The 57,671-nt window shown below is 50.8% G+C and carries 52 protein-coding genes, 1 tRNA gene and 1 riboswitch (2 of these 54 only partly in view); of the genes, 3 read left to right on the top strand and 50 right to left on the bottom strand.

Annotation, left to right across the window (positions count from 1 at the left end):
- Positions 1 to 7, bottom strand: the beginning of a protein-coding gene (gene tsaB / locus FYJ84_RS08315) for a tRNA (adenosine(37)-N6)-threonylcarbamoyltransferase complex dimerization subunit type 1 TsaB (protein ID WP_154407133.1). It extends 722 nt beyond the left edge of the window; the window shows 7 of its 729 coding nt (coding positions 1-7); it begins with the start codon at positions 5 to 7; the stop codon falls past the left edge of the window.
- Positions 1 to 471 carry the 5' portion of a tRNA (adenosine(37)-N6)-threonylcarbamoyltransferase complex ATPase subunit type 1 TsaE gene (gene tsaE, locus FYJ84_RS08310; protein WP_154407132.1) on the bottom strand. 6 nt of this gene lie to the left of the window's left edge, so the window shows 471 of its 477 coding nt (coding positions 1-471); the start codon lies at positions 469 to 471; its stop codon lies beyond the left edge, outside the window. The genes tsaB and tsaE overlap by 13 nt, the downstream gene beginning before the upstream one ends.
- A gap of 321 nt (positions 472 to 792) precedes the next feature.
- Between tsaE and FYJ84_RS08305 the strand changes: the two genes are divergently transcribed.
- Positions 793 to 1,338, top strand: coding sequence for an NADH peroxidase (locus FYJ84_RS08305; protein ID WP_154407131.1), 546 nt, complete (start codon positions 793 to 795; stop codon positions 1,336 to 1,338).
- Positions 1,339 to 1,490: 152 nt separating this feature from the next.
- On the opposite strand, the gene cdd is transcribed toward FYJ84_RS08305, so the two are convergent.
- The 20 genes from cdd to FYJ84_RS08205 form a co-directional block, all read right to left on the bottom strand.
- Positions 1,491 to 1,907, bottom strand: a complete 417-nt coding sequence (cdd, locus tag FYJ84_RS08300; protein WP_154407161.1) for a cytidine deaminase — start codon at positions 1,905 to 1,907, stop codon at positions 1,491 to 1,493.
- On the bottom strand, positions 1,904 to 2,569 hold the full coding sequence (gene deoC, locus FYJ84_RS08295; RefSeq protein WP_154407130.1) for a deoxyribose-phosphate aldolase: 666 nt from the start codon (positions 2,567 to 2,569) through the stop codon (positions 1,904 to 1,906). The genes cdd and deoC overlap by 4 nt, the downstream gene beginning before the upstream one ends.
- Positions 2,570 to 2,615: 46 nt before the next feature.
- Entirely contained in the window at positions 2,616 to 3,806 is a 1,191-nt protein-coding gene (locus FYJ84_RS08290) for a phosphopentomutase (protein WP_154407129.1), read from the bottom strand.
- Between the two features lie 52 nt (positions 3,807 to 3,858).
- Positions 3,859 to 4,965: a NupC/NupG family nucleoside CNT transporter gene (locus FYJ84_RS08285; protein ID WP_154407128.1), complete on the bottom strand. Its 1,107-nt coding sequence runs from the start codon at positions 4,963 to 4,965 to the stop codon at positions 3,859 to 3,861.
- 16 nt (positions 4,966 to 4,981) lie between these two features.
- Positions 4,982 to 5,773 carry a uridine phosphorylase gene (gene udp / locus FYJ84_RS08280; protein WP_154407127.1) on the bottom strand — a complete coding sequence of 264 codons (792 nt, stop codon included), beginning with the start codon at positions 5,771 to 5,773 and terminating at the stop codon, positions 4,982 to 4,984.
- A 62-nt stretch (positions 5,774 to 5,835) separates the two neighbouring features.
- The gene (locus FYJ84_RS08275) at positions 5,836 to 6,564 is read right to left on the bottom strand and encodes a Crp/Fnr family transcriptional regulator (RefSeq protein ID WP_154407126.1); all 729 of its coding nucleotides are present in this window, start codon (positions 6,562 to 6,564) and stop codon (positions 5,836 to 5,838) included.
- A 296-nt stretch (positions 6,565 to 6,860) separates the two neighbouring features.
- Entirely contained in the window at positions 6,861 to 7,097 is a 237-nt protein-coding gene (locus FYJ84_RS08270; protein WP_154407125.1) for a DUF1653 domain-containing protein, read from the bottom strand.
- Positions 7,090 to 7,551, bottom strand: a complete 462-nt coding sequence (locus FYJ84_RS08265; protein ID WP_154407124.1) for a hypothetical protein — start codon at positions 7,549 to 7,551, stop codon at positions 7,090 to 7,092. The genes FYJ84_RS08270 and FYJ84_RS08265 overlap by 8 nt, the downstream gene beginning before the upstream one ends.
- 2 nt (positions 7,552 to 7,553) lie before the next feature.
- A complete protein-coding gene (gene dcd / locus FYJ84_RS08260) occupies positions 7,554 to 8,144 on the bottom strand; it encodes a dCTP deaminase (protein WP_154407123.1) in 591 nt (196 codons plus the stop codon).
- Between the two features lie 391 nt (positions 8,145 to 8,535).
- Positions 8,536 to 8,610, bottom strand: a tRNA-Arg gene (locus tag FYJ84_RS08255).
- A gap of 123 nt (positions 8,611 to 8,733) precedes the next feature.
- The gene (locus tag FYJ84_RS08250; protein WP_154407160.1) at positions 8,734 to 9,573 is read right to left on the bottom strand and encodes a metal ABC transporter permease; all 840 of its coding nucleotides are present in this window, start codon (positions 9,571 to 9,573) and stop codon (positions 8,734 to 8,736) included.
- Positions 9,573 to 10,505, bottom strand: a complete 933-nt coding sequence (locus FYJ84_RS08245; protein WP_154407122.1) for a metal ABC transporter ATP-binding protein — start codon at positions 10,503 to 10,505, stop codon at positions 9,573 to 9,575. The genes FYJ84_RS08250 and FYJ84_RS08245 overlap by 1 nt, the downstream gene beginning before the upstream one ends.
- Before the next feature lie 23 nt (positions 10,506 to 10,528).
- Positions 10,529 to 12,583 carry a DUF262 domain-containing protein gene (locus FYJ84_RS08240; protein ID WP_154407121.1) on the bottom strand — a complete coding sequence of 685 codons (2,055 nt, stop codon included), beginning with the start codon at positions 12,581 to 12,583 and terminating at the stop codon, positions 10,529 to 10,531.
- A 77-nt stretch (positions 12,584 to 12,660) separates the two neighbouring features.
- Positions 12,661 to 13,401 carry an ABC transporter permease gene (locus FYJ84_RS08235; RefSeq protein WP_154407120.1) on the bottom strand — a complete coding sequence of 247 codons (741 nt, stop codon included), beginning with the start codon at positions 13,399 to 13,401 and terminating at the stop codon, positions 12,661 to 12,663.
- Complete coding sequence (locus FYJ84_RS08230) at positions 13,401 to 14,369, bottom strand: ABC transporter ATP-binding protein (protein ID WP_154407119.1); 969 nt, start codon at positions 14,367 to 14,369, stop codon at positions 13,401 to 13,403. Before FYJ84_RS08230 ends, FYJ84_RS08235 begins: the two co-directional genes overlap by 1 nt.
- Positions 14,370 to 14,396: 27 nt before the next feature.
- Positions 14,397 to 15,371: a translation initiation factor 2 gene (locus tag FYJ84_RS08225; RefSeq protein ID WP_154407118.1), complete on the bottom strand. Its 975-nt coding sequence runs from the start codon at positions 15,369 to 15,371 to the stop codon at positions 14,397 to 14,399.
- Positions 15,372 to 15,443: 72 nt separating this feature from the next.
- On the bottom strand, positions 15,444 to 15,881 hold the full coding sequence (locus FYJ84_RS08220; RefSeq protein WP_154407117.1) for a DUF4869 domain-containing protein: 438 nt from the start codon (positions 15,879 to 15,881) through the stop codon (positions 15,444 to 15,446).
- A gap of 917 nt (positions 15,882 to 16,798) precedes the next feature.
- On the bottom strand, positions 16,799 to 18,079 hold the full coding sequence (locus FYJ84_RS08215; RefSeq protein ID WP_154407116.1) for a dicarboxylate/amino acid:cation symporter: 1,281 nt from the start codon (positions 18,077 to 18,079) through the stop codon (positions 16,799 to 16,801).
- A 251-nt stretch (positions 18,080 to 18,330) separates the two neighbouring features.
- Positions 18,331 to 19,746, bottom strand: coding sequence for a GntP family permease (locus tag FYJ84_RS08210; protein ID WP_154407115.1), 1,416 nt, complete (start codon positions 19,744 to 19,746; stop codon positions 18,331 to 18,333).
- A 578-nt stretch (positions 19,747 to 20,324) separates the two neighbouring features.
- Positions 20,325 to 20,522, bottom strand: a riboswitch (cobalamin riboswitch).
- Positions 20,523 to 20,655: 133 nt separating this feature from the next.
- A complete protein-coding gene (locus tag FYJ84_RS08205) occupies positions 20,656 to 22,089 on the bottom strand; it encodes an MFS transporter (RefSeq protein WP_205764160.1) in 1,434 nt (477 codons plus the stop codon).
- Positions 22,090 to 22,436: 347 nt separating this feature from the next.
- Between FYJ84_RS08205 and FYJ84_RS08200 the strand changes: the two genes are divergently transcribed.
- Positions 22,437 to 23,318 carry a LysR family transcriptional regulator gene (locus FYJ84_RS08200; protein ID WP_154407113.1) on the top strand — a complete coding sequence of 294 codons (882 nt, stop codon included), beginning with the start codon at positions 22,437 to 22,439 and terminating at the stop codon, positions 23,316 to 23,318.
- A gap of 213 nt (positions 23,319 to 23,531) precedes the next feature.
- The gene (locus FYJ84_RS08195; protein ID WP_154407112.1) at positions 23,532 to 23,915 is read left to right on the top strand and encodes a desulfoferrodoxin family protein; all 384 of its coding nucleotides are present in this window, start codon (positions 23,532 to 23,534) and stop codon (positions 23,913 to 23,915) included.
- Positions 23,916 to 24,098: 183 nt separating this feature from the next.
- Here the strand turns inward: FYJ84_RS08195 and FYJ84_RS08190 are convergent, their stop codons facing one another.
- The 28 genes from FYJ84_RS08190 to FYJ84_RS08055 all read right to left on the bottom strand — a co-directional run bounded on the left by FYJ84_RS08190 (position 24,099) and on the right by FYJ84_RS08055 (position 57,385).
- A complete protein-coding gene (locus FYJ84_RS08190) occupies positions 24,099 to 25,250 on the bottom strand; it encodes a cation diffusion facilitator family transporter (protein ID WP_154407111.1) in 1,152 nt (383 codons plus the stop codon).
- Between the two features lie 98 nt (positions 25,251 to 25,348).
- On the bottom strand, positions 25,349 to 26,761 hold the full coding sequence (locus tag FYJ84_RS08185) for an aminopeptidase (RefSeq protein WP_407060744.1): 1,413 nt from the start codon (positions 26,759 to 26,761) through the stop codon (positions 25,349 to 25,351).
- A 52-nt stretch (positions 26,762 to 26,813) separates the two neighbouring features.
- Positions 26,814 to 27,770 (bottom strand): tRNA dihydrouridine synthase DusB, encoded by a 957-nt coding sequence (gene dusB / locus FYJ84_RS08180; RefSeq protein ID WP_154407109.1) that lies wholly within the window; start codon positions 27,768 to 27,770, stop codon positions 26,814 to 26,816.
- Positions 27,770 to 28,534, bottom strand: coding sequence for a type III pantothenate kinase (locus tag FYJ84_RS08175; protein ID WP_154407108.1), 765 nt, complete (start codon positions 28,532 to 28,534; stop codon positions 27,770 to 27,772). Before FYJ84_RS08175 ends, dusB begins: the two co-directional genes overlap by 1 nt.
- A gap of 43 nt (positions 28,535 to 28,577) precedes the next feature.
- Positions 28,578 to 29,546 carry a biotin--[acetyl-CoA-carboxylase] ligase gene (locus tag FYJ84_RS08170; protein ID WP_154407107.1) on the bottom strand — a complete coding sequence of 323 codons (969 nt, stop codon included), beginning with the start codon at positions 29,544 to 29,546 and terminating at the stop codon, positions 28,578 to 28,580.
- 105 nt (positions 29,547 to 29,651) lie between these two features.
- Positions 29,652 to 30,647 carry an asparaginase gene (locus tag FYJ84_RS08165; RefSeq protein WP_154407106.1) on the bottom strand — a complete coding sequence of 332 codons (996 nt, stop codon included), beginning with the start codon at positions 30,645 to 30,647 and terminating at the stop codon, positions 29,652 to 29,654.
- 157 nt (positions 30,648 to 30,804) lie between these two features.
- Positions 30,805 to 32,790 carry an ATP-dependent zinc metalloprotease FtsH gene (ftsH, locus tag FYJ84_RS08160; protein ID WP_205764161.1) on the bottom strand — a complete coding sequence of 662 codons (1,986 nt, stop codon included), beginning with the start codon at positions 32,788 to 32,790 and terminating at the stop codon, positions 30,805 to 30,807.
- A 117-nt stretch (positions 32,791 to 32,907) separates the two neighbouring features.
- A complete protein-coding gene (gene hpt, locus FYJ84_RS08155; protein ID WP_154407105.1) occupies positions 32,908 to 33,444 on the bottom strand; it encodes a hypoxanthine phosphoribosyltransferase in 537 nt (178 codons plus the stop codon).
- A gap of 13 nt (positions 33,445 to 33,457) precedes the next feature.
- Positions 33,458 to 34,972 (bottom strand): tRNA lysidine(34) synthetase TilS, encoded by a 1,515-nt coding sequence (gene tilS / locus FYJ84_RS08150; protein ID WP_235901404.1) that lies wholly within the window; start codon positions 34,970 to 34,972, stop codon positions 33,458 to 33,460.
- 138 nt (positions 34,973 to 35,110) lie between these two features.
- Positions 35,111 to 35,617, bottom strand: coding sequence for a S1 domain-containing RNA-binding protein (locus FYJ84_RS08145; RefSeq protein ID WP_154407103.1), 507 nt, complete (start codon positions 35,615 to 35,617; stop codon positions 35,111 to 35,113).
- Between the two features lie 65 nt (positions 35,618 to 35,682).
- On the bottom strand, positions 35,683 to 35,994 hold the full coding sequence (locus tag FYJ84_RS08140) for an FtsB family cell division protein (protein WP_328596355.1): 312 nt from the start codon (positions 35,992 to 35,994) through the stop codon (positions 35,683 to 35,685).
- 91 nt (positions 35,995 to 36,085) lie between these two features.
- Positions 36,086 to 36,871, bottom strand: a complete 786-nt coding sequence (locus tag FYJ84_RS14690) for a hypothetical protein (RefSeq protein WP_235901400.1) — start codon at positions 36,869 to 36,871, stop codon at positions 36,086 to 36,088.
- 63 nt (positions 36,872 to 36,934) lie between these two features.
- A complete protein-coding gene (locus FYJ84_RS08130; protein ID WP_154407101.1) occupies positions 36,935 to 38,050 on the bottom strand; it encodes an MGDG synthase family glycosyltransferase in 1,116 nt (371 codons plus the stop codon).
- Positions 38,051 to 38,210: 160 nt separating this feature from the next.
- On the bottom strand, positions 38,211 to 38,987 hold the full coding sequence (locus tag FYJ84_RS08125) for an SDR family NAD(P)-dependent oxidoreductase (RefSeq protein WP_154407100.1): 777 nt from the start codon (positions 38,985 to 38,987) through the stop codon (positions 38,211 to 38,213).
- A gap of 1,082 nt (positions 38,988 to 40,069) precedes the next feature.
- Entirely contained in the window at positions 40,070 to 41,323 is a 1,254-nt protein-coding gene (gene codA, locus FYJ84_RS08120) for a cytosine deaminase (RefSeq protein ID WP_154407157.1), read from the bottom strand.
- A gap of 151 nt (positions 41,324 to 41,474) precedes the next feature.
- Positions 41,475 to 42,755: a cytosine permease gene (codB, locus tag FYJ84_RS08115; RefSeq protein WP_205764159.1), complete on the bottom strand. Its 1,281-nt coding sequence runs from the start codon at positions 42,753 to 42,755 to the stop codon at positions 41,475 to 41,477.
- Between the two features lie 243 nt (positions 42,756 to 42,998).
- The gene (locus FYJ84_RS08110; RefSeq protein WP_154407099.1) at positions 42,999 to 43,721 is read right to left on the bottom strand and encodes a PucR family transcriptional regulator; all 723 of its coding nucleotides are present in this window, start codon (positions 43,719 to 43,721) and stop codon (positions 42,999 to 43,001) included.
- A gap of 145 nt (positions 43,722 to 43,866) precedes the next feature.
- Positions 43,867 to 44,613, bottom strand: coding sequence for a tRNA threonylcarbamoyladenosine dehydratase (locus FYJ84_RS08105; RefSeq protein WP_154407098.1), 747 nt, complete (start codon positions 44,611 to 44,613; stop codon positions 43,867 to 43,869).
- A 24-nt stretch (positions 44,614 to 44,637) separates the two neighbouring features.
- Positions 44,638 to 45,873: a cell division protein FtsZ gene (locus tag FYJ84_RS08100; protein WP_154407097.1), complete on the bottom strand. Its 1,236-nt coding sequence runs from the start codon at positions 45,871 to 45,873 to the stop codon at positions 44,638 to 44,640.
- Between the two features lie 121 nt (positions 45,874 to 45,994).
- Complete coding sequence (locus FYJ84_RS08095; protein WP_268878709.1) at positions 45,995 to 46,867, bottom strand: DMT family transporter; 873 nt, start codon at positions 46,865 to 46,867, stop codon at positions 45,995 to 45,997.
- A gap of 116 nt (positions 46,868 to 46,983) precedes the next feature.
- Positions 46,984 to 47,370, bottom strand: a complete 387-nt coding sequence (gene dhaM, locus FYJ84_RS08090; RefSeq protein ID WP_154407095.1) for a dihydroxyacetone kinase phosphoryl donor subunit DhaM — start codon at positions 47,368 to 47,370, stop codon at positions 46,984 to 46,986.
- Positions 47,371 to 47,508: 138 nt separating this feature from the next.
- Positions 47,509 to 48,105, bottom strand: a complete 597-nt coding sequence (dhaL, locus tag FYJ84_RS08085) for a dihydroxyacetone kinase subunit DhaL (protein ID WP_328596357.1) — start codon at positions 48,103 to 48,105, stop codon at positions 47,509 to 47,511.
- 48 nt (positions 48,106 to 48,153) lie between these two features.
- On the bottom strand, positions 48,154 to 49,143 hold the full coding sequence (gene dhaK / locus FYJ84_RS08080; RefSeq protein ID WP_277008458.1) for a dihydroxyacetone kinase subunit DhaK: 990 nt from the start codon (positions 49,141 to 49,143) through the stop codon (positions 48,154 to 48,156).
- A 47-nt stretch (positions 49,144 to 49,190) separates the two neighbouring features.
- Positions 49,191 to 50,693: a glycerol kinase GlpK gene (gene glpK, locus FYJ84_RS08075; protein WP_154407093.1), complete on the bottom strand. Its 1,503-nt coding sequence runs from the start codon at positions 50,691 to 50,693 to the stop codon at positions 49,191 to 49,193.
- Positions 50,694 to 51,036: 343 nt separating this feature from the next.
- Entirely contained in the window at positions 51,037 to 51,351 is a 315-nt protein-coding gene (locus FYJ84_RS08070; protein ID WP_154407092.1) for an HU family DNA-binding protein, read from the bottom strand.
- 140 nt (positions 51,352 to 51,491) lie between these two features.
- Positions 51,492 to 52,970, bottom strand: coding sequence for a bifunctional methyltransferase/pyrophosphohydrolase YabN (gene yabN, locus FYJ84_RS08065; RefSeq protein ID WP_154407091.1), 1,479 nt, complete (start codon positions 52,968 to 52,970; stop codon positions 51,492 to 51,494).
- 76 nt (positions 52,971 to 53,046) lie between these two features.
- Entirely contained in the window at positions 53,047 to 56,316 is a 3,270-nt protein-coding gene (gene mfd / locus FYJ84_RS08060) for a transcription-repair coupling factor (protein ID WP_154407154.1), read from the bottom strand.
- Between the two features lie 70 nt (positions 56,317 to 56,386).
- The gene (locus FYJ84_RS08055; protein WP_154407153.1) at positions 56,387 to 57,385 is read right to left on the bottom strand and encodes a deoxyguanosinetriphosphate triphosphohydrolase; all 999 of its coding nucleotides are present in this window, start codon (positions 57,383 to 57,385) and stop codon (positions 56,387 to 56,389) included.
- Between the last annotated feature and the right edge of the window lie 286 nt (positions 57,386 to 57,671).

The raw sequence follows: 57,671 nt of genomic DNA, 5'->3' as shown, positions 1-57,671 counted from the left end.
TTGGCAAAGCTTTTCCATCTCCTTATACACATCCTGCAGGGCACTACCTGCCAGCCTGAACACCAGCACACGCTCATCTTCCACATCAGTGCGCTGGATTTCCAGGGCAATATGGTCTTCCGGCAGGCACTCAGGGAATTTTTCCGCCCACTCTATCAGCACCAGGCCATCAGGGTTCTCCGCATAATCATAAAAGCCAATCTCGTCCAGCTCGTATTCCTGCTCCAGCCGGTACAAATCAAAATGCACCAGCGGCAGCCTGCCGTCCTCATACAGGTTCATCAGATTGAAGGTTGGGCTGGTAACCTCTCCCTGCACGCCCAGGCTGGCGGCAAGATTCTGCACAAACAAGGTCTTGCCAGCCCCCAAATCCCCATCCAGGCAGATAACAGTTCCCGGCCTCAGCACACCGGCAAGCCTTCTTGCCAGCTCCGCTGTCCTTGCAGGTGCATCAGATTTAAATTTAAACATTATTACGCTCCCATTTGCTCGCTAAAAATACATTCTTTTTCAATATAAAATTTTATCACAAATAATCCCCTATAGCAAAAAACTTGTGCAACCTGCACAAAAGAGATTTTCAGCTATTTCATTATGATAATTATTATCCATTACTATTTTTTATAAATTAATAATAAATAAAGCATACGCCAGAAAACTAAAGAAAAAGCCTTAAAAAGAAAAAATTTGCCAAAAAACAGGATTTTTCAAATTTGTGTCGAATTAGTATAATAAGGTCCATAGAGATAAGGACAAAACAGTGTTGTGTGTATCATATAGGAGGAAAAAGTTATGAAAAAGTTCGTATGCACCATTTGCGGTTATGTTCATGAAGGCGATGCTGCTCCTGAGAAGTGCCCTATCTGTAAGGCAGGCGCTGACAAGTTCAAGGAGATGGAAGGCGAGATGCAGCTGGCAGACGAACATCGTCTGGGCGTAGCTCAGGGTGTTGACCCGGAGATTATCGAGGGGCTCCGCGAGAACTTCAACGGCGAGTGCTCCGAGGTAGGTATGTATCTGGCTATGAGCCGCGTGGCTGACCGTGAGGGCTATCCTGAGGTTGCCGAGGCTTTCAAGCGCTATGCTTTTGAGGAAGCTGAGCATGCTGCCAAGTTTGCTGAGCTCCTGGGCGAGGTGCTCACCGACAGCACCGAGAAGAACCTGTCCATGCGCAAGGATGCAGAGTTCGGTGCCACCGAAGGCAAGAAGAAGCTTGCTGTTAAGGCAAAGCAGCTGAACCTGGATGCTATCCATGACACCGTGCATGAGATGTGCAAGGACGAAGCTCGCCATTGCAAGGGCTTTGCCGGCCTCCTGAAGCGTTACTTCGGTAAATAATCAATTTGCTTCCCTTAAAATTTCCACATATATCCCATTAATTTCCAAAAAAGAGGATGGCAATCCCTGCCATCCTCTTTTGCTGTGCAAAATTATATAAAATTACCTGTCAATTACCTGCCGACCTTTGCGCAAAATCACCTGCTATCTGTTCATTTGCCCAGATTAGCAGGGCCAAAGCCGTAGGGCAGCAGCTCCCCCAGGGCAAAATCAGCCACGCTGCCCTTGCCATCTGACAGGATAATCCGGAAGCTGTCCGGCTGGCAGAATTCCATCATCACCTGACGGCAGACACCGCAGGGAGCACACATTTCCTCCGGCTCCTGCCCTTCCGGGGCACCTGCAATGGCAATCCTGTCAAATTCTCTTTCACCCTCGTACACTGCCTTAAAAAAAGCCGTACGCTCCGCACAGTTAGTGGGGCCATAGGCGGCATTTTCAATATTGCAGCCGTGATAAACCTTGCCCTCCTTTGTCAAAAGCGCCGCCCCTACCTGAAAATGGGAATAGGGCGTATAGGCATGAAGCCTTGCCTTTTGGGCCTCCTGAAAAAGCTCCTCATTGGTCAATATCTCCACCCCTCTTCCTGCTTCATCAGCTTCACCAGGCGGCTGGTGCCCAGCCTGTCCGCTCCCAGCTCTATGAATTTCTCCGCATCAGCAAAGGAGGAAATACCGCCTGCGGCCTTTACCTTAACATTGGGACCTACATGCTTTCTCAGCAGGGCTACATCCTCAAAGGTGGCACCGCCGGTAGAAAAGCCCGTAGATGTCTTAATATACTCCGCCCCTGCCTCAGTCACCAGATGGCAGGCACGAATTTTTTCCTCCTCTGTCAAAAGGCAGGTTTCAATGATGACCTTGACCAGCTTGCCCCGGCAGGAATCATGTACCATCATGATTTCCGCCTGCACCTCCGCATCACGATGTGCCTTCAGCAAGCCAATGTTCAGCACCATATCTATTTCGTCTGCACCATCCTGAACGGCAGCAGCCGCCTCAAAGGTCTTGACTGCCACCGTGCTGTAGCCATTAGGAAAACCGATTACCGTGCAGATAGGCAGCAGTCCCTCCACCTGTTCTGCCGCCTGCCTTACATAAGCCGGCGGAATACATGCCGAAGCCGTGCCATAGTGCAGCGCATCATCCAAAACCCGACGTATATCCTCCCAGCCTGCCGTCGGATCCAGCAACGTATGATCAACCCTTGCCAGTATATCCTTCTTATCCATCAGCCAACCTCATTTCTATATCATCATACTACAAATTTCCTATCAATCATGCCAGGCAATCCAGCAGGGATGTACCGATGGTTCCCTCCGGCATGGCCACCCCGAAATTATCTGCAATAGTTGCCCCGATAACGGCAAAGGTATCGCAGTCCGGCAACTCTCCATGCCCTTTCATAGAAGGGGAATAGGCCAAAAACGGCACATCCTCCCTGGTGTGATCCGTCCCCCGGAAGGTAGGATCATTGCCGTGGTCAGCAGTCAGAATCAGCAAATCATCATCACGGAGCAGAGGCAACAGCTGCCCCAGCCTCACATCAAACCGCTCCAATTCCTCAGCGTACCCCTGCACGTTGCGCCGATGTCCCCACTGGGCATCAAAATCCACCAGATTAACAAAGCACAGGCCTGTAAAGTCCCGTCCGGCAAGCTCTATGGTCTGCTCCATGCCATGCACGGAGCTTTTTGACTTGTTGGACTCGGTAATGCCCTCCCCGTCAAAAATATCCGCAATCTTTCCCACGGAAATCACATCGTACCCGGCCTCCTTCAGAGCATTCAAGACAGTGGCGCCATAAGGCTTCAAGGCGTAGTCATGCCGGTTGCTGGTGCGCCTGAACTCCCCCTTTTTCCTGCCTACATACGGCCGGGCAATCACCCTGCCCACCTTCCACTCGTCCCGCATGGTCAGCTCCCTGGCAATCTCGCAGCAGCGATACAGCTCATCCAGTCCGAAGGTTTCCTCGTTGCCGCAAATCTGCAGCACTGAGTCAGCCGAGGTATAGACAATCATGTGCCCTGTGGCAATTTCCTCCTCCCCCAGCTCATCCAGGATTGCCGTGCCGCTGGCACTCTTGTTGCCGATAATCACCCTGCCGGTGCGCCGGGACAGCTCATCTATCAGCTCCTTGGGAAAACCGGTTTCCGTAAAGGTCTTGAAGGGGGTGGTAATATGCAGCCCCATCATTTCCCAATGGCCGGTCATGGTATCCTTGCCATTGCTTGCCTCCCGCAGCCTGGCATAGTAGCCGAGAGGCTTTTCTGCCGCCCGGATATGGGGCAGCCTGTGCACATTTGCTATGCCCAGGCTCTGCAGGTGGGGAATTTTCATCCCCGGCACCTGCCGTGAAATATGCCCCAGGGTATCCGCCCCGGCATCGCCAAAGGCCTCAGCGTCACCGGCAGCACCTATGCCTACAGAATCCAGCACAACAGTAAAAATACGTTTATACTTTTTCATCCTACAGCACCTCTTTAAATAAAACTCATGCCACTGTATTTTTCTGGCAGCATCAGAACAGTGCCACCAAGCCGCACAGCATGGCACTCAAAATACTCAGGAGAGCACCGCCTATCATCCCCCGCAGCACCAGCTGGGAAAGCACGCCCTTCTTGCCAGGGCACAGGGCACCGATGCCGCCTACGCAAATAGCCATGCTGCCCACATTGGCAAAACCTGCCAGAGAAATAGAAGCCATCATGGCAGTCCTGGCATCAAGGGTTCCAATAAAGGAGCCCAGATTGCTAAAGGCTACAAATTCGTTGAGGGCTATCTTCTGCCCCAGCAAGGTTCCCTCCTGCAAGGCGGCCGCACCATCAAAGCCCATAAGATAGCCAAAAGGCGCAAATATATAGCCGAAAATAATCTCCAGGCTCAGCCCGGCAAAACCGAGAATCATATTGAGCAACGCTACCAGGCCGATAATGGCAATCAGGGAAGCTGAAATACCGATAACTATGGTTACACCCACGGAAGCACCGTTGATAACCGCCTCTATAGGGCTGCTGTTGCTTCCCTTGCCATCAATAGCCAGCTCATCCAGACTTTCAGCTGTTTCCACCTCAGGCAAAATAATTTTGGAGATGAGAATACTGCCCATGCCTGCAACCAGAATAACAAGAATTTCGCTCCTGGTCATGTGTCCAATATACCTGCTGATCAAAACAGGGCTGCTGGTCTGCCCCAAAAACATATTAGCTGTGGCAATAAAGCTCTCCGTTTCCGTAGAGCCAATCAATTTCCTGACCACCCAGCCCAATTTTTTGACCACAAAACCGATGACACCCAGATAATACAAAAGCTCTACCAGGCCTGATACGAAAATAATATTTGCCAGTGCCTGAACGACAAATATAAAGCCCTTGGAGCTATCTGCCAAATCGCCAAAAACAAAGGCTACGCCGTCCTTGCCGCTGTTCACCACGGCAGTCACGCCATCAGATAGCACGGCAATCACCTGCTGCCCCACAGGCACCTTGACGATAAAAATCGCCAGCAAAAACTGAATGGCCAGAGCCTTGCCTACCAGCCGCCAGTTGACATCCCTTCTGTGCCATGACAAGAGCCAGCACAGGCCGATAACCACGACAATGCCCAGCAAATTCATTGCAAGCTGCATAAAAAATTCCCTCCGATCAGCCCTGTACGGCCTTTTCCTTGTCCGCCGCAATCAAAAGCCTGATGGCTTCCACAGCTACCTTAATAGCCGACTCAGTATCATGCACAATCGGATTTTCCATGCCCAGGGCATCCCTTTCCTGGTTGCCCACCACCAAAAAATCAGAACCGCAGCGCACCTTCAGATGGCTTGCCACAATAAACAGAGCGGCTGACTCCATCTCCGATGCCTTGCAGCCCAGCCGCTTCCAGGCTTCCCACTTGTTCAGAAGCTCATAGCTCACCGGCATAATCTGCGGATCATGCTGCCCATAGAATGCATCCTTGCACTGCACAACTCCGGCATGGTAATTCAGCTGCAAATTCTTGCAGGCCGCAATCATGGCATTGGTAATATCCAGATCTGCAATAGCAGGAAATTCAATAGGAGCATATTCCTTGCTGGTACCCTCCATGCGGATGGCACCTGTTGCCACTACAATATCTCCGCCCTTGACATCCAGATCGATGCCGCCACAGGTTCCCACCCTGAGGAAGGTATCCGCGCCACACTTCACCAGCTCCTCCATGGCGATGGAGGCAGAAGGCCCGCCTATACCGGTGGAGGTAACGCTGACCTTTTCACCATTCAGATAGCCTGTATAGGTAACATATTCCCGATTGTCAGCCACCAGCTTTGCATCCTCAAAATGCTGGGCAATCTTGGCACTGCGCTTCGGATCCCCCGGCAAAATCACATATCTCCCCACATCCCCCGGACGAATCTGCAAATGATACTGCAGCCCTGCTTCACCTGAATAATTCTGCATGATAAACTCTCCTTCTAAAATCTAAAACTTCCTCTAAAAACATACCAAGGATGACCATTCCCCTATTCTGAAATCACCTGTGACAGCTTCTCCTGTATGAGCCGGTATTGCCCCGCATCTACCATCAGCACGCGGCCTTGCCTGCTGACAAGTCCCTCCCGCCAAAGTTTCTGCACCGCCCGGGTAATGGTTTTTACACTCAAGCCGGTAAAATCCGACAGCTCCTGACGATTGTTAGCCAGGCGCAGGACTCCATCCACCGCCTCCAGCTCATACATGGTCTTCAGCAGCATGGCCAGCCTGTCCGCCCCCTGCAAGAACAAAAAAGCCCGTACCTTGTACGTCTGCTCCAGCAGATATTCCCCCATGAGCCTGGCTTCCTGTGCCAAGGCGCTAATATCTGTGTTCAGCCATTTGGCAAACTGAATTTTCGGTATTTTCAGCACAATGCAGTCTGTTAGTGCCTGCAAGGAGGTCTGATACCTCTCCAGCCCTATCAGAAATTCCATGCCGCCGTAAGCATATACCCCGACAGAAATCATGTAGTCAAAGGCCATACCATAAATCCTCATGTCTGTCCCCTTAATTACCCCCTTAGCTATAAAATACATGGTATCCACCGGATCTCCTTCCCGAAGGAAGATTGTCCCTTTCTGTATTCTTTCTACAGATACGCAGTCTATCAACCATAATGGAGCATTTTGAAAATAAATATAAAACTTTTTACGCCTCTCCAGGTCAGTTTCCCGTAAAAAAGGCCACACACTGTCTAAATATTCACTACTTATCATATTGTCATCCTTATAAAAACAAAAAAATCACTTGCGCGCGTTTGGTTTATCTTGTTTTTAATCGATTGTAGGTATATTATATGCTCTATAATACCAAAGAAAAAGGCCACCTGTCCCTTTTGGGATTATTTTATTATATAATTTCTAAAATGACAACAAAAAGTAGAACTTTCATATTAATGAGCTTGAACCCCTTGTGGCAAGTAACCATAGGTAAGGTCCTGAAACTTCCATGAAAAATAAAATAGCCACTGTGGCATACATATATTGTACACAGCGGCTATCATCTCATTATTCTACTTATCTACACGTTCAAACCTATACTTTTGCTTCGCATACGGGTATTTTGCGGTATCAGTCTCACTCATGAACATTTCCAAAGGCCTGCAATAAACCTTGAACGGCGCATACAATTGCCTATATACTACCAGCATTTTTCCATTTTCCGTATGTTCGGCAATATCAATGATTAAGTATGGGTTGTTTTTAAAGTGATTCCAAATTTCGCCAGGACGTGGCAATTCTCTATTCATAATTTTTTCCTTTTTCCTTAAATACAGTTTGAGTGAATTCTTCAAGGGAGTTTGTATACATGAAATGCACAGCACCAATTGCTAATATCAAAAATACTATTATGAATACAAATGTCCAAAGCAATCGTGCTGTTTCGTCAAATATTTTAAAGTAAGTTATAAGATCTGTTGTTTGATTGACTAGCATCCCTATCAAAAAGCTGATTACAATAGCATTCAGAACTGTCTGCTTTAACGCTTTGATTTTTTCTGAGAACCTGCGCAAAGCAATTTCATTAGCTTTCTGCTGATTAACATCTTGTTTTAGAGAAAGAAGCTCCGCTCTATAATCATTGAAAAATTCCTTTTTCAACTCATTTTTCAACCCCTCAGCTACAGCTTCTTTGTATTCAGCGGGAACTTTATTGTCTATATCCAAATACTTTTGTATGAATTCATCTAATTTTCTTCCCATAGTTATTCTCCCAAAATGCCATTTACATATACCATAATTTCAGGCCTTGTATTATTTACATCAGGGATGATAAACTCATTTTCATTTTGGTACTGAGCCGAGGTTTTATTCTTATACAAATTTTTTTTGTCTAATGCACCATATACCTTTTCAAAAACAATTTGTCCAATACTGGTACCAGGGTATATCTTCAGAATATTTGGAGTTACATTCAGCAGTCCATAATAAATATACCCTGAGAATGAAGGGTTAAAGTGCTGGGGTGTTAAAATCAGTCCTAATCTTGACAAGGTGGTTCTTGGACGGGCATACGCTGCTATATCATCAGGCAATGTATACTTTTCTCCAGACTTAACCAGCATATACTCATTTGGCTTGATTAAATATCCATCCGTAATATCAATTTCACAATATGTCAATTTTATATTTTCTTTGTCATTCAAATCAATAGGATCGCTTAATCTGTTAAAAACTCGTGCAATATTGCCAGCCGTTATATCATACGACACTGACTGGAGATTGCGTTCTTCAAACGGTGTAATCATCCCATCTTCCTTAGCAAGCTTCTTAATCTCCTGATCTGATAAGAGCATCCTAATCCCCCCTGAAAATTGAAAGCTCCACCCAAATAGCTATAGCCTAAAGATTATGGCTATATACTTTTAATCTTATCATTTTGAACCTTTTTTGTAAACAAATCTATAACAACTAAGTTTAAACAATTTTAATTTTAGTATGAACAGATCTGAAGCAAGTTTTATATGCAAGCTGGAAAAAGGAAACATCTCGCCCGGCGAACATCTCAAAAGAAACTATCATAAAATATATCGAACGCTATCACAGAGAGATAGAAGCATATACCATTCCAAATTTGAAAGGAATAATTGCAGCTTTTATCAAAAAAATAACGATATCCAACAGCAATATCACTGTTAAATACCGTTTTAAACCAACCCTGAGCCGGATTGATAAGTTTGACCTTTATGGTGCGCTCGGCGGGAGTCGAACCCACGCTTTCAGCTCCGGAGGCTAACGTCCTATCCACTGGACTACGAGCGCACATTTTTACCGCCTCATACAGGCGACTAGGATATTATAGCATTAATCTGAAATTTTTACAAGCAGAAAATCCACTTTCTCATAGAATTACTTTTCTAGTATATAACCATCTGCATGGCAGAATTATTTTGACAGCCGTTTCTTCATTGCCATGGTCAGGAAAAAAATCACGGCTGACACCACTACAATGGTAGCACCTGCCGCCATATTGCAGTAATAGGCCGCCACCAGCCCGGTAACGCCGGAAAGCATGGCCGATGCCACAGAAAAAAGATGATACTGCTTGACGCTGGCAGCCACGTTCCGCGCTGCCGCAGCAGGCAGAACCAGCAGTGAGTTGATAATCAAAAGCCCTACCCACTGGATGCTGATGGCAACCACCACTGCTACCATCGCTGCAAAAACGCCTTCCACAAGGGTAGAAGAAATTCCCCGGCTCCTGGCAAAGGACGCATTGATGCTGACAATCATCAGCCTGTTGAACAAAATCCCCCAGGTCACAAAGACCAGCACCAGCACCACTGCTAAAGAACCGATTTCCTCCGGAGTAATACTGAGAATATCGCCAATCAGGTAGCTGGCGTATTTGTTGAAGCTCCCCCCATAGGACATCATCATCAGGCCTGCCGCAATTCCCACTGAGGAAAACACGCCAATTATGGTATCAGTAGAGGCAGTGCTATGATTTTTTATCCAGGTAATCAGCAGGGCAAAAACTATGGAAAACAGCAGCAATGACTGCACCGGGGAAAAAATCCCCAAAATCGCACCGATGGCAAGCCCCGTAAAAGCTCCATGTCCCAAAGAATCAGAAAAAAACGCCATGCGATTGGATACAACCATGGTACTCAACAGCCCAAAAAGCGGAGTAATCAAAAGCACTGCCAGCAGGGCATTTTTCATAAAGTCATAATGCAGCCAGTCAAAGGGAAGGGCAGACAATATGCCGTAAATCGTTTCCATCATCTACCATCTCCCTCTTGACCGACATCATAAATATTGCCATCACCACTACCAAAGCCAGCATCGCTTTTGCTAATGCTTCCACAATCACAATCGCAGCTGCAGCCTTCACCGACGGATTTTTTCCTGTGGGGCAGCCACTCGAAGCCAGTTCCCCTGTCCCGTGTGCCATCACCTGCCAGCATACCGAAGATTTTGCGTGTTCTCCTGTCGCGAAATACCTCCTCCGGACTGCCACTGCACACCACGCCCTTGTTCATCAGCACCACCTGGTCCGCATGACGGGCCACCATGTTCAGGTCATGGGATACCAGGATAATCGCCATGTCCTCGTTGTTCTGCAAATCCTCCAGTATCTCATAAAAAATCTCTAAGCCGTTCTGGTCCACCCCGGATACCGGCTCGTCCAGAAGCAGCAAATCCGGCATGGGGTTCAGTGCCAGAGCCACCAGCACCCTTTGCAGCTCGCCGCCAGACAAGGCTCCCAGCGTGCGGTCAATCAGCTCTGCCGCCTTGACACGCCTCAGACTCTCCAAAATTCTCTGGCGATTGTTTACAGGCAGCAACCATACCGGGCGGTTGCTTAGACAGGCTGCAAACAAATCCTGCACCGTAATGGGCGCACTAACATCAAACTTCAGATACTGGGGCACATAGCCTATAACCGGGCTGCCGGTGTGCTTGCCCTTGGCATCCGTATACTTCAGCTGCCCCGTATGGGGAACCTCCCCTAGGATGGCCCGCAGCAACGTGCTTTTCCCGGCGCCATTAGGCCCTATGATAGCCGTTAGCTGGCCACAATGCACATGAATATTTACATCCTCAAAAATCACCAGATTGCCAGCCCTTACCCCGAAGCTCTCAATCCGCGTACAGCACAGCTTCGTGCAATCGCTCTGGGAGCTGGCATGATGAAACAGTTTTCTCAACATTATCTACACCTACAAAAATAATCTCACGCAACTGTAAATTCAAATTCTTCCGGAGATAAATTATACACCTCAATTAAACCGCTTATAAATTTCAAGATGCTGGTAGCACTTAAATTCGTCTCAAAAAAAATACCAGTATTGTCAATTTCTTTCGGTTTTCTAAAGTCTTTTTCTGATAGAGACACATAAACACGATTTGTCGCAGTAGGTGAAAACTTACATTTGGCTATATCACGAATTTTTTTATCATCTAAATCATACAACATTTTTATAAATAAAAATAACATATTAGAATATGATTTCACTGAAACTGTTTCACCATAAAAAGTATAATTCACTGGCTTTGTATGCGCAACTATAGATATATCAGATAAACTATACGTCTTATCATCGATACTCTTGTTTATCATGCCAATATCAGATAATTTCTCATAATCTAACAAACGTAATACATATCCTGATAATATATCCGCCCTAGCCTTAATAGTATCCTCATTCCATTTACTTGCACTCAAAATTTCTTTATTTAGTATATTCGCTTTGGAATGTTCTCTTATAATAGCTTTCTTCTCACTAAATGACTTAGTTCCTAATTCACTATTGTAACCAGTTATTGTCAAATTACCAAGTGTATTAAGATATTTATTATATACATCGGAATAACGTTCGCCAATTTCTTTCTTCCATACCACAGAATTTTCACGTTGTGGCAGTATGTGTTCAATCGTCATTTTCGTGGTATCTAAAACTTCGTTACTTCCTTCATTTTCTATTATGGCTAAAATAAACTTACAACACTTTGCCTTTTTATACAATTCTCCATAAACCAATTCATTCTTAAATTCATCATCGGACAGCATCCTATCTTTTGTACGGAGTTCAATAAAAAATTTATACATAACTCCATAATAATCTTTAGACACACTATTTTTGAATAATCTAGCATAAAGCGTTTTAAATAACCCTCTTAAACTATTAGATGGTATCCCACAAACAATGCGTCGTACAAAATAGCTCCTCAAAAAACACAATACTTTCTCTAAGGTCGTAGTATCTAAATTACCATCATCATACTCATGAAACATAGAAAATAAAAATACATATACCGTACTCTGATCAAGCAATCTAAAATCTCTTAAATAACTAGTAATTTTTTCATTGTAAGAAGTTCTTTTCCCTATAAATGCTGCATAATACCCGGCATATATTTTCATATCCTTCAAAACTTCTTCATGCGTAAAATTCTTAGAATATTTTTTAAATTTTGTGTAAGCATTTTTGTCCGTCACAGAATCATTGATTTTAAAATTTAGATATTGGACAAAAAAATTAGCTAAATTTTCATTTTCCACAACTCTTTCCATGTATGACCAATAATGCTCATACAACGTATCTTGATTAGTATCACTCATTAATAAATAATTTCTAATCAAATCCGCCAGCGACAACTCCAACCCAGTTGAATTAATACTCTCAAATATCGTTTGTGGATCATCTCCTTGAGACATATCCAACACAATTTCAACAATTTCGAGTTTTTTCATCCCGCGCAAAATATCATCCAATGAATAGTTTTTATCCAAATGAGCCAAAACTAACTTTTGTAATATTTTATAATTATTGACAATGTTAGAGTTTTCATCCAATCCTATATCGGTACCGACCATTAAGTTATAAAATTGTTCCTGATCAGTTTTAACAGGTTTTAATTTCAACTTATACTTTTCATCACAATTCCTATTATATAAATAATCCGATACTTCACTAGCAACTCTAGTTTCGCCTCTCTCACTTGCTATATCATATAAAACTTTCAGCAACAAGAAGATTGTAGTTATTCGTTGCTGACCATCAATAATCAAATCCTCATCCAGTATACTTGAGGAAATATCGTTAATATAAACTATAGAACCAGTAAAATGCTTTCTATCTTCCTTGAATGCAATAATAATATCCTCAAATAACTTTTCACACTGAACATTAGTCCAATCATAGTTTCTTTGATAAACAGGTATCTTAAATACCCTTCTATTTTTTTCTATCAAATCCTTGAGTACCCAAGCTACATTTGATCTCATAAAACTCCCTCCCAGAAAATAAAATAGCTGCACACAAAAAAGTCCATCCTAATGTTCATATACCAACTATATTTCATTCACTTCGTCAGCCTCAAAAACGCCCAGCGGGCCGCCATGAACAATATTATAGCATACAAAACCAGCACCACCAGGGATTCCAAGGCTATGGGCTGCCCCAGGGAAATCCCCCGCAGCAGGTAGCTGGTATGAGTCAGGGGCAGCAGCTGGATAAAGTACCGCACCGCCTCCGGCAGGGTGTGCACTGAAAAGAATGTGCCACAGAGAAATGACATAGGCAGCAGTACATAAGTATTGACCTGCCCCATTTCCTCATAGGTGCTGATAGTCATGGCAGCAAAAAAGCCGATTTCGGAAAAAATAATGCAATTGACCACCAGCACTAGCAAAAACAGCGGTGTCAGGTGCAGCTGCGCCCCGAAAAGCACTGCCAGCACCAGGATAATCGCCGAGGAAATCAGCCCTCGCAGCACTGCCGCCAGCACCTTGCCAATCACGAAGGCCTCCGGCACCACCGGGGCAATAATATATTCCTCCAGGCTCTTGTGATAGATGCGCTCCGAATGAACCGGCGTCACGCTGTTGAAGCTGATATTCATGGAATTAAGTGCCAGAATACCCGGCACCAGAAAATCAAGATAGGAGCCGTCCGTCACCTGGATGCTGCGCCCCAGCCCCCAGCCAAAGGCCACCATGTACAATAGCGGCGCCACCATACGGCTAAAAATAAACTTTTTCAGCCGCCGCTGCAGCACAATCCAGTCCCGCCAGAACACCGTCCAAATATCCTGCAATAGCATTACAGCCCCTCCCTTCTGCCAGTCAGCTCAATAAACACATCTTCCAGATTAGAACGCCTTATCCTGGCATCCTCCAGTTCCTGTGCTGCCACGAACTCTGCGGCTTCCTGACGGCTGTCAAAAAAGCGGTACTGGCGGCCACTTTCGTGCAGCTCATCTCCCGAACTGCCTGCCTTGCCGCCTTTCGCACTTTTTCCTGCTTCTGTTGCCATGCCGCCCTTAATAGTGTTCCCGTTTTCTGCCGTGCCGTTCCATTCCACAGCAATCCTTCCCATGCGCTGGCAGAAGGATGCAGGGGTATCAATATCCACCAGCCTGCCCTTGTTGATAATCGCCACCCGGTTGCAAAGGCTTTCCGCTTCCTCTATGTAATGGGTAGTCAGAAGCACAGTCACCCCGTTGGCAGCCATCTCCCGAATTAAGTCCCAGATGCGCCGCCTGACCTGGGGGTCAAGGGCAACTGTAGGCTCATCCATAAAGAGGATTTTGGGTCTGTGTATCAGGGCACGGGCAATCAGCAGCCGCCTTTTCATGCCGCCAGACAGCTGCCGCGGCGGCATATTCACCGTATCCTCCAGCTCAATATACCGCAGAAGCTCCCCAATCCGCAGCTTCCTGTCCATGCTGTCCATGTGGTGGAGCCTGCCGTGCAGCTCCATATTGTAGCCCACGCTCAGGTCATTATCAAAATTGATATGCTGGGGCACGATGCCAATCATTTCCTTGATGGCCTTCTCGTTGCCCTCCAGTGGCATGCCGTCATAAAAAATTCTGCCGGCTGATTTTTCCGTCTGCATGGTCAGCATCCTGATGGTAGTGGTCTTGCCGGCACCATTGGGCCCCAGGAGCCCAAAAATCTCCCCGCGTCCTATCTCAAAGGACAGCCCGTCCACTGCCAGCTTCCTGACAGCCTTGCCATCCCTGCCCTTCCTAATAAATTCCTTGGTCAATCCCTCAACTTTAATCATCTGCTACCACCTTACTACCTGCACCAATTAGCCAAACTCAATCCAGCCTATATCCTGCAAAATCTGCCCAGCTATTTTATCTGCACAATACGAAGTATTTAACCTACGTTTTGCATACTGTAAATATGAACCATCTGTTTTCTTTATTAATAAAGCCGTAAAAAACCTTTCCCAGCTGAAATATTCACTACTCTCCACATAGTTAGATGTATCAGACAGTACCTCTGCTATTTCCTTATCGCTGACCACGCCGGAATGAAGTATTAACCATTCAAATGATTCAGGCAAGTAGAGAACAATATTTTCCCATAACCTTGCCAAATTGACGAGCCGTTCCATTTCTGCACCAAAAGCAGCACCATCTGCTATGACCACTATAGGTCCCTCTATCAGCCCCAGCACCTGGGACACCTGATGAAAAATATTTGATTTGCCTCCTGCACCAATACAACGGATATTATTTTTGTCGCAAATAGCGGAAAAAAACTGATTTCCTGCATTTGAATCCTCAGTAATAACACATTCAGGCTTCACAGGAAGCCCACGCTCCGGCATGGCATAAAAACGATAAAATTCATTATAGGTCTGCTTCAACGTTCCATACTTGCCTGACTCACGAATACCATATACCTCATCCACACTGTACGGCAAAGCAGGTATTGCCTCCCTTGTCACAATAACATAATAATTATCTGTGTCCTTGATAGCCGCTGCAAATTCGTTAGAAAAAACAAATTCATTCCCTTCATCAATAAAAACAATACTATCACGAACAGTCTGTAAATCCGACAGCCACTTCCTGCCGGAAAGCACATAACACTCCTTGGCGCAAATTATATTTACCGCACTAGCAGCCCCGTTTTCATAGAATTCACCAATCATCTCTATCAGGGTTGTCTTGCCGGTTGCACTATCACCTCTGATAACAGTGAGATTCCTGCATAGCTCAAACTGATACTTGACTCTTTTATTACTGACAATAACACGTTGTATTCCCTTCATAATCAGCCCCCGTTGCACATTACCTGCTATACATACCTGTTGCACATCTCTGATATATACCCCATGTACCTGTTATACATACCTGCCAGCTATCAGCACCATTTCACGCATATTATGCACAACTGCATCCGTATTTACTATATGTATAGCAAAAGGTTCGCTGCCAAAATCCATAATATGCCGCAAATTAATGGTAATATCCTGCAATCTGCCTATCTCCAGAAGCCATTTAGCACAATTATCCCCACAGGTGGAGGCATTAAATATCCGCTCAGGCTCATTTTTTATCAAAATCAAGGTTTTTACACCGCCTGACAGGGAATTGGGAGCTATCTTGCCCAGAACCGGGCTGTCAATCACGCCATTTCCCAGCACGACAGATTTATCCACATCAAGAATTGCCCTTTTCGCAAAATCGTCCGTTATCCAGCTATCCTCATAACTGTTCTTGAAATACACAGCCGTATTGAAGACAGCCTCCGGCAACCTGCCAAAAACTATGTGCAACATAAGCTAACCTCCCCTTGCCGGAACACCTAGAACTTTTATAACAATACCTATTGTTATTATATCATAAGTTTGATATTATGTTAATTTCAGTTTGTCGTAGTGCCGGTTTGTTACTTCGTGCACATACTGACTAAAATGGTTTGATAGTTCGTGGACTCTGTTCAGACATTATTAAAAGGACAGGTAGCGGCAGTACCCATAGAAAACTCGCTCTCGCTCTTAGCACAGCCTCGCGCTTCTAAGCTCCTGCATCGCTTACGCTCGCACTTGCTAAGAAGCGAGGCTGCACTCAAGGTTTTCTTTGGGTACATGCCGCACCTGTCCCTCTTTGTGTCTGAACAGATATGCACATAATAATCCAACTGCATTCAATTAGTATGCAACTGTAGCAACTAATTCTGACTTTACGAGCAAGCCTGAAAAGGAAGAGCCGGGAGGCTGACGAAACTTGCAATTGCCAACCTTTGCATAAACGTATAGTGCAAACAACTCTGCTCATAATAGCAGATTGCCTTGCATAGCAGTTGGCAGTATCAGGTAGCGTCAGCCTCCCAGCCCCCTATTTCAGGCTTGTTCGTAAAGTATCATTATGTTGCTATGGCAAAATATAAGGGCTTGCTGATAAGTAAGTGGGGAGCTGCCGCAGGAGTGTAACTATCAGCAGATAATGCGATGGGCGGAGAAGGCGGTGCCAATGCAAGGCACTGAGACGCGCCTCGGTGCTTAGCGAGTCGCAAGCCGTAGGCGCAGCGAGAGCTTAGCATCCGCTAGGCGTGGATAGTAGCGCGAGCGTGCCTGCATTGGCATTGCCTCTCCGACCATTGGAGTATTTGCTGATGTTTTTCTGACAGCTCCCCTGCACTAATAATTAAAACGTACATATATCGCAAAAGTAACAATCAAGCACTACGACAAACTTAAATTTTGCCTCTGAGGTCATGATCTGTCATGGCACATACCACAGAATCAGACCAGACATTCTCAGCTGTTTCTATCATATCTATAATAGTGAAAATCGGCAGGATGATGCCCATAATGCCCAGAGGCACTCCCAAAGAGGACATCAGGGACAACGTAAGGAAATAGCAGCCCATCGGCACGCCGGCGTTACCCACTGCCGCCAGCACAGCCACAAACAGCCAGGTAATCATAGTGCCGGTAGTCAGCTCAAGACCGGCATTCTGCATTACAAACAGGGATGTTACCAAAATAAACGCCGCACAGCCATTCATGTTGATGGTGGTGCAAATTGGCAGCACGAAGCGTGATACCTTGGTATTGACCTTGAGATTATTCTCAGCAGAAGCCAGAGTTACCGGCAGAGTACCGGCAGAGCTCTTAGTGAAAAGCGCCACGGCAATGGCCGGGGACATCTGGCGGAATACATACAGTGGATTCAGCCCCCGCAAAAGCAAAAACAGCGGCAGGACGATGAAAAACTGCACCGCATTGCCTCCCAGCACCACTGCCACATACTTGCCAAGAGAGCCAACAATCACACCGGCCTCAATCTGGGCGGACAGCTGGGCGGCAAAAGCCAGGATGCCCAGAGGCAGTACATAAAGAATACCGCGAATCATGGTAAACAAAAGCTCCTGCAACCCCTTGATGCCCTTCAAAAGCACCGCACGGTTCTCCGTCTCCGGCATAAAGGCCAGCCCCAGCCCGGCAAAGGCTGCAATCAGCAGCACCGACAGCACATTGCCTGCCAGGAAAGGCTGCAGCATATTATTCGGAATAACAGACAGAAAATGCTCATAATAAGAAAGCTTCTCCAGCTTCTGAGGCACATCTGCAGCTCCTGCCCCCACAACGTCCGCCGGCAGGTTGCCAGGTGCAATCACATTGTACAAAATCAGCCCCACCAGAGCTGCCGAGAAAGTAGTCAGCAGGGTATAAGTAACTGCCCGGGCAAAAATCCTGCCTGTTTCCTTCCTGCTGCCCAAATCCGCCAAGGTGGTAATCACCGCCAAAGCAATAGTCGGCACGGCAATAAACTGGAACAGCCGCGTAAACACTGTCGCAATAAAATCAAATAATCCATTCAGGGATGCAATCTGCAGCCAGCCAAGAATACCGCCTGCAATCAGGGCACTGAACCACAGCACCAGCTGCTTTTTCTGAGCTCCGGCATCATTTTTTGCCATAGCTTCCCGGGCAGTCTCTGCCACTGAAGCCCTTTTGCTATTATCAGCCATACAAAAAACCTTCCTTCAATAAATATAGTGATAACATATATAAAAACTATGATTTATACTTTACCACAACATGCCGCTTATGTCAAATCATTATCCCTGCCAATGCCAAAAGCGGCACAGGAAACTACCATTACAGTAACCCCCTATGCCGCCTGAATAGCCGAAAACAATCAAGTTTTAAAAATCATCAGCAATTCATTCACATAGCCAAAAGCTATGAACACACAATATAATTATAATCAGTCAATATATCAGGCAATCCCAGTTACCATGTAGAAAATCACGCACAGGAACGGCACCAGGAACTTCATGCCCATGAGAATGGCAATATCACCATAGGAATCCTTGTGGCTCAGTCCGCAGATGGCCAGCATGGTAACCAAGGCACCACAGTGAGGCACCGGGTCAATACCGATAGAAGAAATAGCTACAATACGGTGCAACACCTCCAGCGGGATGCCTGCCTGAGCAGCCATAGCCGCCCACTGGTCACCCAGCATGGAAAGGGCAATAGTCAAGCCGCCGGAAGCGGATCCGGTGAAGCCGCACATAACATTGGTAGTCAGCACCGCGGAAAACAGCGGACCGCCGCCAAAATCAAGATTCAGCAACAAATCCTTGATAACCACAAAGCCACCCAGGCTGACTACCACGCAGCCGAAAGCGTAGCCGGAAGCCACATTCAAAACCGCACTGCAGGAAGAAACCGCCGAGCCGTTGATAGTAGTCATCATGCCCTCAGTGATGCGCAGATGCCTGCGGGCAATAATCGCTGCTGCAATACTGCTCAAAATCAGGGAAATTGTAATGGACCAGCCAGCGGAAATCTTTGCCACGGAATGAGCCAGCAGGCTGATCTTCAAAGGCACCAGGGACTCCAGGGCACCCTGATCCCAATGGAAGGCCCAATCCCAGTTAAAAGGGTTGGACAGGAATACATTCAGGCCAATAACCATAATCAGCGGAATCACGGACACCTTCCAGTTAGGATTCGGAATCTTGTGGCGGCGCTGGCTGAACTCAATGTGACGGCCATAGCCCTCACCGGCAGCCTTCAGCCGCTTGGCCCGGAAGGAAATCCAGCCCCAGCCCATTAGCAGGAACACCACGCTGGCAAAGATGCCGATGCCCATGCCGGACCAGGTGGAAGTACCGAAATAAGAAGAAGGAATAATATTCTGAATCTGAGGCGTACCCGGCATAGCCACCATGGCAAAGGAAAAGATACCCATCCACAATGCCGCCGGCAGAAGGCGCTTCGGAATATCTGCCTTCTTGAACACTACCGCACCAAAAGGATACATTACAAAAGCAACAACGAACACGCTCAGGCCGCCGTAGGTCAGGGCACCGCAGCCCAGAAGCACCGCCAGCACTGCCCTCTTTTCACCCAGCAGCTCAATAATCTTGCCTGCCACCGAGGCAGCCATGCCGCCCTTCTCCATCAGGCGGGCAAATACTGCACCAAACAGGAAAATTGGATAATAATTTTTCAGGTATTCAGCCGCCTTGGTCATGTACAGCTCGCTGAACACAGGCAGGGAAGCATGCTCACTGCCCAGGGCAGCCACCACTGCAAATACCGGTGCAATCAGGATAATCGATGCTCCCCGGTACGCCATTACCATCAGACCAATTAAGGCAACAAAAATTATTGCTGTGTCCATTAAAATTTACTCCTCCTATAATCCATATTACACATATCCAGCCGACAGGCAATCCCTCAAAAGCTGCCAGCCTATATATTAATATCAGTCTGCTGCACAATTGTCAAGCCACTAATTAGCACCTGTTGACAATAATAGCAAACGATATATTTCCCCTATCATTACAATATAACTATAACCTCAAGCTATAACTCTATGCGTTATTTATCTTGCGATTTACAATATTTATGATACTGAAAAATAAATAGGCTCCGGAAACTTGCTCCGGAGCCCTGTCGCAATGGTGCAGTCCACTGCACCGGCAACCATGAATGAAATGTATGAGCAATGCTTTCCTTGCAGCGCTGAAACCGCAAAGAAAAACCTTTCGTCAAAGTCATCACTGCCAATGATGAAAGGATGCTGCACTGCATTGTGGCACACAGACAGCTACGCCGCACAAAAATATCTGCACAATCCATGCAAAGCATTTGTACAACAAATACCAGCCCAAATATGCCACAAAAAAATCCTGACCAAAAGCCAGGATTCATGCACATAGTTGTAAAAAAATCCCCTTCCCATCACTCGCAGGTCTAACGGTGATTGCTAAACAGGCAGTTCTCCTGGCTCCAGATCATCGCTCAACCACGCCTTCCCAGATTGCTCCAGTGACATAAATGTGGTCTTGCTCCCTGCTACAGTGGCGGGACCGCGCCGGACTTCAACCGGCTTCTCTTGTTAGGCCTATGCCGAATCTCTCCCGGCATATAGGCACCTGTTCCAATCCATATTCAGTTCTTCAGCTACTAATCATATTAAACCATCCGCAAGAGCACCATAGGTTCAATCAATATCAGCTTACGAATCCTATATTAGCACTGAATGAAAATTGTGTCAACCCTGCAAAAAAATTTTTTGTCTCACCCCTCAGGCATTAGCCGCGTGCATGGCCGCCCGCTTCTTGATATCACGTTCCCTGTCCAGCCTCTCAATGGAAAAGCGATGGAAACGCCCCATGGACAGGAAATAGCCGCCAAATCCCAGCACTGCGATAATCGCGGCCATAATGTACACGGCAGAAAACCCGAAAAATGGCACAACACTGCCCAGGCAGTAAGGCCCGGCACCGGTTCCCATATCCAGCAGCATAAAATAAGTGGAGGTAGCCACTCCCATCTTGCGGGATAATGAGCAATGCAGGGCAAGGGCATGACAGGCCGCCGTAATGCTGCCGTAGCCTATTCCCAGCAGCACCCCCCCTGCCAGAAGCATATAATCATCAGCAGCAAAAGCCACCAGCAGCATGGAACCTGTCAAAAAAAGCAGGGATGGATAAATTACCACATTACCGCCCCGGTTGTCCAGCAGCCAGCCAATCAGCGGACGGCTCAGGATAGAGGCGGCTGCAAAGCACAAAAAGAAAAATCTGCCTCCCAGCTCTGCCATACCGTTGGCAGCGGCATACTCCCCCATATAGCTGAGCACAGTCGAGTAGCAGACACCGCCCACCATGGCAATCATAGAAATAGCCACGGAACTTTTAGCGATAAAATCCCCCAGTGAAACGCCATGATAAGCTTCCCGTTCCCTCTCGCTCAAATCACGCTCCGGCACCTTAAGCAGCCAGGACAGGCACAGGATAATCAGTGCCAGGGCACTGCAAAAGATGATGCTTGTCTCAAAGTCACCCACATTAATAAAGCTAAGCGCCCAGAAAGGCCCTACAGCTGATGCCAGGGTTACGCCCAGTGTATAATACCCAATGCCGCTGCCCATCCGCTTCAGGGGAATCAGGGAAGCTGCAATAATGCTGGTAGCTGTGGATGTGGCACCGAAGGCCATCCCCTGCAGCAGGCGCACCACCATGAAGGAAGCAACATCAGGACAGAGCCTGTACAGCAGCATCAGCAGGAAATACGCCGACGTGCCCCACAAAAGCAGCCTGCGCCGCCCTGCCAAATCTATATACCTGCCGGCCGGCAGACGCATCAGCAGCGAGCCCACGATAAATATTCCCGATGCCAGCCCCGCCGTGCTGATGGACACCTGCCATGTATTGATAGCATAGCTGGTAGACCAAAGCATCAGCTGGTAATGTACAACGTATACAAAAAAATTAATGGCAATATCCAGCATATAATTGGCTGTCCACAGTTTTTCCCCTGACCCCCTGCTGTCTTCATGGCATGTACTGGCAGCTAGCAAAGCCCTTGCCTGCTCCTCAGCTTCTTCAGTTCCCCGCCTCCGCCTGTTATAAAGACCCACCACTCCCTGGCTCATTAGGATGAACTCCGCATCGGCCTCCGTGATATTCATTTCCTTGGACAATTCATTTACAAAACCTTTGTCATTGCAACACATATCTAACGCTCTCCTTTCGCAAAAAAGGATAAGCCTGCCGCCGCAATTTGTCCAATATACAAAAAACATGCTTTTCTATGCAGCCTGTGCATTAAAGCACACAACTATCCCCCCTGCCAACGAGACAAGGACTATGCAGCAGCCCAAGCCGCCACTTTGCCTGGCAGCCGTATTATTACAAAAATGTATATCCTCCCATAAAAAACTTGCATAGCTATAGCTATTGTTTTTTCTCCGCTGCCTGCGTATAATCTCTACTGAACCAGCCCCATCTGTTCCTGCAAAATCAGATCAGCTTTTATAAAACACAAAAACCTGACCGTTTTTTCACAAAGGAGACATCATACATGGAATTACATCAGCTTGAATACTTTTGTACCCTTGCCCATATCAAACATTTTACCAATGCCTCAAAGGCAATTGCCGTTTCCCAGCCTGCCCTCAGCCGTTCCATTGCCAAGCTTGAAGCAGAACTTGGCGTACAACTCTTTGACCGCAGTGAAAAGCAGCTGGAACTTACCGCTGAGGGCAGGAAATTCCTCAAGTATGTGGAAAAAGGACTGTGGCAGCTGGAACTGGGGCGCAGCCTGATTTCTGCCGACACCCCGGAAAAGGGCAGCATCCGCCTTTCCTTCATTCAGTCCCTGGGCAGCTATTTTGTGCCGCAGCTGCTCTGTGCCTTTCGAGAGCAGTATCCCGGCATCTCCATTTCCCTCAGGCAGGATACGCCTGCCAGCCTTGGACAGAGCCTGCAGGAGGGCAAGGCAGACCTCTGCCTGTGCTCCAACATGCTTCCGGCGGAGCATATCGGCTGGATGTATCTCTGCTCGGAGGAAATCTATTTGGCTGTACCGAAAAATCATCCCTTTGCTGCCAAAAAGCAGATAAATCTCCAGGAAGCCGCCTCTGAGCCCTTCATTATGCTGGAAGCCGCCTTCACCCTGCGGCTGCTCTCGGATCAGTTTTGTGAACTGGCTGGCATTTCTCCTGATATCATCTTTGAAGGAGCAGACATCTTCTCCGTAGCAGGGCTGGTAAGGGCAGGCCTTGGCATAGCCCTGCTGCCAAAAATCCCAGCCCTGGCTTCACCCGAGCTGGTTTTCCTGCCAATCTCCTTCCCTGTATGCCAACGAGCCATCGGCATCGCCTGGAATACGACTGCCACCTTGCCTCCTTCTGCTGCCATCTTCCAGCGCTTTGTCCTCAACAGATATATACAGGCAGACTAAACATGATGACAGCCATCAAAAAAACATCAGCATATTTTACGTGCTGATGCCCCTATAAATGCGACCTTATGAAAATATTTATTCATATACAGATTGTTTTCACTCTGGCACAGATATTTTTCAGTCTGACAGGCTATACTATAAAACATAGAAAGGCAAAGATAAAAAAATTAAGCCTGACAACCATGAAAGATAGAGAAGGAGTGATATCCCATGACACCAAAGTTTTATCATTGCGAGCAATGCGGCAACATCGTAGAGATGATTAATGATTCCGGCGCACCGCTGACCTGCTGTGGCCAGAAAATGAAGCAACTGGTGCCCGGTTCCGTAGATGCTTCCCAGGAGAAGCATGTGCCTGTCTGCAACCAGATAGGCAACATTGTCAAGGTAACTGTCGGTTCCGTGCCGCATCCTATGGTGCCGGAGCACTTCATCGGCTGGATTGTCCTCAAGACAAACCACGGCATCCACAGAAAAATTCTCTGCCCTGCCAATTCGCCGGAAGCCACCTTCACCCTCAACCAGGGTGAGCAGATTGAAAGCATTCTTGCTTACTGCAACCTGCACGGCCTCTGGCAGGCGGATGTAAAATAACAGCTCTCCCACTGCTGCTGCCCCGGCAAGCTACCCAACAAAAAACTCCGGGCTGCAGCAGATAATCCATATTCCCCTGTATGACTGTCCGATACAAGTTACGGACAGTCTTTTTTTGCTCTTTTATGGAACCGGCCAGCCCGGCTATCGGCTTCACCGCCTGCCCCGTGACAAGGCTTTGCCTTACATTCTATCCAGCTTTACCGATACGCTGTAATCAGGCTCCCTTGCCTCCATAGCCGCCACGATCCGCTCTGTAAGCTCCTCATCGCTTGCCGGGTAGCTATAAGGCACCTCCACATCAAACACCAGGCGGCTGCCGTGGAAAATATGCACATCGTGCATGCTCAGGCTGCCGTCTATACCCTTCAGCACCTCTGCAAGATTTTCCAGCAGGGCGTCAAACTCAGGATCCCCCACCAGTTTCGGATCCACATGCACGATGGCATGAATATCCAGCTCCTTCTCAATGGCATGCTCCAAATGGCTGGCAACAGCATGAGCCTCCAAAAGCTTCATAGTAGAAGTCACCTCAATATGCAAAGAAGCAAAGACATTCCCCGGCCCGTAGCTATGGGCCATCACATCATGCACCCCCAGCACCCGTCTGTCCCTGATCGCAATCTCCATAATCCTGCCCAGGATTTCCGGGTCTGCAGGCTTGCCCAGAATAGGCTGCAATGTCTCGCTGGCAGCTCCCCAGCCGCTGTACATGATGAACATGCCCACCACTATTCCGGCCGCGCCATCAAGGTTATAGCCTGTCCACCAATAAACCAGCAGGCAGGCAATAACCACGGAGGTAGCCACGCAGTCGCTCATGCTGTCCATAGCCACCGCATTAAAAGCAGGCGAATCCGTCTTTTTGCCAAGATACCTGTTAAATGCCCCCAGCCACATCTTCAGCACCACCGAGAACACCATAACAGCCAGGGCCGGTGCCGAAACCTCCACCGGTTCCGGCGCCAGCAGCTTCTCAACGGAAGTCTTGATCAGTTCAAATCCCACCAGGAGGATTATCCCGGCAATAATCAGGGCGGCAATATACTCGATGCGCCCGTGGCCATAGGGGTGCTCCTCGTCCGCCGGCTTGGCAGACATCTTCAGCCCCAGCATAGTCACAACGGAACTTCCCGCATCGGAAAGATTGTTGATGCCGTCGCCAATAATCCCCACAGAACCACTGACAAAGCCCGTCACCAGCTTCATGGTACAGAGCAGCAGATTCACGCAGATGCCCACACTGCCGCTTAAAAGGCCATATCCCTTACGCACCCGGGAATTATTCACATTATCAAAATCCTTAACAAATTTCCGTATCAAAAATTCCGTCATAAAACCACTTCTCTGAAAAAACCTTTCCCGAAGGAAAAAATAGCATAAACAAAACAATTTTCCCTAAACTGCAAGCCGGAAGCAAATTTAATGGGCAATTAAATTTCCTGCAAAAATGCCTTGTAGCCCTTGTAGGCCTCGTACACATCCACCTTGCTGACAGCTTCCCAAGGCGCGTGCATGCTCAGCACCGCCACGCCGCTGTCAATGACGTTCATGCCGTAGAGGGACATGATGTAGGCGATGGTACCGCCGCCACCCAGGTCAACCCTGCCCAGCTCCGCTGTCTGGAAGCTGACCTTGTGCTTGTCCAGCACTGCCCGGAGCCTGCCCAGGTACTCTGCGCTGGCATCATTGGAGCCGGACTTGCCCCTGGAGCCGGTGAATTTCATCAGCACCATGCCCTTGCCAAGATAGGCGCAGTTCTTCTTGTCGTAGGCACTGGCATAGAGGCTGTCAAAGGCAGAGCTGACATCCGAGGACAGCATGTAGGAGTTGGCCAGGCAGCGGCGTGTGGAAAGGCCGCTGTAACCCCCCAGGGCATGGAGGATTTCTGCCACCGCATTCTCAAAGAACCGGGACTGCATACCGCTGGCACCTACGCTGCCGATTTCTTCCTTGTCAACCAGCAGGCAGCAGGATGTGCGCTCCACCTGGTCCACCTCCAGCATGGCAGCCAGGGATGTATAGGCGCATACCCGGTCATCATGTCCATAGGCCAGCACCATGCTGCGGTCAATGCCCAAATCCCTTGCCCTGCCGGCAGGCACCATGGTCAGCTCCGCGGAGATGAAATCATCCTCCTCAATACCATACTGCGCCTTCAGAAGTTCAAGGATTCCTGCCTTGACAGCATCCTTTTCCTTGCCCTCCAGCGGATGGCTGCCAATGAGGACGTCAAGGTCCTCACCCTCTACCACCACGGTAGCCTTCTTCTCCATCTGCTTCTGGGAAAGGTGGATTAAAAGGTCAGTCACGCAGAAAACAGGGTCATCCTCCTTCTCGCCGATAACCACCTTCACCACGCTGCCATCCTTCTTCACCACTACTCCGTGGAGGGCCAGAGGCAGGGTAACCCACTGGTACTTCTTGATGCCCCCGTAATAATGGGTATCAAAATAAGCCATGCCGCCATCCTCATACAGTGGCTTCTGCTTCAAATCCAGGCGGCAGGTATCGATGTGTGCTCCCAGGATAGCCATGCCCTTTTCCATGGACATGGTGCCGATATTGAACATGGCCACGGCCTTTTTCATGCAGACAGCATACACCTTGTCCCCCGGCTTCAGGCTTTCACCGCCATCAATAATCTCCTGCAAATCGCGATAGCCCTTTGCCCGTGCCTGACGGACAATCTCCTCAGTGCTCTCACGCTCTGTCTTGCAGCTGCTGAGAAAATCCTTATAGTTTTCATTCAGGCTGGCAAGAGCTTCCTTCTCAGCTTCTGTATAGCTGTTCCAGACAGCCTTTTCCTGCTTTTCCTGCTTTTCCTTCTTATCCTTGTTTTCCATGGTCTCTGTCTTTTCCTCTGCCATAAAAATTACCTCGATTGTTTCCTTACTATTATTTCATCTTGTCCAGAATGCGCAAAAAATCATCCCGGCACACCGCCTGATTAAAGAGGCAGCGTAGCTCCGCGCTTCCCTTGATGCCCTTGGTGTACCAGGTGGCATGCTTGCGCATTTCCCGAGGGCCGATATAGTCCCCCTTGAACTTCAGCAGCATGTCCAGGTGGCGGATGATGACTTCCTTCCGTTCCTCAATGGTAGGCCCCGGCAGGACGGCTCCCGTCTTCAAATACTCGGTCAGCTGGCGGAAAATCCAGGGATTGCCCTGGGCAGCCCTGCCCACCATCACCGCCTCGCAGCCTGTAACCTGACGGATTTTGGCCAAATCCTGCACATTCCTCACATCACCGTTGGCTATCACGGGAATCCGCAGGCTGGCACGCACCTTGCCGATAATTCCCCAGTCCGCCTGATCCCGGTAGAACTGCTCCCTGGTCCTGCCATGGATAGCGATAGCGGCAACCCCGGCCTCCTGGGCAAGCTGCGCCATCTCCATGATGTTGATATTCTGATCATCCCAGCCGATGCGCATCTTGACCGTCACCGGCATGTCCACCGCTGCCACCAGCGCCTTCAGCACCCTGTAGGCATTCTCAGGATTTTTCAGCATGGCGGAGCCTTCATGGTTCTTCACCACCTTGGGAGCAGGGCAGCCCATATTGAAGTCAAGGATATCAGCACAACCCAGGCCTGCCACATACTCTGCTGCCCTGGCCACGCTGTCCGCCTCCGCCCCAAAAAGCTGCATGGCCATAGGACGTTCCTCCGGCTCCGTCTTCAGCATATTCAGGGTATGCTCGTTGCGATAATTAATCCCCTTATCGCTGACCATCTCCGAATACACCAATGGGCAGCCCATCTCCCGTGCCAGTATCCTGTAAGGCGTATCGGTCACCCCTGCCATAGGTGCCAAAAACACCGGATATGCAAACTCAAAATCACCTATCCGCATCACTGATTCCTCTCATACAGGGCCCTAAGTCCCGTCAGGGTAAGGAAATAATCAATCCTGTCGATAGTGGTGGACTCCTTGGCAATCATCTTGGCGAAGCCGCCGGTTGCCACTACTTCCATCTCCCTGCCGTACTCCTTCTTGATACGGTGCACGATGGCGTCAATATGCCCGGCAAAGCCAAAAATCAGCCCTGCCTGCATGCCGTTGATAGTATTGCGGCAAATGATGTTCTTCGGCGTCACCAGCTCGATGCGGGGCAGCTTGGCAGCCCGCTGAAAAAGCCCCTCGGCGGCAGTGCCCAGCCCCGGGGAAATCACGCCTCCCAGAAAATCGCCGTTGGTATCCACCACATCAAAGGTGGTGGCAGTACCGATATCGATGACGATCAGCGGCCCGCCGTACTGCTCGTATGCTCCTACCACGTTCACGATACGGTCTGCACCGATTTCCCTTGGATTTTCATATTTCAGCTTGATGCCCGTCTTGATGCCAGGCCCCACCACCAATGGCTTCAGATGGAAATAGCGCTCGCACATCTTCTCCATAGGGATAACCAGAGGCGGCACCACGGAAGAAATAATCACCGCATCAATATCGGACATGCCAAAATTGTGATGCCGGAAAATGCCCTCCAAAAGCAAACCGTACTCATCACTGGTTTTCTGGCGGTCAGTAGAAATACGCCAATGGTGCTGCAGCTTCTTGCCAATATAAGTTCCCATGACAATATTGCTGTTGCCAATATCTATTACTAAGAGCATAAAATCCCCCAAATCATCTTGCTTTATATCTTTCTATATCTGTCTATTTCCTTGGCCGGATGGATACATCCCCTGCCAGCACCCGGCGCAGTCCCCCAGGTGTCTCCACCAGCAGCGCCCCGTCAGCGTCAATATCCTTTGCCACACCGGCAAAGGTCTCCTGCAGCCCCAGCACATTGATTTCCTGCCCCAGGGTGATGGAATGCTGCCGCCACTGGTCCAGCAGCCCGGCAAAGCCGTTTTTCAGCACATCGATATACAAAGCCTCCATGTGCTGCAGCACCCGCTGCAAAAACGCCACCCTGTCCACCTCATGCCCCAGCAGCTGGGACATGGAGCCAGCCTTGTCCTGCAAATCCTCCGGAAAGCTCTGCAGCGGAATATTCACATTGATGCCTGTGCCGATGACCACGTAGTTTATCCTGTCCATCTCGGCACTCATCTCCGTCAGGATGCCAGTCAGCTTGCGCCCCTGGCAGTAAATGTCGTTGGGCCACTTGATGCCGGCCTCCACCCCCAGCTCCTGCATGGCCTTTGCCACTGCCACCGCTGCCAGCAGGGTGCACTTAGGTGCCTCCTGAGGCAAAAAGGGCGGACGGAGAATGACGGAAAACCACACGCCGCCCCGGGGACAGAAAAAGCTCCGCTCCAGCCGCCCCTTGCCGGTGCTCTGCATCTCGCTGACCACCACCGTGCCCTCGTCAGCACCGGCGGCTGCAGCCTTCTTGGCCTCGTCATTGGTAGACCTGACCTCATCAAAGCTGATGACGTACTGCCCCAGGAGCTTTGTAGGCAGGTTATGGGTTATCAGCTCCGGCAGCAGCCTGTCAGGCGTTCCCGTCAGGCAGTAGCCGCTCCGTGCCCTGCTCTCAATATTGTAGCCTGCCGCCTTCAGCTCCTTGATATGCTTCCAGACAGCCGTCCTGGATACCCCCAGGCGGCTGGCGATTTCCTCCCCGGAAATACAGCCCTCCTGCTGTAAGCGCAGCAGTTCAAGAATTTTGGAACGCATCACGCGCCTCCTCTATGCCGTTATATGATTACACCGTTATACCATTATGGTGTTGCACAATTATACAATTATGCAGCTATGCCATTATACAGGGAAAATTCCAGCTTACAGCTTGTACTCGATGGTGCCAATCACATCGCCCCGGTGGTTTTTCAGCACCGGCGGATACTTGGCAAGCAGCTGCTCATATTCATCCTTAGTCAGGATATCCATGTATTTCAGCACCGCCATGACAGCAGGATTTACGGCACCATAATCGCCGTCTTCCACCTTGAAGGCAATGCCCATATTCTCATCCTTCACAGCCATGCAGTACACTGCATCCGCGCCAATCTTGGCGATTACCCTGCCACCTGTCACCTGGGAAATAGCCGTATCGATGCGGCCTGTACCTGCCAGGGCATCAGGATGGGCAGCCATGGCATCACGGATGGTCCTTGCCGCAGCCTCGTACTCGCCCCATTCACCCTTGTCAGGGCTGCCCAGGCGGGCATAAGCCCTGGCCATATGGTCAAGAGGCAGGTAGAATACCGGCACGCCGCAGCCGTCAATGCCGATTTCCAGCTTGTCCTCCGGCATGCAGGATGCCATGGCCACATGCTGGAAAATCACCTTCTGTGCCGGATGGTCAGGCTTGATGTAGTCCTCCACCGGCAGCCCCATCATCTGGCACAGGGCAAGAATCTGGGAATGTTTGCCAGAGCAGGCGTTATGCACCGCCTGAGGCCGCTCCCCCTTCTTGATGAGCTCCACATTGGCCTTGCCGCTCATAGGGCGTGCCGCACCGCAGTTCAGCACATCAGTAGTCAGCCCCAGTTTCGCCAGTATCCCCTGCACCAGCTCCACATGGAAAGGCTCGCCGCTGTGGGAGGACACCAGAAAGGCCAGCTCCCTGTCAGTAAGGCCGTATTTCTCCAGCCCGCCGTTCTTCACAAAGGCCAAGGCCTGAAAAGGCTTGGCGGCACTGCGCCAGAACATAGGCAGCCTGCCATTGCCGGCTTCCTTCAGGATATCACCCTTGCAGTTGACTGCCACCACATCAGCACGATGGATATTCTCCACATGGCCTGCCCTCGTGTACTCCAGAATAATCTCACTCATAAAACATACCCCTCTCCTTGAAAAAATCAAAAAGCGGCATGGATAAAACCAATGCCGCCTTTTCATCTCACAACCATCTTGATAGGATGGCATTAAATTTCATTTATGTGAAATTTTCTTCTGCCAAATTTATGCTTTCAAACCTGTTTCTCAGGACTTATTCCTTCATGGAGGTATTCAGGTTAGGTTCCGGGGTGGTCACATCCACCGGCACCGGCTCCTTTTCCCTGGCACGCTCCTGCACGGCTGCCGGAGCTTCCTCCTCCAGAGGCATCAGCAAGGGCGTGGCAGTATTGTCCTCGTCCTCATCATCCCTGCGGCTGTCATCCTGGTCTCCCTTCTCGGTGACATTGCCAAAGCCCACGATATCCTTCAGCTCATCCGCCTCAAGGGTTTCCTTCTCAATCAGGGCTGCGGCGATGGCATGCAGCTTTTCGATATTGTCAGACAGGATAATGCGGCATTCCTCATAGGCGGAGGTAATCAGCTTGTAGACCTCCCGGTCAATATCTGAAGCAATCTCCTCGGAATAATTCCGCTGGTTATTCAAATCCCTGCCCAAAAATACCTGATGGTCGCTGCTTTCCCCAAAGGCTATAGGTCCCAGGTGCTTGCTCATGCCGTATTCCATGATCATGCTCCGTGCCATCTGGGTGGCACGCTGGATATCGTTCTGTGCGCCGGTGCTGATTTCCTTCAGCACCACTTCCTCTGCCACGCGGCCTGCCATCAGGGTTTTCAGCTTATCCAGCAGCTCGCCCCGGGTAGCGTAGGAACGGTCCTCCTTCGGCAGCATCAGGGTGTAGCCCCCGGCCCTGCCGCGAGGGATAATCGTTACCTTGTGCACAGGGTCAGCATTCGGCAGCAGCATGCCCACCAGGGTATGACCGCCCTCATGGTACGCCGTCAGCCGCTTCTCCTTATCGCTCATGACCTTGGACTTTCTTTCTGGTCCGGCGATGACACGCTCTATGGAATCCTCCAGCTCGGACATGAAAATGCTCTTTTTGTTGCGGCGGGCTGCCAGAAGTGCCGCCTCGTTCACAAGGTTGCTGAGGTCAGCACCGGTAAAGCCCGGCGTCCTGCGTGCCAGCACATCCAAATCAACATCCTTGGCAATAGGCTTGCCCTTGATATGCACCTTCAGGATAGCCAGACGCCCCTTCACATCAGGCTTGTCCACCACAATCTGGCGGTCAAAGCGTCCCGGGCGCAAAAGTGCCGGGTCCAGAATATCCGGCCTGTTGGTAGCAGCGATGATGATGATACCTTCGTTGGCAGCAAAACCGTCCATCTCCACCAGCATCTGGTTCAGGGTCTGCTCCCGCTCATCATGGCCGCCCCCCAGGCCTGCGCCACGCTGGCGTCCCACCGCATCAATCTCATCGATGAACACGATGCACGGAGCATGCTTCTTCGCCTGGTCAAACAAATCACGGACACGGGAAGCACCCACGCCCACGAACATCTCCACAAAGTCAGAACCGCTGATGGAGAAGAAAGGCACCCCTGCCTCACCGGCAACCGCCTTGGCCAGCAAGGTCTTGCCTGTGCCCGGCGGGCCGAAAAGCAGCACGCCCTTAGGGATTTTTGCCCCCAGCTCGTTGAACTTCTTCGGCTGCTTCAAAAACTCCACAACCTCCTGCAGCTCCTGCTTCGCCTCGTCAGCACCTGCCACATCGGAAAAATGCACCTTTACCTTGTCGCCGCCGCTCATCTTGGCACGGCTCCTGCCAAAGGACATCACCTTGCCGCCGCCCCCCTGGGTCTGGTTCATAAAATAGAACCACAGGGCTGCCAAGAGAATAATCGGCAGCAGGGAAGAAAACAGGGTTGACCACCAAGGCGGCTCCGGCGGATTTTCCGCCTTCACTGTAACATTCTTTGCCTGCAGCTTATCTACCAGATTTTCCTCCTGATAAGGAAATCCCGGCATGACGGACTTGAACTCCGTGCCATCTGTCAGGGTTCCCTTCACCACATTCTCGGTCAGGACAACCTTGGCAACCTCGCCGCTGTCAACCTGCGCCATAAAATCAGTATAGTTCATTTCCTGAATTTTTGGCTGCTGTTGCTGGGAAAAATAATCTATAGCAGATATAGCGACGAAAATAATGAGCAAATACAATGCTACATTTTTCATGAATTTATCCAATTCCACATCCTCCTTCCGCAAGGGCTCACGACCTGCCAAAAAGCCCCGACACCCTCACAGAGAATAATTATAGCATTAATTATCACATTCTACAATGTTATAACCTCAAGAATAAATTTCCCGCTTCAAAACGCCTATTACCGGCAGGTTGCGATACTTCTCCGCATAGTCAAGGCCGTATCCCACCAGAAACTCGTCAGGCACCTCAAAACCGCAATAATCAATCTGCACATCTACCTGGCGGCGTGACGGCTTGCTTAAAAGGGCGCACAGCCTGATGCTGGCAGGCTCCCTTTTTGCCAGCTCTGCCATCAGGCAGCTCATGGTAACGCCGGAGTCAATAATATCCTCCACCAGAAGCACATGCCTGCCCTTGATATCCGCATCCAGGTCCTTCTTGATGTTTACCTTGCCGCTGGTCTCCGTACCGCTGCCATAGCTGGAAGCCACCATAAAATCAATATTCAGCGGCACATTTATCTGGCGTACCAGGTCGGCAAAAAACATCACCGAGCCCTTCAGAATACCCACCACCAGCAAATCCTTGCCTTCGTAGTCCCTTGTCAGCTCCTGCCCCATCTCACGGCATTTGGCAGCCAGTGCCGCTTCATCAAACATCACGCTTGCCAGATCATTTAACATTTTGTCTACTCCTTTACCCCTTATTAATCATGCGGAGGACAAAAAATTTCCTTGTCCCCTCGTCAGCCGCAGCCTCGGCAAACCGCCTGACACCCGGCAGCCACAGGATGTTCCCGTCACCGCCGCCATCCGCCACCAGCCAGAGCTCATCTCTCTGCTGCCTGGGTATGCGGCTGTCAATCAGAAAATCCTTCAGCTTCTTGTGCCCGTTGCCTATGCTGACACGGTCGCCATTTTTCCTGTGGCGGACAGCCAGAGGCTGATTACACTTGTCCCAATCGCCGTAAACTGCCATGCAGCCGCCATTGCCTGCATTGCCTGCTGCAGTGTCTGCACTATCTGCATGACCTGCCGCGCTCTTTAAAAGCACCTCCAGCTGCTGCCTGTCCTCTGCCAGCTCCGCTGTAATGCGGCTGCCATCCGGCAGGCAGGTAGTTCCCGGCACACGCAGGGAAATCTTCTCAAACTCCCCCACGATATCCATTGTACCATGATTTCCTGAAAATGGAATGGTCTTTTTTATGATATACAAAAAATTATAAGAAATTTCCGCCAGCAAACCAAAGGGAAGCTGCAGCTCCGTGCCTGTCCTGCCTTTTTTCGCCAGCTGCAGAACCGCCTGTACCTGCACATAGGCAAGCTGGCAGCCACTCACCTCAAAGGCCGCCTGCTGTACCAGCCGCCTCTGCATGGCAAGAGAAAGCTGCAGAAACCTGCCCAGGTTAAAACAAAAGCCCTGCTCCGCCTCTGCCGCCAGCTCCTGCCACAGCTTTTCCGCCGCCTGCCGGAGATAATCCTCATCAGCCTGGGCAATATCCGCCAGCTGGCAAAGGACATCCCCCAGTGCCGGATTGTACTCCCTGGCAAGAAGGGGCAAAAGCTCCAGCCGCAGCCTGTTCCTGAGGCAGTCCGCCTCATCATTGGTGGCATCATGCCTCGGTTCTAACCTGCGTTGCCTGCAATACTCAGCCAATTCCCTCTTGCTGGCAAAAAGCAGGGGGCGCACCAAATCCCCCTGACGGCACCGGATGCCCCCCAGCCCCCGGAGCCCGGTGCCACGGATAAGATGCATCAGGACAGTCTCCGCCTGGTCATCCCGATGATGGGCGGTGGCAATCACCACCCTGCCCAGCTTTTCCTGATTTTCACCCATACCGTATTTTTCCGAAAGCGCCCCGGCAATCCGCCGCAAAAAAGCATACCTGAGCCGCCTGGCCGCCGTTTCCAAGGACTCCCCTGCCCTTGCCGCCTCCCCGGGCACATCAGCAGACGCCCCGTAGAACTCGATGCCCCTGGCACCGCAAAACTCCCGGACAAACTCCGCATCCTCCAGGGAATCCTTTCCCCTGATGCCATGCTCAAAGTGGGCTGCTGCCAGCCTTACGCCAAGCACCTCCTGCAGCCTGTCCAGCATATCCAGCATGGCAAGGGAATCGATGCCGCCGGAACATGCCGCCAGCACTGTCACCCCCTCCGGCGGGGCAATATTTTCCCGCCAGTTTTTCTCAAAGCACTTCAACAAATCCATCACAAATCATCTTTCCTGTATTTTCTCCCTGGCATTTTGCGATTTTTAAAATAATCACTGCTACAAATAATCACCGCTACGAAAAAGAAGCACCCCCGAAAGGTGCTTCCTCACATAATTATGTTATAATTGCCAAAATTATCTTCTGCGTCCGCCACCTCTGCCGCCGCGCTTGCTATCCGTCTTGCGGCTGAGGTCCGTCAGCCTCTCATCGCTGTCCTTCAGGAACCTTGACAGCTTATCCTCAAAGGAAGCATTCGTGCCTGCATTGCCGAAACGGGAACCTCCCCGGCGGAAATCACCACCTGCGCTGCGGAAGCCCTCGCTGCGCTGAAAACCGCTGCCGCCCTCGTGCTGCTGACGCGGTGCAAAGCCCCTCTGCTCACGCTGTGGCTGCTCCTCAGGCTTCTTTTCCTGAGCCTGCTTCACGGACAGCCCGATCTTCCCCTTTTCATCAATGGACAGAACCTTTACCTTTACCTTGTCCTGCTCCTTCAGAAAGTCCTTGACATCCTTTACATAGACGTCAGCCACCTCTGAAATATGCACCAGCCCCACCTTGTTATCCGGCAGGTTGATAAACGCGCCAAAATTGGTAATGCCGCTGACTACACCCTCTACAATACTTCCAACTTCAATGGACAAAACATTTCCTCCTCAAAAAATCTAACTTAATCGTCATTATACCCTTATAGAGGGCAAAGTGTCAATTATTTATTATCGGCATAGATGTATGGCATCTCACCCTTGCGCGTCATGCCCAGCTCCTCTCTTGCCAGCTTCTCGATATAGCCATCATCCTGCAGCCGGGTATTCTCGTCCTTCAGCTGCTGGTTCTCTGTACGGGCAGCCTGAAGCCTTTCCCGGGCAGCAGCCATATCATCGTCCAGAGCCCCCATAGTCATCTGCTGGTCAGCCAGAATCCAGCCGCCATAGGCCACAATCGCTGCCAGCAGGATGGCGAACCAGTTGAAGCCCCTGCCAGCTCCTGCCTTTTCTTTTTTCCTTGCCTTGTCTTCCACACCTAACGTCTCCCCGCTTAACGTATCCCAAACGGCAAAATCAGCACACTCCACCGGGGGCATGCCACCTTATCTGCCATCTTGCTTACTGTTATTTTTCGCTCCACTGAAAATAATTGGTGGTAGCAATCCGCCGGTACAAGGAGTCACACTCATCGCACTTAAAGCGTGCCACCGTATCGGACATATCTGCCCTGCCATCCACAATCTTCACAGCCCCCGGCTCCAAAAAGCGCATAGCTGCGCCGCACCTAGGACACTCGCAATAGCCATTGGCATTCCTCTTGAGCTGCATAGGTGCCAGCTCCCCGGTGGATTTTATCCTGCGCTTTGGCTTTGGTGGCGGAGGAGGCGGCGTCTTTTCATCTTCTGGCAGCTCAAACCGCTCATACAGTCCTGAACGCAAAAGCTCCCGATAAAAAATACCGCAGTCATAGCAGATATATCTGGGCTTAACATTCTCGTAGTCCACCTTGCCGTTGATGACGCGCACGGCACCGCCCTCGCTGTGCACCATGCCCTTGCCACACTCAGGGCAGTCATAGCCCCCTTGGGCATTGGTCATCAGGGCTGTCACCGGACTGCCAGTGAAGCTTTTCTTTTTTGCTTTCTCCTTAGCCTCCTCGGCAGCCTGTTCCTTATCCAATGCCGCCAAATCCTCAGGCATCAGGAAAAACACATCATAATACCCTGTATTCAAAAGCTCCCGATAATATTTGCCGCATTTACGGCAGATATACTTTGGCTTTACGTTATCATAATCAACCTTTCCATCGACCACCCGCACCTGGCCGCCGGACAGGTATTCCAATGCCTGACTGCATTCAGGACAGGAAAACCTGCCATCATTTCCTTTTTCCAGCTTACTTACTGCCACCCTGCCTCACTCCGCCTATTCTTTTCAGTACATGCAAATGTACAAAACAACCCCCGCAAAAATCTAAAGCAATTCCTCTATCGCCCTGGCAATCTCCTGCACCGTACCCGGCCTGGCATGACGGCGTGCCGCCATGGCCATATCGGATAGCGCATACTGCTCCGACAGCAAATCCCTGATAACACAGGCCAGATTATCCCCGGCATGGAGCCACACAGCCGCCCCGCAGCCTGACATATACCTGGCGTTATCAGTCTCCGGCCCCGGAATAGGCTCATGCAGCACCATGGGCAGCCCCATTGCCATCGCCTCCGTCAAGGTAAGCGCCCCGGGCTTCGTCACCAATATATCTGATGCCCCCATCAGCTGACAAACCTTGTCAGTAAAGCCATAGACATGAACGCAATGATGAGAAGTTCCCCCAAACCTCTCTGCCTGCGCTTTCAGTTCATGATTCCTGCCGGCAGCCACCAGAAGCTGCAGCCTTGGCTCCAGCTTTTCCAGCTGCTCCAGTGCCGCTACAATACGCCCCAGCCCCAGGCCGCCCCCCATCAGGAGCACCACGGGCAAATCCTGCGACAGCCCTGCCGCCTGCCTGCATGCAGCCTTGTCCCAGGCCTGATAGAAATCCCTGCTCACAGGAATCCCCGTCACATGGATGGTATCCTCACGGATGCAATCGGCAATCAGCTGCTTTTTCATAAAATCGCAGCCTACAAAATACAAGTCCATATTGGGACAAATCCACATGCGATGCACGGAATAATCAGTAATCACCGCCACTGACACAAACTGCTGCCGCCAGCTATCCCCCAGATGGGACACCGCCTCTGCCGGAAAAGGATGGGTGCAGATAATCACATCAGGCCTGTATTTTCTGACCAGCCTCTTGATGGAGCGGGACATAGCCTGTGCCATCAAGAGCTGGATAAGGCCGCCCTTCCTGTTCCCATCCGTAAAACGGTACATGAACTCGTAGAGATTGGGCACCAGCGCCAGCATCTTCAGATAGCAGCTTTTCATGAAGGCATTGATAAAGGATGTATCCCAGCGCATGAAATCAACCGTATCTATCCTGGCATCGGGAAAATATGCCTGTATGCCCTCGGCAATGGCACTGGCAGCCTTTTCATGGCCTGAACCAATGGATGCCGTAACCAGCAAAAAACTTTTTCCCATACCTGCACCTCTGCCTTATCCTTCGCTGCCTGACTGCTGGAGCCTATCCTGAACGAAAATTACAATTACTTTAAACTAAATTTTATCACATTTTGCGCCAATTCATCAACCATAAAATCAGTAAAATCAGCTATGCTCAGATTATCCGCCCATCGGGCTGTCAGGTCAGCCCGCCATCAATGCTCCACAGGGCACCGTTGACAAAGCCCGCCTCCCGGCTGCAAAGGAATTTTATCACGGAGGCAACTTCCTCGGGAGAAGCTATGCGCCCCAAGGGATAGACGCTGCCCATCTCCCCCAGTGCCTGCTCCCGGTCAGGATACTGCAACAGCTGTGCCTCAGTCAGAGGCGTCAGTACATCCCCCGGGCAGACGGCATTGATGCGGATGCCAAAGGGCCCCAGTTCCAGCGCCATGGCCTTGGTGAACATATTCACCGCCCCCTTGGAAGCGCAGTAGGTGCTGCACAGCATGTTGCCCTGCAGCCCCGCATCCGAGGACACGTTGACGATGCAGCCGCTGCCCTGCTTTTTCATAATCTCTATGGCGTATTTGGTCATAAAATACGTCCCCTTGAGGTTGACGGACAGCATCCTGTCAAATGCTTCCTCATCCACATCCTCAATGGCACGCTCAAAATAAATTCCTGCCGAGTTGATCAGGGCATCCAGCCTGCCAAAGTGCCCGGCTGTCTCAGCCACCGCCCGGCGGCAATCCTCCATGCTGGACACATCCCCCTGCAAGTACACTGCCTCCCCGATATTTCCGGCCTTTCCGTCATTTTTTTTGAGATAATCCAGAGCCTCCTGCCCTTTTCCAGCATCCCTGCCCATGACAGCCACCTGCCAGCCATCCTGCAAAAACAGCACCGCTGCTGCCAGCCCGATACCGGACGTGCCGCCGGTAATCAAAACAACTTTTTTCCCTGCTTTATCCATAAACGCTTCCCATCCTTCAACAAAATGTGTGCACATATAATATCGACTACAATATTGGGAAATTTCAGTTTATCATCGTGAAGGTACGAGACTTTGGGAACATTAACGGATAAGTTTTGTTAGTTTGTGTACTCTGTTCAGACTATAAAAATGGGCTGAGCGGGACAGCTCCCCATAGAAAACACGCTCTCGCTCGAGGGATAACAAAACCCTATATCCATGATTATTTTCGGTCTAAATCCTTGTCTGCGTTGTTGTCGTCGGTCGGCATGGAACCACCATGCCTTCCTCCTCCGCCTAGCATACAAGGATTTATCCTCGAAACTAATTCATGTCAATAGGGTTTCGTTATCCCTTTGTGCCTAGCGGATGCTAAGCTTTTGCTACGCCTACGGCTTGCAAGTCGCTAAGCACCGATGTACAACAAAGGTTTTCTATGGGTACTGTCCTCACTCATCCCTTTCTTTGTCTGAACAGATATAAACAAAATGACAGAACCACATACATTATTTGTTACCATAGTGCCCCATACAGCTTTACGAATAAGCCTGAAATAGGGGGGCTGGGCGCTGACGAGGCCCGCTACTGCCAACAACTATGCAAGGCAACCTGCTCTTATAAACAGGCTTGTTTACATGTCACTATATTCTTATGCTAAGGTTAGCAGTTTATCCCATGCAACTTATACAGTTGGGCTAAAGAATTATTTATTTGCACTATACGTTATGCAACGGTTGGCAATTGCAAGTTTCGTCAGCCTCCCGGCTCCTCCTTTTCAGGCTTGCTCGTAAAGTCAGAATTAGTTGCTACAGTTGCATACTAATTGAATGCAGTTGGATTATTATGTGCATATCTGTTCAGACTAAAAGAAGGACAGGTGCGGCATGTACCCAAGGAAAACCTTGAGTGCAGCCTCGCTTCTTAGCGAGTGCGAGCGTAAGCGATGCAGGAGCTTAGAAGCGCGAGGCTGTGCTAAGAGCGAGAGCGAGTTTTCTATGGGTACTGCCGCTACCTGTCCTTTTAATAATGTCTGAACAGAGTCCACGAACTGTCAAACTATTTCATTCAATATATGCTCGTAGTTACAATCCAGCACTACGATAAACTGAAATCTTCACTGGTTCGCGGACAAACAGCTCCTCACCCTTGCGTACAGAGCGCAGCACCCCAACTCTGTTGCGGATAGCCTCAAAAACAGACTCCGCCTCCAGCACCAGGAAGCTTGCCGGCCTGCCAGCAAAAATCCCGTACTCATCCATCAGATGCATGGTCCTGGCACCATTGACAGTCACCAGCTCAAAAGCCCTGTCAATCTCCTCAAAGGACATCATCTGGCAGATATGAATCCCATGGTCCAGGATATTCATCATATTGCCATTGCCCAGGGGATACCACGGGTCAGAAATAGAGTCCTGAGCAAAGCACACATTAATCCCTGCCTCAAAAAACTCCTTCACCCGGGTAAGCCCCCTGCGCTTCGGATAGCTGTCCTGCCGTCCCTGCAAATAAATATTCTCAGTCGGACAGGAAATAAAATTAATCCCCGCCCGCTTGAAATTTGCCATCATGCGGAAAGCATAGGCATTATTCACCGAGCCAAAGGAACAGGTATGGCTTGCCGTAGTCCTTTCCCCTATATCCTCCATAATCACCAAGGCAGTCAACAGCTCCAAAAAGCGCGACTGGTCATCATCCGTCTCATCGCAATGCAAGTCAATCAGCTTGTCATACTGCACCGCCAGCTCCACAGCCTTGCGCACAGACATCTCCCCGAACTCCCTGGCAAGCTCAAAATGAGGAATCCCCCCCACGCAGTCAGCCCCCATCCTGAGAGCCTCCTCCACCAGCTTGGCACCGCCCGGATACGCATACATGCCCTCCTGAGGGAACGCCACAATCTGAATGGTCACCACATCCTTCAGCTCCTCCCTCAGCTCAAGAAGTGCTTTCAAGGCAGTCAGCTTCGGGTCCGTCACATCCACATGGGTACGGATATACTGCACACCGTGCAGCAGCTCCTCCCGGACAGCCCGCTTCGCCCTTGCCTTGATTTCCTCAACCGTAGCACCGGCCTTGGTCTCGCTCCAGCGCTTAATTCCCTCAAAGAGGGTACCGCTATCATTTCTCGCACCCTCCCCCAAAGCAGTATAAACATAATCCAGATGCAGATGGGGATCCACATAAGGAGCAATCACCAGCCTGCCCCCCAGATCCACCACCTGGGCATCATCAGCAGACAAATTAGCACCAATTGCGGCAAACCTGCCATTTTCCACCAAGAAATCCTGCAGCTCCTTGGCATCCGCCAGTCTCGCATTCTTGTATAACTTCTTCATAATCATCCAATCTTCCTTCTCTAAAAAATATGTGCTGCAACAGAAGCGATTTCCCTGCCCCTCCATTGCAGCACCTGTCATTGCATTTCAGAATTACCTGCCACGCATAAGCTTATATAAAAGCCCATGCAACAGCTCATCACCTGCTGGCTCATACATTGTGAATCATATTGCCAAAATCATCGTCATTGCCCCTGCCGGCCCATACATTCCTGGCAGTCATAAAGGCGCCATAGGAAACCATTGCCCCCAGCACCGCATTGAGGCAGCCAACACCTACAGGCAGATGACCGCAAAGGCCGCCCACAACCACAGCCAGAATAGCCGGTACATTAACCACGGAGAACTCAGCCTCGGCAAAATCCCCCTCGTAAGCCTTGTGGTTCAGGAAGAAATAATCCATGAGCATCACGGCACCCAGAGGCGGGATAATCGCACTGAGGAAGCTCAAAAGAGGAATAAAATGATTGTACAGCACCATGGCAAAAACCGTGGAAAGAACACCATTAATAACAACCCACTGCTTCTTCGGCATCTTGGTAATATTGGAAAAAGCCAGGCTTGCCGCATAAATGGTATTGTCATTGGTCGTCCAGATATTCAGCCCCAGGATAATGATGCCGGAAAGCACCAGCCCCTGAGCAATCATCACATCGGAAATATCTGCCATGCCTGTGGCAAGGCCGCCGATGGCACCAAAGGCAAACATGAGGATATTGCCAATAAAGAACGCTGCCACAGTAGACGCCACCGCAATCCTCGGCGTGCGGGAAAAACGGGCAAAATCTGGCGTCAAGGTACCGCCGGAAATAAAGGAGCCCACCACCAGGCTCAGTGCCATAGTCAGGCTCATGGTGCTGACCGCAGTAGAATCCATCAGCTCGCCCCAGCCGCCGATGGCATCCAGGGAAATAGCGGAAGAATAGCAGCCCAGCACCGCAATGGAAGGCACTGCCACAATACTGAGAATAGTCAGGGACTTCACGCCGAAATACGCAGTGGCCACCATCATGGCACCGCTGACCAGAATCACCGGCGTAATATCAATGCCAAAAATCTTGCTGATCGGCAAAGCCAGCATCACGACACTGACACCGAACCATCCCACCTGGGTAAGCCCCAGGATGCCGGAAACCAGATAGGAGCCCTTCTCACCAAAGGCATAACGTGCCAAAAGATGAGTGGAAAGGCCGGTTTTGCCGCCCATATACGCCAGCAGGGCCGTATAAATCCCCAAAATCAAGTCACCAATCAAAAGAGCTGCCGCCAAATCAGTAAAGGTCAGGCTGGTGCCCAGCCGGCCGCCGGTCAGCATAGTACCGGTATAAAAAGTAAATCCCAGCATGATAGCCATCATCGGCACCAGTCCGCGACGGCCCTCCTTCCCTACCGCTGTCAGGGAAAAATCATTGTCAAGCTTCTTCTCTGCCATCATAATTACCTTCTTTCTGCACACATCCAACAAAAGCAAATAAAAAGGCTCCCGCCCCTGCGCCCATACGTCACAGAAGCGAGAACCACGTTGTCCACAAGTGTCCACTATCAAATTTGCTTGTTCTTAACTCATCGTTATGCTCACATTATAGCCAGCAAGACCACTATCGTCAACAAAATGCCTGATTTTTGTGCAGCATGGCCAAAAATCCCCTGCTTCCTTGTGCAGGCTGCACAAAAACTACACCTTCTTCCCATTATCCTGCTCCTGGCTGCGGATATACAGTGCCAGCTGCACCTTCAGCCTGACACCGGCATCGGAGAGCGAGCAGCCCAGGATGGCCTCCGCCTGCCCCAGGCGGTATTTGACGGTATTGCGATGCACAAAAAGCAGCTCTGCAGCCTTGATGGTATTGCCATTGCAGGCAAAATACGACTCCAATGTCTCCAAAAGCCCCCGGCAGGTCCTTTCCTCCTGTGCCAAAAAAGGTGCCAGCACAAAGCCTGCATATTCCCTGGCACTGATCCTACCCTGCAGCAAAAAATCCAGGGCATTATCCAGTGTCAGCTGCGTATCGCTCATCACAATAGCCCTTGCCACAGCCTCCTGAATATCCACCAGCGGTACATTCCAGGGAATAGCCATAATGGCAAAATCCTGCTCTATCGCCCTGGCAATAGCTTCCCTGGGCACCTTCTGAATGTAGCTGTCCCCCACCAGCAGCACGGCACCTGCCATTTTCAGCCGCATGGCATCCAGCAGGACCTGTCCCAGCCGGAAACCCCTGCGCTGGGACAAGGCGCCGCTGAGCAGCAAAAGCTCACCGCCATGTATCCAGGGCTCAAGCTTCTCCGTTTCCGGCACAAAGGTCCAGCGAATGGGATTGGCAAGACCGCTGTCCCCTGTCAGATATTTTATTTTTTGCAGCACCGGCAAATTTTTCAAATCACCGCATGTAAGCATAACAACCCCTTCTTTCCTGCCACAGGTAAACCAGCCCTGCACCCAAAAACACAAAAAGAGGCCATACTGCCGTCCCTGCGGCAATATAACCTCATCGTTACATACAATAGCATCAGCTACACCAATATTTTACTATTACAAAAACTCAGGATTGCAACCTGTCAGAAGCCCGAGCCTTCACCAAATCCTTGACAACCTCGCTGGCTGCAATCAGCCCTGCCACAGACGGCACAAAGGACACGCTGCCCGGCACCGTATGCCGTGAGCCTGGCGGTTCCTCCGTATGCCCCTCAATCACCATGGGCTTAAGAGGCTCCTCCTTGGAATAAACCACCTTCAGCTTCCTGATTCCCAGCTTCTTCAGCTTCTGCCTGAGAGCTCTCGCCAAGGGACAGACACTGGTCTTATAGATGTCGGACACCTCCAGCTGCGCCGGGTTCAGCTTATTGCCTGCCCCCATGCTGCTGATAATGGGTATACCCCGCCTGTCAGCCTCCACAATCAAATCTATCTTGCTCTTGACCGTATCAATGGCATCCACGATATAATCAAGCCTGCCCCCGAAAAACAAATCATGATTCTCCGACAGGTAAAATTCATTAATCTCCTGTATCTCCACCCCGGGATTGATGCTCCGCATCCTTTCAGCCATAACACTGGTCTTGCACTGCCCCACTGTATCAAGGGTAGCATGTATCTGCCGGTTCACATTGGTCAGGCTCACATCATCGCTGTCCACCAGCACAAAGCTTCCCACGCCGCACCTGACCAGGGCCTCCGCCGCATAGGAACCCACGCCCCCTACGCCGAACACCGCCACACGGGCTCCGGCAAGCCTTTCCATGGCAGCATTGCCCAAAAGGATTCTGGTACGGGAAAACTGATCCAGCATAAAATCACTCCCTCATCCAAAGGCTCAATTCTTGTCCCGCCTGCCGAACATCAGCGGTGCCGGATTTTTCTTGCGCATAAACTCAGGCACATCCACATCGTTCACATTCTGCACGGAAGGCTGCTGCACGGCACCTGCACCAGATCCCAGCCCGGAACCGCCCTCCTGGCGGACCGGCTGCCTGCCAAACAGCGTGCCCCTGGTTACAGGCGGCTTGTCACCATACAGACTAGGCTTTTGCTGCTCCTTGCCGGTAAAGGCAATCGGCTTAATCTGGTTCTGCATCTCCAGCAGCACCTTCGGGTCAAAGTCAGTGGCGATAATCGTAGCCCTCACCTGATTGCCCAGCTTCTCATCCACCACCAGGCCGAAGATATTGTTGACATCAGGATGGGTATTCTCGCACAGGAAGGTGTTTGCCTCCCGGACAGCCTCCAGTGCCAAGGAAGAATTACCCGTAATATTGACGATAATGCCCCTCGCGCCACGGACAGAAATCTCAATCAGCGGGCTGCTGATGGCGTTCTGCACCGCCTCCAGGGCCGTCCTGCCCAGGCTGGTGCCCATAATCGCCTCACTGGTGCTGCCCTGGGTAAAGATAGTCTTCACATCCGCAAAATCCACGTTGACCACGCCGGTAGTCTCAATCATCTCCACAATGCTGCCAATGGACTGCCTCAGCACCTCATCCACCATGGAGAATGTCTCACCTACCGTAATCCGGCGGAACTCAGGCAGCTTTTCAATATTATCGTTGTTGACCACCACCAATGCATCCATGTGGCGGCGCAAAAGCTCCACACCGGCCTTGGCCGTCTCCATCTTCCGGGAACCCTCATGGGTAAACGGCAGCGTCACCATGCCTACAGTGAGAATCCCCATATCCTTGGCAATCTTCGCCACTACCGGTGCCGCCCCGGTACCTACTCCCTTGCCCATACCGGCAGTCAGGAACACCAGGTCAGAACCGGCAATCGCCTTGGCGATCTCCTCCTTGTCACCGATGGCAGCATTCTGCGCCTTCTCCACATTGCCGCCAGTACCCCGGCCCCGGGTGCTGCTGGCACCTATCAGCAGGCAGGGAATTCCGTCCTCCTCCAGTGCCTTCAGTTGACGTACATCTGTATTTATAGCCAGGAGCTGATTCCTGTCAAAACCATCCTTTGCCAGGCGGCGCAGGACGTTATTGCCGCCGCCGCCAATACCGACAATCTTGATAGTAATGACTGCTCCCTTGATTCCATTCTGCACTTCTGCCATTTTCGTGCCTCCTCTATGCCAATTTCCACTAAATCCACTAATCCACTAACAACCCGTTAAAACATAAAATCAACCGAACCAGCTGCAAACCCGGTATATATCCAAAAAACTAAAGCCCATTTCAATTCCTGTGCAGGATAACACCTGCCTGGGTAATCAGCATGCCCGCCAGCATCAGGGCACATCCTGCCAGCTCCACGCTGTACAGCCGCTCTCCCAGCACCAGCCAGCCTGCCAGTGCCCCAAACACCGACTCCAGGCTCATAATCACTGCAGCAGGTGCAGGCTCCGCCGTCTTCTGCCCCATAATCTGCAGCGTAAAGGCCGCTCCCGAGGACAGCACCGCCGCATAAAGAATCGGTATAGCGGCATCCAGCAGATACTGCCATTCAAAAGTCTCCAGCCAAAAGCAGGCGATGCCATTCAGCAGGGCGCACACTGCCAGCTGGGCAGCCGACAGCTCAATATTATCCGCCCGTTCAGCATACCTGTCAATAAACAAAATATGAAATGCCCAAAAAATCGAGCAGATAAAGGCCAGCACATCACCGTAGTTCAGATCCAGCTCCCCCTGCACCGACAGGCAGTAAAGCCCCACTGCCGCCACAAAGGCTCCCAGCCAGTTCTCCAGCCGTATCCTCTTGCCAAGCAGCCTGGCAAAAAGAGGCACGAACACGATGTACAGGCAAGTAATAAAAGCTGTCTTGCCTGCCGTAGTAAACAGCAGGGCAAACTGCTGAAAGGCAGATGCCAGAAACATGATGCAGCCGGCGCCGATGCCGAATTTCCAGCCGGAAATATAGCTTCCCTCAGCCCTGGCACGCTGCCTCTGCTTCCCGAAAGCAGCCCAGATGGCCAGCACCACAAAAAAGCCTATCACAAACCTGCTCATGTTGTAGGTAAAGGGACCGATACACTCCATGCCCGTCAGCTGGGCTACAAAAGTGGTCCCCCAAAAAAAGGACGCCATGAGCAGATATACATATCCTCGCAAAAAATCACCCTTTCGTATCTTTTTGATTATATCACATAGATAAAAAAAGGCAAAATAAAAATCACACTTTCTGAAAAATGTGACTCTTATTTTGCCTTTGCCAAACGTCATACAGCTCACAAATCCAATTTTTTTGCAGCCCTTGCTTCATCCACCTTGGACTGCAGCTCCTCCGCAGGAGTTCCCAAAGATGCCTCCAGGGCTGCCACAATGGCACCTTCCACTACCGGGCCATCCAGCATGAATACATTGTCATACCCTAGTGACTCTATCACCATCTCCGTGGTCATTACAGCACTCCCCATATCCATCAGCACTGCAACCCCATCCTCGGAGTACACGCTTTCAATCGCCGTCATTATCTTTTCAAAGCTGGTGCCAGGTGTACCGTCCTCCAAGCCGCCGGCGGCAGCAATCCTCGCATTGCCGGCCATCAGCTTCGCCAGTTCCACAGCGCCTTCCGCCAGGCACTGGCTGTGGGATACAACTACGATACCTACCATCTGTACCATCTCCTTTTTGCACTACAGCATCAACTTTCCTTATCTACCCTCTCACATACGCAATCTCACACAACAAATGAAGCAGGGAAGAAAAACTTCCCCACTTCAATCATCACACATCCCTAGAACAATTACGGCTCAGATCTGCTCCAGCAGCACCTCAAGCATATACAATGCAGATGTAGCGCCAGGGTCCTGATGCCCGATGCTCCTGTCACCAATATAGCTTGCCCGGCCCTTGGTTGCCTTGATGGTCTTGGTGTATTCAACACCTGCCCTGGCTGCCTCCACAGCCCTGGCAACAGCCTGCTTCATGTCCTCACCTGCATCAACAGCAGCCTTCATGGCATCATAGGCAGGGCAGATAGCATCCAGCATGGTCTTCTCACCTGTAGTAGCCTTGCCCCGCATCTTGATGCCGCCAATAGCAGCCTCAAGAGCCTGCACCAGCTCCTGGCTGCCGATTTCCATCTTGTCTTTCAGCACGGCACCAGCCTTCATGAAGGCAGTGCCATACAGAGGGCCCGCAGAACCGCCCACGGTGGACACCAGGGTCATGCCGGTAGTCTTCAGCAGGGAACCGATATCCTTGCCAGCCATGGCATCCAGCTTCGTCACAACGGCATTAAAGCCCTTGGCCATGTTCACGCCATGGTCGCCATCGGCAATCTCGTTGTCCAGCTCCGTCAGGTAATCCTTCTGCTCCTCAATCCGTGCCGCAATAGCCTTTAAAATCTCAATAATCTTGTCATTCGTAATCGTAGAAAACAGCTCCCCTCGAAATTATTTCTTCAAGGCAGGAGTATCAGCCTTGGCATCATACAGCTTCTTCAGCTCATCATCAAGACGCAGGAGCGTAATGGAGAAGCCTGCCATCTCAATGGAAGTCATGTAGTTGCCTACCATAGTGTCATAAATCTTGATACCCTTTTCTGCCAGGAAGTCAGAGACATAATTATTTACGATGTACAGCTCCATCAGCGGAGTGCCACCCATACCATTAATTATAACAGCAACTTCCTTGCCTGTATAGTCAATATCTTCCACAATCCTGCTCAGCAGCTCATCGGCAATCTCATTGGCCGGCTTCAAGGTCTCACGGCTGGTACCAGGCTCACCATGGATGCCGATGCCGATTTCCATCTCATCATCTGCCAGCTCAAAGCCAGGCTTGCCGGCAGCCGGCATGGTGCATGCCGTAATAGCCATGCCCATGGTGCGCACGTTGGCAATAACCTTTTCGGCTACCGCCTTGACCTCCTCCAGGCTGGCACCGGTCTCCGCCAGAGCACCGGCAATCTTGTGAACCAGCACCGTGCCAGCTACGCCGCGGCGCCCGGTGGTGTAGAGGGAATCCTTTACGGCAACATCATCGTTCACAACCACATAGTCGGCATTGATATCCTCGTCCTTGGCCATATCGATAGCCATCTCAAAGTTCATGATATCGCCGGTATAATTCTTCACAATGCAGAGAACGCCCTTGTCAGTAGCCACTGCCTTGATAGCCTCATAAATCTGGTCAGGGGTAGGAGAAGTAAATACGGCACCTGCCACTGCGCCATCCAGCATGCCCTCGCCCACATAACCGCCATGAGCTGGCTCGTGGCCGCTGCCGCCGCCGCTGATCAGGGCAACCTTTCCCTCCTTCTTCCGGGCACGGACAACCACGTTGCCGCACTCCAGCTTCCGCAGCTTGTCAGGAGCAGATTTTACCAGGCCCAAAATCATTTCTTCCTCTACGTTCTCAACTGCATTAATAATCTTCTTCACAATAATACCCTCCTAGCATCACATACATTCCAACGGCCAATCCCGAATTAATCCTCATCCTCCAGCCAGTGCATAGCGTGCTTAACAGCCTTCTTCCAGCCCTTGTACAGCTTGGCAGCCTCCTGCTCAGGCATCACCGGCTCAAAGCGCACATCCAGCTTCCAGGCGGTCTTCAGCTCCTCCTTGCTGTTCCATACGCCCACAGCAAGGCCTGCCAGATAAGCAGCACCAAGAGCGGTAGTCTCAATAATCTGCGGACGATCCACAGGAACCCCCAGAATATCAGCCTGGAACTGCATCATCAGGTTGTTGGCAACAGCACCGCCATCTACCTTCAGGGCAGCCAGCTTGATGCCGGAGTCAGCTTCCATGGCTCCCAGCACATCCTTGGTCTGATATGCCAGGGACTCAAGGGTTGCCCGGACGATATGAGCCTTGGTAGTGCCACGGGTGATACCGATAATCATGCCACGGGCATCAGAATCCCAGTACGGAGCCCCCAGGCCGACGAAAGCAGGAACCAGGTACACGCCACCGGTATCACGGACCTTCTTTGCCACCCACTCGGAGTCAGGGGCGGAGTCAACCATGCGGGCACCGTCACGAAGCCACTGGATGGCGGAACCGGCAACAAAAATAGAGCCCTCCAGAGCGTACTCAACCTTGCCGTCCAAGCCCCAGGCAATAGTGGTAACCAGGCCGTTCTTGGAGTCATAAATATCAGTGCCGGTATTCATCAGCATGAAGCAGCCGGTACCATAGGTGTTCTTTGCCTCGCCCGGCTGGAAGCAGTTCTGGCCAAAGAGGGCAGCCTGCTGGTCACCGGCAGCACCGGCAACAGGAATCGAAGAACCGAGAATGGCAGGAATGCTGTAGCCATACACGCTGGAAGAAGGACGCACCTCCGGCAGCATGGTCTTCGGCACGTTCAGATAGCCGATGAGGGCATCATCCCACTTCAGCTCCTTGATGTTGTACATCAGGGTACGGGAAGCGTTGGAATAATCAGTTACATGTGCCTTGCCGCCGGTCAGCTTCCAGATAAGCCATGTATCAATAGTACCGAAAATCAGGTCACCGGCCTCAGCACGGGCACGGGTACCCTCTACATTATCCAGAATCCAGGTAATCTTGGTGCCGGAGAAATAAGCATCAAGAGTAAGTCCGGTCTTCTGCTTGAATTCCTCCAAAAGCCCCTTTGCCTTCAGGTCATCCACAATCCCGGAGGTCTGACGGGACTGCCATACAATAGCATGGTACACAGGACGCCCGGTATTCTTGTCCCAGACTACCGCAGTCTCACGCTGGTTGGTGATGCCGATAGCGGCAATATCGCTGGCCTCCAGGCCGCTCTGCTCCAGCGCACCCTTCATGACCTCGCACATGGTGCTCCAGATTTCCTCTGCATCATGCTCAACCCAGCCCGGCTTCGGAAAATGCTGGGTAAACTCCTTCTGAGCCACGCCGATAATCTTGGAATTTTCATCAAAAATGATTGCCCTGTTGGAAGTAGTACCTGCATCCAATGCCATTACATATTTCTTAGCCATTCAAAATCCCCCTCTGCAAAATAATAACGCTGTCAAGCAGCGGAGATCCCCTCAGACCCCCGCAACTTCTTTTCAAGTTATTATTCGCCATGCCCATGGATTTTTCCTGCTTGATTCTAAAATTTTTTTATTTTTTTCTTAACAAAATTTCCGTGCCAATCTGCCGCTTTCAATCTGAAATGAAAAATACTCATTGCTCGGCTGAAAAAGCACTCACTATTCTTGAAGTTGCCATGCCAGAACGTAAGAAATATCTCATCATGCTCCAAACTCCATAACACTAAGTAATAAAACAGCCCGGTTTCACGCGAAACCGGGCTGTTTGCATTTTATTATGATATTTTTATTTCTTGCTCTTTGCCTTTTTCTTGCCCTTGGCAGGCTTTACATTCACAGCCTCCTTCAGAGCCTTGCCCGGCTTGAAGGAAGGATTCTTGGAAGCGGCAATCTGCAGCTCCTCGCCGGTCTGCGGATTGCGGCCGGTACGGGCAGCACGCTCCTTGACCTCAAAAGTACCAAAGCCCAGCACCTGAACCTTGTCACCGGCTACTAATGCCTCCTGCACAGCTGCAAAAATACCTGCAACAGCCTTTTCAGCATCCTTCTTGGTAACACCGGACTTCTCAGCAACCTTTGCCACTAAATCTGCCTTATTCATGCAATTTCCCCCTCAAAGTATAAAAATATAATAATACTCTGCAAAATCCCCGGCAACCCCTTGCCGATTGACTACAATATACCATAAACACTGGGATTTTGCACTATTTTTTTATATTTTCCAGAAATTTTTGCAAAAATTTACTGTATCGGTTTTCCCTGCTGCCGCTTGGCCTCATTCCAGTATTCGTCCAGCTGTGCCAAAGTGAAATCCTGCCAGCTGCCGCCCTGCTCCCTGACCTTCTGCTCCACGAAGGAAAACCGGCTGCGGAATTTCTGATTGCAGCCAAGGAGTGCCATTTCGCTGTCCGCCTTCAGGAACCGTGCCAGGTTGACGATGGTAAAAAGCACATCACCCAGCTCCTCGGCAATATGCCCGGCATCCCCTTCTGCCACGGCTTCCTTCAGCTCCGCCAGCTCCTCGTGGATTTTGTCCCAGACAGGCTCCGGCGCCTCCCAGTCAAAACCGGCCTTTGCCGCCTTGCCCTGCAGCTTCTGGGCTGCCATCAGGGCAGGCAAATCCTTCGGCACCCCGTCCAGCAGGGATTTTCGATCCTTCTTCTCCTCTTTCTTCACAGCCTCCCAGCTGATGAGGGCGGAACCGGCATCAGCTGCCTGCACATCCCCGAACACATGGGGATGGCGGCGCACCAGCTTTTCCGTGACGCCCTCCACCACATCCTGCATGGAGAACTCCCCTGCTTCCTCCGCCATGCGGGCATGGAAGACCACCTGCATGAGAAGATCTCCCAGCTCCTCGCACAAAAGGTCATAATCCTCCAGGTCGATAGCCTCAAGCACCTCATAGGTTTCCTCGATGAGGTTCCTGCGGATGCTCTCGTGAGTCTGGGCAATATCCCAAGGGCAGCCCCCCGGCTCCCTCAATGTCTTGATAATATCCTGCAGTGGCGTGATGTCAAACTCCGGCTTTTTGGGATAAGGCCTGATGTAGAGGCTGGTGAGGTAATCAATATCCGGCTGCCTGTCCAGCTCGTAGAGGGGAATCTCCCGGATGCTCTCATCCGGCATGCCCAGTTTATGGATATAGGTGACAGGATACTCGTCCGGCAGCACCTCCATCAGGCTCAGCTTGGCATCGGAGGCAATCTGCCGGTTGTACACCTGGGTTACCACCAGCCCGGTAGGCATATCCACCGGCAGGCTGGCAAAATCCTCCGCATCGATAATCGTCAGCCCGTCAATAGGGTCAATGCCCAGCTTGCCGTAGAGCACCTCCACAAAGCTCATGCCCGGCAGGATGTCAAGCTTCACCTCATCTGCCCTGCCGGCAAGCCCTGCCGCCTTTTCCCTCAGCAGCACCACGGTCTTTTCCGCCACCATAGGGCTCCCGGGCACGGCATAGACGATATCTATGCCCGACTGCGCCTTGGCAATAAGGTCATCGGCAATCCGCTGATAAAGATGGGCAAAATCCTCCGCTTCCTCGTAGAAGCTGTCATAGGTGGCAAAGCTGATGCCCCGCTCTGCCAGCATGGGCACGGTAGGGTGCTTTGCTGTCCGCAGATAGAGATTTTCTGCTCCCTGCATCAGCTCCCAGCTTTCCATCGTAATGTAGCCAAAATCACCGGGCCCCAGCCCTACAACCTTTATGCTTCCCATAAAATCCTCCTGAAATATTCATTGTAACGCCGCTAGCATCGGCAAATGCCATTTTATGCTGCCAGCGATAGTCATTTTACGCTGCCAGCTTTTCCACAATATCCAGCACGAAGTCCAGCACCCTTTTCCGCGCCAGCGCCCTCAGGGCTATCCGCATCAGATTCCGCTCCTTCAGCACCTTCAAGGCGGATTTCAGCTCCTGGGAAACTGCCAGCATACCCTCAGGGCGGATATTCGGCGTATCCCTGAAATAAATCTCCAAAAACATCGGCGTCTGGACAATCTTCTCAATGCCTATCTGACGGGCGTAGTTTCTCACCTTCGCCACATCCAGAAGGTTCAGCACCTGCATCGGCGGCTCCCCGAAGCGGTCCGTCAGCTCCCCGAAGACAGCCTCCAGCTGGTCATTGTCCCTGACAGCGGCAATCTTCTGATAAATCTCAATCTTGTGCATGGCATCACCGATGTAGCCACCATCCAGATATGCCTCCACAGGGATTTCTATCAACGGCTCAGGGATAATCTCCACCGGCTTGCCGGTCTTGATCTGCTGCATTGCCTCATCCAGAAGGCGGCAGTACATCTCAAAGCCCACGCTGGCAATGTGCCCGTGCTGCTGGGCACCCAAAAGGTCACCGGCACCCCGGATTTCCAGGTCACGCATGGCAATCTTGAAGCCTGCCCCCAGCTCTGCAAATTCCTTGATGGCCTGCAAGCGCTTTTCCGCCACCTCGCTGAGGACTTTGTTCTGCTGATACAGCAGGTAGGCATAGGCAAGGTGATTGGAACGCCCCACCCGGCCCCGCATCTGGTAGAGCTGTGCCAGGCCAAACCTATCCGCATCATAAACAATAATCGTGTTGGCGTTGGCAATATCCAGCCCGCTTTCGATGATGCTGGTAGCCAGCAGGATATCGTACTTACCCTCGTAGAACTCCACCATGACGCGCTCCAGCTGTGCCTCCGGCATCTGGCCGTGGGCAATCTGAATCACCGCATCCGGCACGATTTCCTCCAGCTTCAGCTTCATCTGCTCAATGGTTTCCACCCTGTTGTAGACAAAATAAACCTGTCCGCCCCGCTTCAGCTCCCTGTGAATGGCGTTCCTGATGATACTATTGCTGTTTTCCACAACGTAGGTCTGCACCGGGAAGCGTTCCTGAGGCGGCGAACTGATAATGCTCATATCCCTCGCCCCTGCCAGGGACATGTGCAGGGTACGGGGTATCGGGGTGGCACTGAGGGTAAGCACATCTATGCCGACAGCAAGGCTCTTGATTTTTTCCTTCTGCTTGACGCCAAAACGCTGTTCCTCGTCTACAATCAAAAGCCCCAAATCCTTGAACTGCACCTTTTTCTGGTTCAGCAGGGCATGGGTGCCGATGAGGATATCCACCCTTCCTTCCCTGGTCTTCTCCAGGATTGCCTTCTGTTCCTTGGCACTGCGGAATCGATTGATTACATCCACCGAAGGACCAAAATTCCTGAACCTTTCCTCAAAGGTCTGGTAATGCTGCTGGGCCAGCACCGTGGTAGGCACCAGCACCGCCACCTGCTTGCCCCCCATGACAGCCTTGAAGGCAGCCCGGATGGCCACCTCCGTCTTGCCGAAGCCCACATCGCCGCAGAGCAGCCTGTCCATGGGCTGCTGCCTCTCCATGTCCCGCTTGATATCATTGATGGCAGCCAGCTGGTCGGGGGTTTCCTCAAAGGGAAATGCGTCCTCAAACTCATTCTGCCACACGGTATCCGGCCCGAAGGCAAAGCCCTGGGTTTTCTTCCGCTGGGCATACAGCCTGATTAAATCCTGGGCAATATCCTCCACGGCGGATTTCGCCTTGGCCTTTGCCTTTGCCCAGGCGGTGCTGCCCATGCGGTGCAGCCGGGGAATTTCCCCCTCGGAACCGATGTATTTCTGCAGCATGCCCACCTGGTCCGTAGGCACAAACAGCTTGTCATCGCCGCCGTACTGAATGCGGAGGTAATCCCGGCGTATGCCCTCTATCTCCACGGTTTCCACGCCCATGTACTTGCCGATACCGTGCTGGGTATGCACCACATAGTCCCCTACGTTGATTTCCCGGAAGCTGCTGATGCGCTCCTCGCTGCTTACCCGGCTGAGCTTTTTTTTCTGCCTGCCGAAAATGTCCTTCTCAGTCACCAGCACCAGCCCTGCACCAGGCAGCTCAAAGCCGTTCAAAAGCGCCCCCTGCACCAGGTTGATGCGCCCCGGCTTTACTGGCTCCTCCGGATTGGTTTCCACCGCCGCCAGCCGTTGCCTGCCGAAAAGCTCCTTCAGGGAAGCTGATTTTATCATATCCCCCAGGGTAATCAGCATGCCGTTCCCTGCCGACAGCCAGTCCTGGGCATCTGAGACTACCATATCCATCTGCTTCTGATAAGATGTGACGCCATTGACCTTGACGCTGATAATCCTGTCCAGGGCAGCGTTATGCAGATTGTGCAGCATAAGAGCCAGCAGGAGGACATTTCTGCCCTCTACCTGCTGGCTAAGCTCCTCCCAGTTGAACATGCGGCTGCGGATATCGGGATTTTCCTTGAGAAGCTTGATGCTCTCCTCCCTTGCCTTCAATGGCTCATCAATAATGACAGTGCCATCTGCTGGCAAAAAATCCGTAAAGCAGGATTTTCTCTGCTTTTCCGCCACTCCGCCAAAAGGCAGGATTTCCACTATATCCAGCTTTTCGACAGACAGCTGGGTAACAATATGAAAACTGCGGATGGAATCTATCTCATCGTCAAAAAACTCGATGCGGCAGGGATGAGGGCTGTTCAGGGGGAATACATCCACGATACCGCCCCTGACGCTGAAATCTCCTGCCATCTCCACCTGGTCGCTGCGCTCGTATCCCAGCTTCACCAGCTGCTGCAAAAGCTTTTCCCTGCCAAATGCCATGCCAGGCTCCAGCACCAGGCTGAGCTCACGGTAGGCATCGGGGCTGATGCCCTTCTGCATGGCGGCCTCCACTGTTGCCAGCACCACCAGCCTGTCACCCTTCAGCAGCCTGCCCAGCACCTCCATGCGCCTTGCCAGCCTGTGCAGTCCCTTGGCAGCAGCATTGAACTCCGCCATATCCAGTACCGGCAGCTCCACCACCTCTGTATCAGGCAGCAGGCTCTGCAAATCCTCCCGCCAGCCGCTCAGCTCCTGGCTGCCGCTGGTAATAATCACCGCCGTATTTTGCAGATAGCACGCCGCAAAGGCACTGTGCTTCTGGGTACCTGCCAGCCCGTAGACAAATGCCTGCCCCTGCTTTTTCTTGAACTGCCCTGCCATTTCCCTGATTGAACTATCCTGCAGCATGGCATTCAGCAACGCCTGCATCACATATCACCATCCAAACTCCGTTTTATTGTACCTACTATCGTACTTGCAAAAAATAACCGCTTCGGCATCAGCGTACCATTACCCCTACCGGCGGCATAAATATATCATTGAAAAGCTGGACTGCATAGCTGTCCGTCAGCCCTGCCACATAATCCACCACCGTCTGCTGCAGGCTGCATTCCTGCCGGCGCTGCCGAAATTCCTCCGGCATCCTGTCACTGTTTTTCATGAAAAAATCGTATAGCTGCTCCAGCACAAATATGCCCTGGCTGCGCTCCTGTTCCAGCAGCTCGGAATGATAAATATTTTTAAACATGAACTCCCTAAAAACAGCCATCGCTTCCCCCATCGGCTCTGAAAAAACAATGTCTCCTGCCTTTTCCGAGTTGCAGATCACATCGGAAACCATTGCCGTAATCATGTGGGAGGTCACTGTGCCGATACGCTGCTGCACCACCTCCGGCAAATCATCTGCCGTCAGGATATTGGCACGCATGCTGTCATCAAAGTCATGGCACAGGTAGGCAATCCTGTCCGCCCAGTGCACAATGCGCCCCTCCAGGGTAAAAGGCCTGACACTGCCGCTGTGATGCAGGATGCCGTCCTGCACCTCCCGTGTCAGGTTCAGCCCCCTGCCTCCCTTCTCCAGCTCCTGCAAAACGCGCAGGCTCTGCTCATTGTGCGCAAAATGCCCCGTCAGCCTGTTCAATGCCGCTTCCCCGGAGTGCCCGAAGGGTGTATGCCCCACATCATGCCCCATGGCTATGGCCTCTGTCAAATCCTCATTCAGCCGGAGGCTCCTAGCTATGGTCCTGCCAATCTGTGATACCTCAAGGCTATGTGTCATGCGGGTCCGATAGTGGTCACCGGAGATGATGAATACCTGGGTCTTGTGCTTCAGGCGGCGGAATGCCTTGGAATGGATTATCCTGTCCCGGTCTCTTTGGAACTTGCTGCGAAAAATGCACTCGTCCTGCTGCCTGTCCCTGACAGCCTCCCTGCTTTTTGCCGCCAAAGGAGATAGCAAAAGATATTCCTGTTCTTCAATCCGCTCACGCACCAGCATCATCAACACCTGCCTTATCTAGTATCCATCACGATGTGTATTGCCTCTAATCAACTAAGATTATTATACCATCATCAGATATATGTTTCCTTGAACTACTCCCTCCTAACGCTTAGCGTTTGAGGAGGGAGATTCCCACTTCTACGAGAACAGCCTTCGGCCTTAGCAAAAGGTCTTACACACTCTCCGTGGGCGTTAATTTCCGTAGTTCCTACGGTATTTTTTTATGCTTTGAAGCTTATGCAGCTATTATTTCTTTTGCTTTAGCCAGAATATTCCTGGCTGC

This window comes from Anaerovibrio slackiae, from assembly GCF_009695585.1.
GTDB classification, from domain to species: domain Bacteria; phylum Bacillota; class Negativicutes; order Selenomonadales; family Selenomonadaceae; genus Anaerovibrio; species Anaerovibrio slackiae.
Note: the sequence above shows the minus strand (reverse complement) of the source record. Positions and strands in the feature narration are given on the sequence as shown.

Bases quoted from the DNA above. Each gene is read 5' to 3' on its own strand.
- FYJ84_RS08305 (WP_154407131.1), top strand. From the start codon at position 793: ATGAAAAAGTTCGTATGCACCATTTGCGGTTATGTTCATGAAGGCGAT.
- deoC (WP_154407130.1), bottom strand. From the start codon at position 2,569: ATGGATAAGAAGGATATACTGGCAAGGGTTGATCATACGTTGCTGGAT.
- FYJ84_RS08290 (WP_154407129.1), bottom strand. From the start codon at position 3,806: ATGAAAAAGTATAAACGTATTTTTACTGTTGTGCTGGATTCTGTAGGC.
- FYJ84_RS08285 (WP_154407128.1), bottom strand. From the start codon at position 4,965: ATGCAGCTTGCAATGAATTTGCTGGGCATTGTCGTGGTTATCGGCCTG.
- udp (WP_154407127.1), bottom strand. From the start codon at position 5,773: ATGCAGAATTATTCAGGTGAAGCAGGGCTGCAGTATCATTTGCAGATT.
- FYJ84_RS08275 (WP_154407126.1), bottom strand. From the start codon at position 6,564: ATGATAAGTAGTGAATATTTAGACAGTGTGTGGCCTTTTTTACGGGAA.
- FYJ84_RS08270 (WP_154407125.1), bottom strand. From the start codon at position 7,097: ATGAATAGAGAATTGCCACGTCCTGGCGAAATTTGGAATCACTTTAAA.
- FYJ84_RS08265 (WP_154407124.1), bottom strand. From the start codon at position 7,551: ATGGGAAGAAAATTAGATGAATTCATACAAAAGTATTTGGATATAGAC.
- dcd (WP_154407123.1), bottom strand. From the start codon at position 8,144: ATGCTCTTATCAGATCAGGAGATTAAGAAGCTTGCTAAGGAAGATGGG.
- FYJ84_RS08250 (WP_154407160.1), bottom strand. From the start codon at position 9,573: ATGGAAACGATTTACGGCATATTGTCTGCCCTTCCCTTTGACTGGCTG.
- FYJ84_RS08245 (WP_154407122.1), bottom strand. From the start codon at position 10,505: ATGTTGAGAAAACTGTTTCATCATGCCAGCTCCCAGAGCGATTGCACG.
- FYJ84_RS08240 (WP_154407121.1), bottom strand. From the start codon at position 12,583: ATGAGATCAAATGTAGCTTGGGTACTCAAGGATTTGATAGAAAAAAAT.
- FYJ84_RS08235 (WP_154407120.1), bottom strand. From the start codon at position 13,401: ATGCTATTGCAGGATATTTGGACGGTGTTCTGGCGGGACTGGATTGTG.
- FYJ84_RS08230 (WP_154407119.1), bottom strand. From the start codon at position 14,369: ATGATTAAAGTTGAGGGATTGACCAAGGAATTTATTAGGAAGGGCAGG.
- FYJ84_RS08225 (WP_154407118.1), bottom strand. From the start codon at position 15,371: ATGAAGGGAATACAACGTGTTATTGTCAGTAATAAAAGAGTCAAGTAT.
- FYJ84_RS08220 (WP_154407117.1), bottom strand. From the start codon at position 15,881: ATGTTGCACATAGTTTTTGGCAGGTTGCCGGAGGCTGTCTTCAATACG.
- FYJ84_RS08215 (WP_154407116.1), bottom strand. From the start codon at position 18,079: ATGGCTGATAATAGCAAAAGGGCTTCAGTGGCAGAGACTGCCCGGGAA.
- FYJ84_RS08210 (WP_154407115.1), bottom strand. From the start codon at position 19,746: ATGGACACAGCAATAATTTTTGTTGCCTTAATTGGTCTGATGGTAATG.
- FYJ84_RS08205 (WP_205764160.1), bottom strand. From the start codon at position 22,089: ATGTGTTGCAATGACAAAGGTTTTGTAAATGAATTGTCCAAGGAAATG.
- FYJ84_RS08200 (WP_154407113.1), top strand. From the start codon at position 22,437: ATGGAATTACATCAGCTTGAATACTTTTGTACCCTTGCCCATATCAAA.
- FYJ84_RS08195 (WP_154407112.1), top strand. From the start codon at position 23,532: ATGACACCAAAGTTTTATCATTGCGAGCAATGCGGCAACATCGTAGAG.
- FYJ84_RS08190 (WP_154407111.1), bottom strand. From the start codon at position 25,250: ATGACGGAATTTTTGATACGGAAATTTGTTAAGGATTTTGATAATGTG.
- FYJ84_RS08185 (WP_407060744.1), bottom strand. From the start codon at position 26,761: ATGGAAAACAAGGATAAGAAGGAAAAGCAGGAAAAGCAGGAAAAGGCT.
- dusB (WP_154407109.1), bottom strand. From the start codon at position 27,770: ATGCGGATAGGTGATTTTGAGTTTGCATATCCGGTGTTTTTGGCACCT.
- FYJ84_RS08175 (WP_154407108.1), bottom strand. From the start codon at position 28,534: ATGCTCTTAGTAATAGATATTGGCAACAGCAATATTGTCATGGGAACT.
- FYJ84_RS08170 (WP_154407107.1), bottom strand. From the start codon at position 29,546: ATGCGTTCCAAAATTCTTGAACTGCTGCGCTTACAGCAGGAGGGCTGT.
- FYJ84_RS08165 (WP_154407106.1), bottom strand. From the start codon at position 30,647: ATGAGTGAGATTATTCTGGAGTACACGAGGGCAGGCCATGTGGAGAAT.
- ftsH (WP_205764161.1), bottom strand. From the start codon at position 32,790: ATGAAAAATGTAGCATTGTATTTGCTCATTATTTTCGTCGCTATATCT.
- hpt (WP_154407105.1), bottom strand. From the start codon at position 33,444: ATGTTAAATGATCTGGCAAGCGTGATGTTTGATGAAGCGGCACTGGCT.
- tilS (WP_235901404.1), bottom strand. From the start codon at position 34,972: ATGGATTTGTTGAAGTGCTTTGAGAAAAACTGGCGGGAAAATATTGCC.
- FYJ84_RS08130 (WP_154407101.1), bottom strand. From the start codon at position 38,050: ATGGGAAAAAGTTTTTTGCTGGTTACGGCATCCATTGGTTCAGGCCAT.
- FYJ84_RS08125 (WP_154407100.1), bottom strand. From the start codon at position 38,987: ATGGATAAAGCAGGGAAAAAAGTTGTTTTGATTACCGGCGGCACGTCC.
- codA (WP_154407157.1), bottom strand. From the start codon at position 41,323: ATGAAGAAGTTATACAAGAATGCGAGACTGGCGGATGCCAAGGAGCTG.
- codB (WP_205764159.1), bottom strand. From the start codon at position 42,755: ATGGCAGAGAAGAAGCTTGACAATGATTTTTCCCTGACAGCGGTAGGG.
- FYJ84_RS08110 (WP_154407099.1), bottom strand. From the start codon at position 43,721: ATGCTTACATGCGGTGATTTGAAAAATTTGCCGGTGCTGCAAAAAATA.
- FYJ84_RS08105 (WP_154407098.1), bottom strand. From the start codon at position 44,613: ATGCTGGATCAGTTTTCCCGTACCAGAATCCTTTTGGGCAATGCTGCC.
- FYJ84_RS08100 (WP_154407097.1), bottom strand. From the start codon at position 45,873: ATGGCAGAAGTGCAGAATGGAATCAAGGGAGCAGTCATTACTATCAAG.
- dhaM (WP_154407095.1), bottom strand. From the start codon at position 47,370: ATGGTAGGTATCGTAGTTGTATCCCACAGCCAGTGCCTGGCGGAAGGC.
- glpK (WP_154407093.1), bottom strand. From the start codon at position 50,693: ATGGCTAAGAAATATGTAATGGCATTGGATGCAGGTACTACTTCCAAC.
- FYJ84_RS08070 (WP_154407092.1), bottom strand. From the start codon at position 51,351: ATGAATAAGGCAGATTTAGTGGCAAAGGTTGCTGAGAAGTCCGGTGTT.
- yabN (WP_154407091.1), bottom strand. From the start codon at position 52,970: ATGGGAAGCATAAAGGTTGTAGGGCTGGGGCCCGGTGATTTTGGCTAC.
- mfd (WP_154407154.1), bottom strand. From the start codon at position 56,316: ATGCAGGCGTTGCTGAATGCCATGCTGCAGGATAGTTCAATCAGGGAA.
- FYJ84_RS08055 (WP_154407153.1), bottom strand. From the start codon at position 57,385: ATGCTGGTGCGTGAGCGGATTGAAGAACAGGAATATCTTTTGCTATCT.